This window comes from Pseudomonas sp. QTF5, assembly GCF_000512695.2.
In the GTDB taxonomy this organism is placed as follows: Bacteria; Pseudomonadota; Gammaproteobacteria; order Pseudomonadales; family Pseudomonadaceae; genus Aquipseudomonas.
This window is the reverse complement of the sequence record NZ_AZRW02000029.1, coordinates 1-56,414: the sequence shown is the minus strand read 5'-3', so window position 1 is coordinate 56,414 and position 56,414 is coordinate 1. Positions and strand designations below refer to the sequence as shown.

Here is a 56,414-nt window from a genome sequence, read left to right as displayed (position 1 = left end):
TCGGCGGTTCGGCGCTCGCATTCTGGCAGATGATCAGAGTACCGATCATGGCGCCCAGCAGTGTTTTGCGGAATCTTACTGGCTGCTGCATAACCGGGGCCCTTCTCGCTGTCTTAGGCATGGCATGTCTCCAACTTGTTTTTATTTTTTTCGCTGCAACCAACACGCCAAACAAAAGCGCTTTTGATTGTTTAGATCGACGCTTTTTAATCATCCAAAGCGCTTTGGAAAAAAGACTATACCAAGCTTTTACAAGACACAAGAGAAATTTTCCGTGCGTAATCGGTGCTTGAAAAGGTTGGGAATACGCCAGCGACTGGCAGTCCGCGAATAACCACGGCCACCGTTTGCGCCAGGCAAAGCGCTTTGAGGATGCAGGCGGGGAATGTAGTATTTGAGAAAGCCCAAAATTTATAGCGTTCAGTACAGTCACACAGCGCTCTTACCTTCCAGGTCAATCATCGTCGTATGAATCTCAAAGAACTTGCCAACAAGCTGGGGTTGTCACAGACAACGGTCAGTCGCGCACTCAATGGCTACACGGATGTCAGCGAGAAAACCCGCGATCGAATCGTGAACGCAGCGGCTGCTGCGGGCTATCGCCCCAGCCCTGTGGCACGTCGATTGGCTACCGGTCGCGCCGATGCCATCGGCATCATCTATCCGCTCATGATCCATGACCTTGACGACCCTTATTTCCTACAAGTGGTCTCCGGCATGACCGAAGCCTTGGGCAAATCGGATATGGATCTGATGCTCGCGTCAGCCTCCAAAACCGATGAGATCCGCACCTACCAACGCATGATCGAGGGACGACGCATAGACGGGATGGTTGTGGCCCGAACTCGATTGAATGATGCACGGTTGTCTTATCTCGCCAAGAAAGGCGTCCCGTTTGTTGCCTACGGTCGGAGTACCCTTCCTGCGCCACATGCCTGGCTCGACTTCGACACAGCGGCAGGTCTGCGCATGGCTGTGGAGCGTCTAGTTAGCCTTAAGCACCAGCGTATAGCTCTATTGAGCGGACCACAGGATCTGTATTTTGTGACGCAAGCCCGCGAGGGATATCTCAAAGCGATGAGTGATGCGCATCTGCCGATAGAACAACAGTACATGGTGGAAGGCACCCTGGATCGTGCCGGAGGTTACGAGGCCATGACTCGCCTCCTATCATGCAATCCGCGACCGACCGCAGTCATTGTGGATAACCCTCCTTCCGGCGCTGGCGCCCTGCGTGCACTCATCGACGCGGGGGTCGAGTTGCGCAACGAAATGTCGATCATTGTCCATGACGGTCTGCCGCCAGACGCATTCATGGGATACGACATCACCGCCCTCCAATCATCTGAGCCTCTCACTGTCGGCAAGAAACTCATAGAGTTGATGCTCGCACTGCTTGACGGCGAATCACCTGAAAACCTTCAGGTACTTTGGCAGCCTACCTTGAAAATCGGCACCTCCGATGGCCCCTGCCCAGTTAACATCCGTACCACAGTAACTCCACCTGGTGTATAGGTATTGTTGCCTTCAGTTATCCACAGATAGAAGCCCGGACTAGGTCTAACCGCTGGATTACTACTGGCTGTCAGCAAAACTCTGGGGCACGCGACAGGTGATTAAGTTGCTTCAAGAATTGGATTACCGAGTTCGTTGGTGCACGGAGTCATTCGAGACGTAGATTTCTTTATCATGGTGTTTTCATGAAAATCCGCGAACTCGAGGCCCGCAGCGGCGCCAGCCGCCATACGCTGCGTTACTACGAGCAAATCGGCCTGATCTCACCGCTGCGGCAAACTAATAACTATCGCGTTTACACAGTGCAAACTCTGCAGGATCTGGACTTTATCCAGCGCGCGCAAAGCATGGGGTTTTCCCTGGGGGAAATAGGCGAGATTCTGGATGCGCAGCGGGACAAGCTGATCGATTGTGCTGACGGCGCTAAGCTAATTGAAAAGAAGATGGCAGAAATCAAACAGAAAATCGCCAACTTCCAAAGCATTTATCGCTATCTGGATGAAGAGCGTGCAAACCTCGAAGCCAGTGCTGCCAAGCAACTTGAGCTTCAGCAGCTGAACAACTCTTCCCGAAAGCCCATGGCCGGATTTGATTTCCACATCAGTGAATTGCTCCGGATTTGCTAGACACATGATGTCTGCTTTGGGTCGATTGCAGCCCTTCCCGACAGGCCGTTGTCGGCCCAGAGTGTGTAAAAACGCTTCGCCAAAATTGAAGTGTGCGCGTCTACTTTAAATCTGAAGTTTATCGGCACGTCAGCAGATGTGGATTTCGCGTAGAAGCGCGATTTCCAGTCCGGTTTTGAGTACCTGACGCGCTCAAAAACGTTTTTACACAGCCTCGGCCAATAGCAGCCTGTCGCGAAGGCCGGACAAAAACCAATACCGGCCATCTCAGCGGGATTTGCCCTTTCACAACCCACCGTGGTCAAACGGGATTCAAGCGACATCCTGTCGCTCGGCCTCAATTTGCCGCCACAGTTCTTCTTCAATGAACTCGGCATATTGTTCGGCGAGTGCCGCGCAGGCGTTGCGCCCGGCGTCACTGGTCATACCGTTGTCGTCATACACTTGACCCGATACCACTCGAAACTCCAGTTCCCGATAGCCATAGGCGTCCCAATCGCTGGTGGTGGCCCACGGATCGGGTGGCACATCCAGCAACGAAGTCACCTCGCATTGTAGGCAGTATTGATCAATGTTCACGTCATAGGTCATATGCGCCTCCGACACGCTGACGCATAACTGTGTTGAATGTAAAAGTTAATGCCCGTCCCGTATAAGGAGACAGGTTCGACCTGCCCCATCACGCGAAAGCTATCTTCCTGGCTTCCATTTCGCTACTCAGTTCGTCAACCAGACTGGCAATCGCTGACTGGACACCAGGTTCGCAGTCGACACTCCTGTGACCAGTAATTCGACGCACCCGGCTATTGGGTCGAATATCTTGATCGTCAGCGATCCATCAGGGTTGACGGTACAGCTACCGGAAGGAGGCAGGAAACTACACTCAATGAGGTGGCGTAGCTCAAACGGGTGATCATCAATTTTGTCCTTAGAGTCAGCGGACTCCCATCTATTAAGAATAGATACCCCCTTACCAGCTGGCGCAGGAAACGACCAATTGACTCCTATCTGACATCCTGCCGACCGTACACCACCCAAAACCCTACAGCTCGTCGCGTCATCCTCGTCACCATCATCGAACCTCAATTACTGTACATACAACCAGCATGCGCATAGCGAACCCGTCCTCATGAATTTCGACCAGGCTAAAGCGTTGAGACTTCAGCAATGGCGCTCGACCCTCGACGACCACGACTTTCGAATGCAGAACCCCGAGGCGCACAGACAGCACCTTCATTCCATGGCCTCCACCTTGGTCGCCGAAGGGCTGATCAACGCGCTCGAGCGATACGACATGAATGAAATGGCCAACGCTGCGTACTGGCATGCCGCGGAAGAACTGCAGAGCCATCCTGTCCGCTATAGTGGCGCATCGTCCTATGATGTCGTGGCCTGCGATGGTGCCCTGATACTCGGGAAAATCAGGCAGACCATTTTCCATGCGAGAAAGGACAACGAGGACGAAGTTCGAACTACCTACGACGGCAAGATCTATAGCGACAGCCGCGGAGCAAATCTCGTTTTCAACCCATCGGGTGTCACTGCACGCATCGAAGGCCTGACGCTGACCCTATCCGATGGTCGATGTTTCGACCTCATCGAGACGGGGCGGATGATTCTCGGGGTCATCTACAAGCCGATCGAGGACCCCGATATGTATCGCGCCCTGATCGACGCCGCGCAGGTCGCGCTGGAAGACCGCGACCTGAACTCCTACGAAAAGATGCGGCCGTTTATGGATCTGGCCAGGTTCAGAACCTGCCCCGCTTGTCTCGACCGCTTTGACCGAAGAGACGAGTGCTCTGCCTGCTCCGGCCAAGGCTTCGTCATCAAGCAGCCGAGGTCTGAACTACGCTGAAAGCACGGCCGGAGGACCTGACCCATGTGCGGACGTCTTTCACAATACAGCGGCATTCACGACTTTGTCGCAGCCCTCAGCATGCCCAACACCCTGATCAGTTATGCAGGCGACCAGCCTTTCGAACTCTACAACGCCGCACCAACCACTCAGCTCGCCCTCTTTCACCAGGAAGGTCAGTTTCTCCGTGCCGACATGGTGCGCTGGGGATGGCGGCCGCACTGGGCCAAAGACCGCGCCGCGCCGATCAATGCCCGGGTTGAAAAAGTCGCCCACGGAGCGTTCTTCAAAGCGATCTGGCCACACCGGGCAATCATCGCCATCAACAATTGGTTCGAATGGGTTGATGAAAGCGGACCGAAAAAGCAGCCTGAAAATGCGACTGTCCTTTCACACATCAAAACACGCTTGTCCGTGTTGGCTTTGCAGACATTAGTCGCAGCAAACCGAACCGAAAAAACCGACAGTTCAAGCCTCGACTTCATGAACCTGCCCTGTCGCAAGAGTCTCCAGGGTCCTGGTACATTTCGTTGCACTGGCAGCTAATGCTCCCAACGTACGACGTCGCGGGTTCCAGAAGGTCAGACACCAAATGTCCCAACATTCCAACCTTGCATCGAAGTAGTCACTCCATGTCTCACGTCTGGAGGCAACGTTGTCGTTATCAAACAACCCACTACTGCTCCCCTTAACTCCCTTGACCCAATTGAGAGCAACCACATCGTCCCGATCTTCAAGGCCGAGCAATTCGAGCCACTCGCGAAACAGCGCTTCAGCCTCCGCCTCTCCGCCCTCAAATTGGGCGAGATAGAGAGGTTCGCGAAAATGACCATATAGCGCCAGCGGGCCTCGCTGATAGACTTCGGTCGATGTCAGTTTCCGGATTTCTGCTCGACTTAAAGGAGTGGCAATAGCCCTATCCAAAGCCCAAGTCATGCTGGGTTCTGGGTAGTTCGCGCTGGGGAGCTTCAAGATCAGCTTTCGATGCCAATCAAGCTGACTGGCCATGATCTGTTCATACAGTGCATTCAGAGCCAGTCGATGCATTGCTTCATCGATCAATGAGTCTTCCTCAGGAGCGACAACCACAAATTCGAACACACACCCTACGTCATCCATTCGTTGACGCAGCGATTCAGTTCTTTCCTGATCGATAACCTTCAATGCGAGTGAGTAATCCATCACCTTCCTACCCTTCCTTCCTGGCAAAGTCGACGTACAGCCTTCACTGAGCGCCGTCAAATGAGGGCAATACGTTAACAAAAGCGCTGAAGGAAAAATGTAGGAATATTCGGTAAGTAAGAAATGGCGAAAAATTGAGAGGGCTATCTACAGACGCCGATCGCCAGCGCTGCGGTGCCTGCTAGAATGCTGGAAGTCTTGAGGAATGTACGGCGTGAAAGGTCGATGCGATTTTTCATTATTGTCTCGGTGATGGAAAGTGGCCCTGATGAAAATGCTCCTGTCCGTCTCATCCTTTTGCTCTTGCCTCCTGCCTGCTATCGCTGCCAACCACACGCATCATTCGCGGGCTGGATGCATTGCAGCAGGTCACCATCACCCGTTTTTGTGCGCGCCGAACGTGCGTATCGGGCTGGAAGAAGCACTCAGCGAACCCATTATTCAAGCCGTGGAAAACGGCCGTGCCGACATCGGCATTTTGGCCGATAACGTATCCGCTGAGGGTCTGTACAAACTGCCCTATCGTGACGACCGACTCGTGCTCCTGGTGCCCGTTGGACATGAACTGGCCAATGAGCGCAGCGTGTCCTTTGCCGACACGCTTGGCTTCGATTATGTAGCGCTCAACCAAGGCAGTTGTTGCTGCGCAGAATCACCGATGTCGCCGTGAGTGCGGGCAAGATCCTCAAGGTCCGGATCCAGGTCAGCAGCTTCGATGGCATCTGCCGCATGATCGAAGCAGGCTTGGGGATCGGGATCTTGCCGTTGTCATCCGTGCGTGCCGAATTGCTCGGTACACGCTTGATTGCTGTCGACTTGAGCGATGACTGGGCTCATCGCACCTTGTTCGTGGGGGTTGCGAGTCAGGCGCAACTGACCCCGGAAGCGGCCAAGTTGTTCGAGTACCTGAGCAGCGTGCACGACTGACAATTCATACAGCCGAATGAGCAAAAATACCAAAAGCACATTCAATACGGCCAGCGAACTCAAACCCGCAAGCACACCGCCAGCACCCCAGGTTTGCAACAGGTAACCGCCCGCAAGGGGAGTCAAGGCTTGTCCAATGAGCGAAGGCCGAGCCATGCGCCCCATTAGCAACACGTAATGAGTGGGCGACATCAGGGCCAGTGGCAGCAGACCTCGAACGATCGCACGCAAACCATTACCCGCGCCATAGATCACCAGACCCAGTGCGGTCATTGCCGGAAAGAGGGTCACAAACAGCAGACCGATTGCCACGAATACCACGGAGATCAACGTCGTCCAGATCGGGTGTCGCTTTCGCGAAAACACTTGTAGAACACGCGAGCCTACCTGGCTCGGCCCCAGCAACGCGCTCAGTCCGATGGTGGCGGCAAGCGAGTAGCCCTGTCCCTGCAACAAGCTGGATGGGCAAATGGTCGATGCGCCGGTCATTGGTCGCGCGCAATCCATATTGGCGCGCGCGACCTGACTCAACGGCGGCACTTTTATTTCGGCGCTGCGCATTCATTCTCACTTCGCAGGACGGTGTTATGACGAACGTTTCCAGCCTTACCCATGCCATTTCGATCAACCCCGCCAATGGCGAGCAGGTCGGACACTACCCGTTCGAGTCCGAATCGGCACTGGAGGCTACCCTTTCACGCGCAGGTAACGTTTCGTCCTTATGCAGTAGGGGGCTGGACTACGCTGAAAGCACTGGTGGAGGACTTGACCCCCATGTGTGGACGACTTTCCCAATACAGCAGCATTCACGACTTCGTCGCAGCGCTGAGCATGCCCTACGCCCTGATCAACTATGCAGGCGATCAGCCTTTCGAACTCTACAACGCCGCGCCGTCCACTCAGCTCGCCCTCTTTCACCAGGAAGGTCAGTTTCTGCGAGCCGACATGGTTCGCTGGGGATGGCGGCCGCATTGGGTCAAAGACCGAGCTGCACCGATCAATGCCCGAGTAAAGAAAGTCGCCCACGGAGCGTTCTTCAAAGCGATCTGGCTACACCGTGCAGTCATCGCGATAAATAACTGGTTCGAATGGGTCGATGAAGGCGGACCGAAGAAGCAGCCTTACCTGATCCGCCGTAAAGACCGGGCGCCGATCCTGTGCGCCGCGATTGGCCAGTACCCAAACGCCGAGCATGGCCCAAGCGAACACGATGGCTTCGTGATTATTACCGCCGACAGCGTTGGCGGCATGGTGGATATTCACGACCGCCAGCCGGTGACGCTTTCACCGGTACTGGCCTGTGAATGGCTGGACCCGGCTACGCCCCAAGAGCGCGCCGAGCAAATAGTGCTGCTGCAGAGAGAACCCGCCGAGGCTTTCGAGTGGTACAAGGTCGATCGCGCTGTGGGCAATGTCCGAAATCAGCAAAGCAGCTTGATCAACCCCCATCAGTGATTCACTTCTCTAACGTGAGGCCTGACACGCAGCCAATGCTATCAGTCCTGGCGGTAATGGCGGCTTTGGTAGTGACTAGTAGAAAATCCGACCGATCGTCTGAAATGTAACCGCACCGAGTATCCGCGATTAAGAAATGACTAGACTCGATTGCGCAATACCTTCTCTGACTGGCTCTCCTAGTTGCATTGCATATCGCAATCCTTGGAAAGCAATAGGCTCCAGTTCAGATAATTCTCAGTCTAAAAAGGAATATAGATATGGGCATTACCGTTACAAATAACTCATCACACACTATTGAAGTTGCAATCAATCAGTGGGGAGATGACGGGGATACGAGTTTTTTTTCAATAGCTAACGGCAAAAACGAAAGCTGGGATCGGTCTGACGATCGCGGCTTTGTTCTCTCTTTACAAAAAAATGGAGCACAATATCCGTATTACGTTCAGGCCAGTAGCAATATTAAAGTTGACAATAACGGAGTAACGGATCAGGGCGAGGCTATTTATCCTCTAGCCTAAATAGCAGCCAAGGTGCCTGTAGGCACCTTGGCTGTAAAAAAGGTATAGAACAAACCAACTAATTAGATGCCCTTTCAGTGAGAATTTTCACGCACTTACGTCTGACAAGCCGCCAGTGCGATCAATCCTTGGTCGCAATCGTCGTTAATGGCGACAACTCTTTGAGCATGCGCTGGGTCAAGTCGGGCTCGCGCTCCTCCATGAACCACGCTGCTGGTTTGGGTATCGGTTGGCACTGCGCAGCCACCGACTGGATCCTAGGCAAGGAGTGCTTACAGCCGCAGATCAGAAGTGGCAAGGCGATCGCGCAGGCGTGCCCAGTCTTTTTGTGCATCGCTCAATTTCCTGTAGTGGATTTGTTCGCTGACCGATAGCCGCTGCTCGAAGGCCAAGCGCTTATCCTGATCCGCGCTGACCTGGGCGGCAGCCGCGTTGCTGACGGCGGTTAGATCGTGTTTATGCAGACCAGCCTGCTCGGCGAGCAGACACTGCCAGCCGTGAGCAGCGTCAGTAACATCACTCCGGCCAACTTCCACACCGCTGGACTCATAGCACATCCTTGAAGAAGATGTGGTAACCGTACTAACGGCATCTTCTTACTTGTAGACTCTTTCCCGCGAATGGGGACTTAACGGAAATTGACTATTTTTTTTTTCAGCACGCTGCTGCCGCACATGGCAACGCCACTAATAAATAGTACCTGTTTGTTTCTAGTGCGTTGCAGTTTTCCAAAGGCACTATTTTCTATACGAATGTGAAAACCCGATCATGATTTAGAAATACTAATGCCACGAAATAAAAATCATCGTTTCTAAACCCGTTTTTTCTTGACTACCATGACTATTAGCAACTCGACTAGTCCGTGGTTCCTCAAGGTTAAAACAATGACGAAAACGCCTGACCTCATTATCTATACCGACAGCTCACCCAACGGTTTCAAAATCACCATTGCCCTGGAGGAATTGGGGCTCCCCTACACCTTGAAGCACGTCCATATTGAGCAGGGAGAGAACCGTCAACCTGACTTTCTCCAACTCAACCCGCATGGACGAATCCCCGTACTGATGGACACTGCGACAGGCATAACCCTGTTCGAGTCCGCCGCCATCCTGCTTTACCTGGCGCAGAAAACAGCTCGCCTGTTGCCCGAGGAACCGCAGGCACACTGGTCATCACCTGGCTGATGTTCCATACCTCAAGCATGGGACCCTTGTTGGGCCAACGCGTGTATTTCGAGTTATTCGAAAGCTCAACAAACCCGGCAACCATCGCGCGCTATCGGGAATTGACTGAATCGACATTCAGCACACTCGATCAGCGCTTGGCAGAGCACACATGGCTGGCGGGCGACGAATATTCGATCGCCGATATAGCCACCTTCGGCTGGATGCACATCGCCCGCATCATCCATTTCGACTTCAGCCAGCATCGCCATCTGACGGGCTGGTATGAGCGCGTCGCCCTGCGTCCAGCCGTGCAACGTGGCATTTCGCTGCCGCACCCGGCGACTGGCCCATAACCCCACCCACCAAGGAACTGGTATGAGCGAAAACGTAACGCACATTGCGCCTTCATCGATCCGGGGAGCGGATGCCGCGACTTTCGCCGGGCACCCTGGCTACCGCCGCATGTTCGAGCAACACCAACTGACGCTGGGGATCTTCTTGCCGCTGCGGTTTTACGAAGGTGATATGTCGGTACTCACCGGCCAGGCGGATTTAGTCAGTGAAATCGATCGGCTGGGCTTTGCCGCCACCTGGGTCCGCGATGTCCCCCTGTACGACCCTTCATTTGGTGATGCGGGGCAGTTGTTTGATCCGTTCACTTACCTTGCCTATCTTGCCGCACGCACCAAGCAGGTCAGCCTTGTGACCGGTAGCGCGATTTTCTCGCTACGCCACCCCATAGACTTGGCCAAAGCCGCTGCGACCATAGACCAACTGTCGGGAGGAAGGCTGGTGATGGGCATCGCATCAGGCGATCGCCCAGTGGAGTTCCCGGCCTATGGGCTCGAGCATAGCGAGCGCGGTGAACGCTTTGCCCATTCGGTGGATTATTTTCGGCAATTACTGCAAGTAAAAGCGCCGATGATCCATTCGCCGCTTGGCCACCTGAGCGAAGCACAACTGCTGCCAAAGCCCGTTACAGGCCGTATTCCGCTGATCGTTACCGGCTCTTCTCGGCAATCCATGCAATGGCTGGGCGAACACGCCGATGGTTGGCTGACCTTTCCCGATTCCACCCAGAACATCATGGGGCCGCGCCGCCTGGCGGAAAAAATCCGCACCTGGCGCGCCAACATCCCGAGCGGTGGTTTCCGTCCGCACATGACCAATGAATGGATCGATTTGGCGGTGGACCCGGACTTCCCGCGCACGCCGCTACGGGGCGGGTATGTACTCAAGACCGGGCGTAACGGGCTGATCGAGCTGCTTGGCGAATGGCGCGATGCCGGCGTTAACCACGCCGCACTGGGCATCCAGATGGCAGAACGCCCGGCAAAAGAGATTCTTCAGGAACTGGCAGAAGAAGTACTGCCCCTGTTCCCCTCACGTAGCGGTCCTTTGCCCTTCCCTCAGCACTGGTAAGCGCCCTGGAGTGCCCGGCGGGCACTCCCCTGCTCAGCCTCGTAACCGGAGACCGCTAACATGTCTATTGCCCAAACGCACCTGTTCCAAGGCTATCTCGATAGCCGCCTGGGCATGATCCACATGCTGCTTGACCAAAATGGTGCACTGATAAGGCTCGATTTCAGCGAAAGGCCTGAATACCGAGACGCCATCCTGGATCAGCAGTCTGCCGCTGCGGTTTGCCTGCAATTGCGTGAATACCTCTGCGGTACCCGCCAAACATTCGACATACCGCTCGCCCCCGCTGGCAGTGCGTTTCTCAAAGAAGCTTGGGCGTTGCTCAGGGAGATCCCCTACGGAACCACTACCACGTATGGCGAGTTGGCAAAGGCAATGGGCAAGCCCTCCTCCGCTCGTGCTATCGGCATGGCCAACGCGGTCAATCCGATATCGATCATCGTGCCCTGCCATCGCGTAATCGCCGCCACGGGTCACCTGACCGGCTACAGCGGTGGTCTGGACAAGAAGCGAGGGTTGTTGGCGCTTGAAGCCGAGTTTTCGCGTGACGATCTGGCCTTCGTGCCGCCGTGGAAAGTACAACTGGAAGGTCCGGCGGCCTGATTGGGCAGTCGCTGTGGCGCGTTACCGCAGCTCGCCCTCGTCAGTTCAGAAGACGAGGGCGAGCCAGGTCAGCGGTTGACGGGTGAGCTTACGTTGCGACAGCCACGCTTTGGACCTTGCCGGGCAAGATGAGTGCGGCACATACAGCGCCGACCACCACCATGCAGGCGGAAACCAGGATGGCGTAGCTGAAGCCTTGTACTTCAGTGCCGCCACCCGCCAAAACAGCGATGCTCACCGCCACCCCCACGGCCAAGCCAACTGCCGAACCCACCTCCTGGGTCGTGGTCAGCATGCCTCCCGCCAAGCCATGGTCGACGGCATCCACGCCTTCAATACCCGCTACTGTCCAGGCAGGAAACGCGATGCCATACCCAATGCCCGCCAGCAACGTGCCGGGAATGATAGAGCCGACCCAGGAGGTATCTACAGCCAGGCACAGGCCGAGCAGGGCCAGACCACAGACGAACAACGCCATGCCCCCCAGAATGACCGGCTTGGTATCAACCCTGGCGATCAGGCTCGGGCCTACCCAGGCACTGGAGAGGGTGAAGGCAATCGCCATCGGCAGCAGCCCCAACCCCGTCTGGGTCGCGGTAAAACCGAGGACTTCCTGCATGTACAACGCCACGACGACAAACGTCGGGCCCAGTGCCGTGTTCGCGAGCAGCGACACCAGGTTCGCGCCCCCCGTCATGCGTCGCCAGAAAATCGGGATAGGCATCAACGGGGATTCCACCTTGCTTTCGACCCAGACGAACAAGGCGAGCAAACCCAAAGCCAGGGCAACCAGCCCAAAGGTGATTGGAGACGCAAGCCCGACGTGCTCGCTGTTGGCGAACGCAAACACCAGCGTCGCGGCGCCCCCGGCAACCAACACGGCACCGCCGATATCCAGGCGCCTGCCCGCCATGGCGACGTCACGCTCGCCCGTCGGCAGGTAACCTGACAATGCGATCACCAGCACACCGACCGGTACATTAATCCAAAGGACCCAGCGCCAGCCCAGGACATCGGTAATGCCCCCCCCGAGAATCAGGCCCGCGACAAAGCCACTCGCCGCCACCGCCGTCCAGGCACCCAGCGCTCGATTACGCGATGCCTGGTCGGGAAACAGTGCCAGCAGCAGTGAAAACGCTGCCGGTGAAAACAGAGCGGCGCCAAAGCCTTGCATGGCTCGGGTGGCGATCAGCATGGCGGGAGTTTGCGAGAAACCACCGAGCAACGAACCGAGGGTGAAAATCACCAGGCCAATCAGGAACACACGGCGACGGCCAAACATGTCGGCAGCACGCCCGCCCAGCAGAAGGAAACCTGCAATGGCGACACCATACGCGTTGATCACCCACTGCAAGGCGCCAGGCGTGAAGCCCAGGCTTTCCTGAATTTGCGGCAGCGGAATCATAGTGATGGAAAAGTCGAGCAGTGCGACGAATTGAGTCGTGCATAGCAATATCAGGCAAAGGCGCCAGCGAGGGTTATTCATTGTGCATCCCATTTGATTTAGTTTTGCTAAATTAACTTAGTACCTCTAAACACGATGTATCATCGCGTTGGCGCTTCGTAAGCGGAAACGATCATTTTTGCGTACAACATTTAGGAAAACTAAAGCCGATGGCAACGTCACTGCCTCTTCTTGCACTAAGAACCTTCGTTGAGGTTGGCCAACGAGGAAGTATGAAAGCTGCCGCTGAAGCCTTGAGCGTCACGTCAGGCGCGGTCAGCCAACAGATTCGACTGCTGGAAGATCGAATCGGAATGGCGCTTTTTACGCGAGAGAGGAGCGGTTTGCGCCTTACGGAAGCAGGGGCCAGCGTTCATCCCGCGCTGTTCCAGGCTTTCGAGCAAATGCAAGTGGCCTTGCAGTCCCTGGAGGAGATCAAATCCCGGCAAACCCTGACCGTTAGTACAGTCGCGACGTTCGCAGCCTCATGGCTGGTGCCGCGGCTGGGCCGTTTCAACCTGCGGCATCCGCACATTGAGGTACGCGTCGAGGCGACTTCCGCCGTGGTGGATATGCGTCGGGACCGGGTCGATGTGGCACTGCGGCATGGGTTGGGAAGCTACCCTGGCCTGGATGTCACACGCTTGATGGCGCCCATACTGGTGCCGGTCGCAAGTTCCGCCTTTGTGGCCGCAAGCCCCGAACTCATGGAGCCCGAGGATTGCCTGAACTTCCCATTGCTGCACGATTCCGATCGCGCAGACTGGTCCTTGTGGCTCACCGCACACGGCGTCGCAAAAGACCCGCGCGCCGAACGGGGTACCGCCTTTGAAGATGATTTCCTGCTGATTCGCGCCGCAGAGGCCGGCCAGGGGCTGGCTTTAGTACCTCAGGAGTACGCGCGCGAGGAAATCGCTGCGGGCCGCCTTGTGCAAGTGATGGACAAGCCTTGGCCAGCAAGATTTGCGTATTACATCGTCACTCGGCCGGAGGCCGTGCAGAGGCCTGAGATCAAGGCGTTCGTGGAATGGATTCAGGAAGAAGCACGGGAAACGATCTAGTGAAAGCGGCGCGGCGTTAGCTGCGGTCATCACTCACCCTTCTCGATTATTGTTTCGGTGAACAGGGCACGGCGCGTTCGCAAGCGACTCGCCATGGACAGTACCCAGACAAAGAACACCGGTACCCACAAGACACCGAGCAGCGTTGCCGCAAGCATGCCACCGATCACGCCGGTACCGATTGCCCGTTGGCTGGCGGCACCGGCCCCGGAGGCCACCGCCAGCGGGACCACGCCGAGAATAAAGGCCATCGAGGTCATAATGACGGTAACCGTCTGGCCAATACACCTTCCCGAGCCGTATCCTCAGGAGACCATCAGGAAGTTATGTTGCCCGGAAGGCTACTCATGGACTCGTCTTTTGGCGACCTGATCGACAGGACGACGTATATCGGAATGAACCAGGTTGCACCCCCCGACCTTCCAGTTGGCACGGTTTCTAGAATCTCTACCACCTGCGTTTTCTCGGAGCAGACAACAAGGTTTCATCGCTGAATTAGGATAGAGTTACCGGTAGGAAAATCGGGAAGGCAGCATGACAAGGAACATTTACAGCCCCAGCGTTGATGACCAGATCGCTTACCTAAGAGAAGCGTTAGAGCTACGTGTCCTTGAGGTCTCGGACATTGTGCAATGGGCGGATGATCAGATCATTGCACGAGAAAATCCGGCCTACGAACTGATAGAGCTTGCACTGATGAGAGACTCGAATCGGTACGACGTTGCAAGTCAGTTACTTCGAGTCGGGACGCCCTCCTTGAGCCGCGCGGAGGTATTGCCCTATGTGCTCGCCAAGGCACATGAACAACTCCTTGTAGATCCTGATTTTGGAAAGGTCTTAGCAGAAGGACTGTACCAATCCTGGTTTCGGTCGAATTACGACTTTCCTGACGCTCTTAGCCTGTGCGGCTATTTCGAAGATGCCTATTCATTGGCTGAGAGCGGGATAGTTGGAACAGTTGACCAGATCAACCGAGAGCTGCTTGAGTTTACTGCCCAGTTTCAGGACTGCAATTGGTTCGAGAGCGTGCTTGGCCGATAGCGTTCTAGTTTTGAGGTTGGCTCCGAGATCGTGGGTCAAGACGACATTGGTGATAAGCGCTCGCCGAAGTCACCTTGCGTGACTCAGACGGGCATCCACTGATGCGGTAGCAGTTGGCCGATCTTACTGGCACGCTGCGTAGGCAGCCGCATCAGCACATCTTTGAGATAGGCATACGGATCATGCCCATTCATACGTGCTGACTGGATCAGACTCATAATTGCCGCTGCTCGCTTACCACTGCGTAGCGAACCAGCGAACAACCAGTTCGAGCGTCCAAGTGCCCACGGTCTTATCTGATTTTCGACTGCGTTATTATCTATGGGCACAGTGCCGTCCTCGAGATATCGAGTCAGCGCTACCCAGCGTTTAAGGCTGTAATCCAGAGCCTTGGCCGTTGCTGATCCGTTGGGCACAAGATCACGCTGGGCCAGCATCCAGTTGTGCAGCGTTTCAAGGATCGGTGCTGCCTTTTCTTGCCGTATTCGCCAGCGATCTTCATCGCTCATGTCCCGCGCTTGCCGTTCAATTTCGTACAAGCCGCCAATCGAGTGAAGTGCCTGTTCGGCCAACTGGCTTTTATTCGCGACGTGCAGATCAAAAAACTTGCGGCGGGCATGAGCCATGCAGCCGATTTCGGTCATGCCTTTCTCGAAGCCTGCTTTGTAGCCGGCAAAGTCGTCACACACCAACTTACCGTTCCAAGAGCCGAGGAAGTTGCGCGCATGCTCGCCCGCCCGGCTTGGGCTGAAGTCGTAAACAACGGCTTTGAGTGCCGAGAACGGCGTGGTGCTGTAGGCCCAAACATACGCGCGGTGGGTTTTCTTCTCGCCTGGCGCGAGCATTTGAACCGGGGTCTCATCGGCGTGGATTACGCCCTCGACCAGCACCGCTTCGCGCAACGCATCGACCAAAGGCTGGAGCTGCACGCCAGTTTGTCCAACCCACTGCGCCAGCGTCGAGCGGGCGATCATCAGGCCAGCGCGGCCAAAGATTTTCTCCTGCCGATACAGCGGCAAGTGGTCGGCGAACTTCGCCACCATCACATGCGCCAGCAGGCCTGCGGTCGGGATGCCCTTGTCGATTACCTGAGCCGGTACCGGTGCCTGGATCAGTGTTTCGCATTGTTGGCAGGCCCATTTTCCACGCACATGCTGTTCGACGGTGAACACGCCGGGCGTGTAATCGAGCTTCTCGCTAACGTCTTCGCCGATGCGTTGAAGCTGACACCCGCAGGCACACTGAGTGTTTTCTGGCTCGTGACGGATCACGGTGCGTGGGAACTGGGGTGGCAGCGGCGCACGCTTGGGTTTCTGGCGCGGCTCGGCCGGTGCAGGTGGAGGATTGACCGCGTTCAGCTCGGCCTCTATGGCCGCGATATCAGTATCGAGCAGGTCGTCGAGCAAGCTGCCTTGGTCAGGACTCAGCTGTTCGCTGCGCTTGGCAAACTTGTGTCGCTTGAGGATGGCGATCTCATGAGCGAGTTGCTCATTGACCGTTTCAAGACGGTGGATCTTCTGGCCCATGGAGTCGACCTGGGACAGCAGCTGCATGGCCTGTTCGGCCAAGGCGCGCAGCTGTTCCGGTGTCATCTGGTCAAGATTGGGCGAGAAAGTCATGCCGCTGATTGTGCCAGAGCAGGCCGTCAGCGGCGATAAACCGATAGGCTAATAGCCGGTGCTAAAGCACTGTGATCGAGCCGCCCGCGCCGACCCGCTGCCAGGGTAAACCCAGCACCAAAGCTTGAAGCTGCTCGTTATCGAGTTCGACTTCCGATCCGCGATGGATGCCGGGCCAGTGAAACTTGCCTTGATTCAATCGTCGCGCCGCCAGCCAGACGCCCACGCAGTCATGCACCAGGACTTTCATCCGGTTGCCTCGGCGGTTGGCGAAAAGATAAGCACAGTGCGGCTTCGCCGCACCGAATACCGCGATCACTCTGGCCAACGCAGTCTCGGTACCGGCGCGCATATCCATGGGCTCGGTGGCAAGCCAAATGGCGTCCACGCGGATCACTGGGCAAGCTCACGGATAAAACGAGCGCACCCTTCAGGGTCGGAGGATGGCCAGTTCACGGTAAGTTTTTGCTGCCTGAAAGGGATTTCGATGCTGACAAGCATTTGCTGATCGGGCCGCGTCGCGGGCTCTAGTTTCAGCGGAACGAAAGCGGGCAACGCTGGCGCCTGACGATCACGATAAGTGGGTATCCACTTTCGAACGAGGTTGGCGTTGATGCCATGGCGCAGGGCTACACTGGCCATGGACACGCCGGGTTGCAGGCATTCCTGGACGACTTGGGCTTTAAAAGGTTTTGGATAAGAAGTTCTTTGGCGCATGGCGATCCTGACGATAAGGGCGATGGTGTCCACGTATTTTTTTGGTGGACACCATCGCCCTTATGGCTGGGATCGAGAAGGTGACTTCGCCGGACGCTTACTAATGACGGGGCGGAACCGCAAGCGTGCAGCCTGGGCCGCCGCCTGTGCGAGGGGCGCGCCCTGAGCATGCAACGCTTTGGCGAATTCGACGATGAGAATCGCATTCTTTGCCGAGAGACCGATGATCGTGATCAGCCCCACCTTGAAATACACGTCATTGGGCATACCCATGATCGTCACCGCAGCCACTGCACCGAACATACCGACCGGCACGATCAGCAATACCGCAAAGGGAATGGTCCAGCTTTCGTATAACGCCACCAGGACCAGCAACACCACAACCAATGACAACCCCACCAACAGCGGCACCTGATCGCTGGCCTGCTGTTCCTGAAGCGACAGCCCGGCCCATTCCAGACTGAAGCCGGCGGGGAGTTGACGGGCGATGTTCTTCAGTTCTTCCATCGCCTGCCCGGTGCTGTATCCCGGCGCGGCGTCACCGGAACCGTTGTAACGCGCAATCTGCAGGGGGCCGACCTGCCACTCAAAACGGCTAAACGCCTCCAGCGGTACCAGGCGGTTCTGACGGTTGGGGACTTGCAGGCGCAGCAATGCTTCAGGCGTCTGCCGACTGCTGCCGTCGGCCTGAACGATCACCCGTTGCATGCGGCCTTGATTAGCGAATTCGTTGATTTGCTCCGAGCCCAGCGCTGAGGACAACGCTGAACTGATCACATCAAAACTGACGCCGAGCGCTTCGGCCTTTTCCCGATCAATGCTGACGTTGATTTGCGGCGCATCTGCCAGCCCATCCTCCATCAGATAGTCAATCACCGGGGATGCCTTGGCCGCGTCCAGTAATCGAGTGCGGGCCTGCAAGAGCGCGTCATGCCCCTGCCCCGTCAGGTCCTGCAGCCGCAACCTGAGAAAAAAGCCGAGGTTTCTCGCCAACCTATTCAGCCTCTGGGAGGCTCATCGAACGTGGACGGCCCGGCAACGCTTGCTCGATAGCGCTCATGCGTTGGCCAAGGACGCCTTCGACAGTATCCAACGCCAAGTGCAGCGCGTCGTCGGCCGGTTCACTGAACTCAATCAACAATTGGCTACGGACGAACAAGAGATCAACGAAGCCGTGCTCCACGCCTCTCTGCAGATCGACAAGGCTCACAGCATTGCCCAGGCTGGCCAGGCCAAACACCTGCAAGTCTGGCTCGAACAAGGTCAGGTCGGCAGAGGCAGCGAGATCGAGCTACTCGAACCCTGGATAGTCGAAGGCTGGCGCCAAGACGCCGGGGTCGAACTTGTCGCTGATACCATGGAAGTGTGTGGTCAAATTAGGGGGTAAAACAGTAATCAGTCCTGATGCAATTGGGTGATCAGCTTTGCCCCCCATTTCCCAGTATGTATCGGAGCAAGAAGAAACTGCGCCTCCAGGTAGGCAGATGCCCCAAACACATTTGCAGTGGCACGCGAACTCTATTTATTCAGTTACCCAATTTAGCTCATGACTTAGGCCCGCCACGGTGGAAGAGCCCCTTCGAAAAGTGAAAAGGCTCGATGCAGGAAACTGTTGAAGCGAGCGGCATCACGCCGCAGCCCTGCCTGTTGACCACCAATCAGGCACAGATGGGCCACCTGACCAATCACTTCTGCTTCGCCTGGCATATGGACCAAGCGGCGGCACGTCCGTATCGCGAAGTCCAGTCGTCTTGTGTCAACACGCTGCTGAAACTCGCCTACCAACGGATCGTGCAGCGACCAGGCTCGGATGGAAACTTCCCGCCCAGGTTGTTTCTCAGCGGCAATACTCAAGTAGCGTTTCAAGGTTTCGCCCGCGCTACGACCCTGCGCCGCATAAGCGAGCATGCGCTCCGTGTAGTCTTCTTCCCAAGCGGCCAGCAAGGTGCGGACAAAATCTTCGCGATTGCGGAAATGGTGATAGAACGATCCGCGGGTCACATTCAATCGGCGCGATAGACTCTCGGCCGAAACGCCAATATGCCCTATTTGGTCGAGGGCCTCAAAACCAGCCGCGATCCAATGGTTACGAGTTAGTTTTCTCACCCGTTATTTCGCTCCATATTTAGCGCCATACAGACTGTGTATGGTGCGCAACCGATTGATACGCTGCGAACACCAGCAAAGATGGCCGTTGCGTTTTGCACGCCAGCACTTTTCATGGAGCTCGCCTTGAAGAAAATCGTTCTGGTTGCTTTCGACCAATTCACTGATATCGACCTATTCCTGATGTGGGACATTTTAGGCCGCAACACTGAGGACTGGCACGTCCGAATATTGGGTTCTAGCTCTATCGTGCGATCGGCGCACGGCCTGCCTGTTTCGGTGCACGGTCCGCTTTCCGAGGCCAATAGTGCCGACGCGGTATTGTTCGTCAGCGGCAAGGAAGGGATACCCGCTGCACTTGCCGCCCCAGATTTCCTGCCGTCGTTTGAACTTGACTCCAGACGCCAGCGAATAGGCTCCATATGTGCCGGAGCTTTCATTCTCGAACGGCTTGGGCTGCTCAGCGGCCAAGCAACTACACACCCGGATGCACGATCGAGCTTGCAAGCTCTGGGACTTGAGCCCGTGGACCAGCCTCTTGTATGCCAGGGGAACGTTGCAACCGCTGGCGGATGCCTTTCGGCGCTCTATCTGGTGGGATGGTTGGTTGAATCCTGGTTCGATGTCGACAAGCGCCGTGCGACGTTGCTCCCTGTTCTGCCAGCTGGGCAGCAAGAGCTCTATGATGCCTTGATCGGGCTCAGTATCCGACAAGGAGAAGTTGGCGCCTCAACAACATCCAGTTAATCCATGCTCGCTCAGCGAGGCTCTGGACCTCATCAATGCGTGGACATGGTTATCCGGACGGCATCGCCACGACCCATGCGAGCTCCGCTCCTGGTGCGCTACTGCGCCTGGAACCTGAAGTTACCGTGAACCCCACACTTGAATACGTACCTGATAGCCTAAGTAGGCACGCCGCAATATGGAAAAAGAGCCGCTTGTACAGCGAGATTCCTCCACTATGCAGATACCTCGTTTGCTTGGGAATGAGCAGTGAGCGCGGTTGTCCCTGTCCGGCTTGAAAGTCGGTAACCGTCACTTCTAAGCTAGACAAGCACTTACAGGGCGACAAGGAGCGTTATACGACAAACCATCGCAACAAGAACGCGACATGGCATGTCGTCTAATTAGTAGTTAGAACTCAGGAGAGATCCCCGATGCCCCGAGAATTTGAGCTCATTATGTCCGTGCCAGTCCCCTCGACGTCCGGCATCACCCACCTTTACAAGTCGATGAACCTAGCGGACGCTTTTGCGATTCGGCTCCCTGCGGGCACATCCAGCAATCCAGATTTGCTAGCTCGATTCATCCTTTCCCACCAGCCATCCTGGATCGGATGGCTCATGAAAGTCCGAGACACTATCGTTGCCTGTTTTGGTCTCAAGACAGCCAAACACTTGGCATCACTTGCTAATCGGATTGAAATCTTCAAGGTCTACAGCACGAACCAGACTGAAATCGTGTTGGGAGAGGACGACAAGCACCTCGACTTCCGGATATCGATCCTATGTTCTGGAGAGTCAGAGCCAGAAGGCAGTCGCCGACTCGTTTTTTCAACCGTGGTCCAGTGCCACAACCGTCTAGGCCGGGCCTACATCTTCGTTATTGCCCCATTTCACCGCTTGGTTGTTAAGGCCAGCCTCCTCCGTGCAGCGCGCGTCGGTTGGCCTCTGGCTACCTGCCCCTAAGGCTGAGAGCGCTGTGTGCCCCCTGAGGTCTAACCCTTCCATCGAAAGGCTGTTCTGGCAAGCCTGGGCCAAGTCTCTCATGTCAAACGTTAGGCCTCTAAGATTCATTGGTCGCCGGTAGGGATGGCAGTTACCTGCCACCCCCCGCACAGATCTGTACGTGCGGAACTACCGCATACGGCTCCTGCCTCGGGTATGTGACGCGAAGCGATCCTCAGGGTATGGGTGTGCATTCTTGGGACTTGGAATATAGAGATCGGCAAGGCGTCCGTAGCGTGACCATTGAAGCCGATTACGCTGGCTCTCCGCCCGGTGCTTGCGCACCGGGCGCCGCTGAGATCTCCCAGTTTCTGTGCGAAGGACTTCCCGACGTGCACAGGGTCTCCGACCGCGCGGGATCAGAGCATGACTGGCGTATAACGCCATGCTCCGTATTGCCTTCTGCTTCGCTTAACAGCATCGGCATCCCGGATTCCTGATTACGCGGCTCAATGGCTGGCCCATCGGTTTCCCCTGCCAACGCTTCACCCTGCACCTCACGGTGCAACATGCATGACTCGGGGTCTGGTTGATTCGCCATTTCTTACCAGTATCGAACTTTCATCGACTATCCTCCGCCAGCTTTAACTGGCGCTCCAAGCGTCCGTCCAATACACCTTGCGCAACGAAACTGACTTGCATCGGGCTAGAATCCTAACCGCAGCCGCGTCGGGGATGCTGGAAGCAATGCGTTAGGTGCAAATGGAAGTGCGCGTAAAGCGGTTCTTCGGGGCGGAGAACGTGGGGACGAAATTAAGTCCAAGCTTTATGCGGCAGCGCCACCTGATTTATCGGTAAGCTACGCTTTTAGCTCGCTGTAAATCCACTCCTAACCACACCCTGATGACCAATATGCTTGACTGGGACAGCCTCCGTTTTTTCTTTGCCTTTGTTCATGAGGGCTCCTTAGCCGCTGCGGCTCGCTCGCTGGGGGTGGAGCACGCGACTGTGGCTCGCCGAATAGCTGCCCTTGAAGCCTCTTTGGACATGAAGCTGGTAGATCGTAGGGGCCGTGTCTACCAACTGACCGAGGATGGTGTGAGGGTAGGTGAATATGCAGCGCAGATGGAGTCTGCGTCACTTGCGCTCAGGCGATTCGCTGACGGGGGAGAAAGCCGTATTGAGGGTGCGGTGATCTTGTCTGCACCTCCTGCATACCTCGGAACGTTGGTAGCTCGGCGACTTGGGGTATTGCGCGAGCGTTATCCCCGGTTGCAGCTGACGCTCGTCGGAGCCAAGTCCACTGCGTCGTTGGCAAGGAAAGAAACCGATATTGCCATTACCTTCAGCAGGCCAGATGAACAGAGTGTCGTCGCCAAAAGTCTCGGCTCCTTGCGTTTTTACCCTCATGCTAGCAAGGACTACATAAGTCAACGTGAACCTGAAGAGTTCGAGTTCATAGGCTACGACCGTAGCATGGACGATTCGGTACAGCAGCAATGGCTCCTGGATCGGCTGGAAGGAAGACCGCTTTCCGTCACCAGCAACGACCTACGCATCCAGGCATTAGCTGCCGTAGGTAATGCTGGCATAGTTTTCCTTCCGGATTTTTTAGGCAAAGAATATGGGCTGACAAGGGTTGATATGGATCACACACCGCTGGAACTACCCATCTGGCTCGCGTTTCATGAAGATTTACGCAGCTCTCAAAAAATCCGGGCAGTGCTTGATTTCCTCATGGAGGGATTAGTGCAGGCACAGGAGCTGTGAATTTTTTCACATCCGGTTTGTAACTTTGATGAATGGGCCATCACGAAACATTTCTCTACTCTGGGCTCCGAATTGAATTCCTGCCCACTGAGAGGCCCTTCACCAATGAGCAGTTCCCATCCCATAAAAAGCTCAATGGCTGTGTACCGTACAGCGTGGATCGTGACCGCGATTTTTATACTTTCAAATGCCGCTACGCCACTCTACAGCTTTTGGCAGCAGTCCCTCGGCTTCGCGTCGGGGGTGCTAACCGTAATTTTTGCCTGCTACATCATCGGTCTTCTTCTAACTCTCACCGTCGCTGGGCAGCTGTCCGACCACTATGGGCGCAAAGCCTTGCTTCTACCCTGTGTGGGGCTGGCTATCATTGCAGCGATTCTGTTCGACCAAGCGCACAGCATCGGTGTCTTGATGCTCGCACGCTTCCTCACCGGCGTTTCGGTGGGCCTCGTTGTATCTGGGGGTATGGCGAATGTCGTCGAGCATGCTCAGCCTCAACGCAAGCATTTTGCTTCGTTAATGGCATCTGTCGCGATGGTGGCCGGAGCGGGCACCGGGCCGCTATTGGCAGGGGTCGTTGCGCAATATCTTCCGAACCCGATCCACACGGTCTTCCGAGTGGAAATCGCGATTTTGTGCGTGGCGCTCCTAGCGTTACTCAATCAAAAGAACCAGAAGCTTGGGGTCGGTACGTTTAAACCGCGCTTGCCCACCGTCGCTAAGGAAAACCTCGGCATCGTGCTATTGGGGATAGCGTTCTTCGGCCCTGGAATAACTTCGACATCATTCATCCTGTCGCTCGGCCCCAAGCTGATAGCGACTTTTCTAGGCGTGAATAGTCCCCTTGTCACGGGTTGTATGGCCTTTTCGATGTTCCTCGTCGCCGTGGGCGTGCAGTTTGCGGCGAAGCGATACAACAGCCGTACCGTGTTTTCGCTTAGCGGGATCGGTACTGTCTTCTCAATGATTTTTGTGTGGATCGCGCTGGAAACCGGTTCCGCTCCATGGCTGATCGTTTCCGCTCTGTTGGCAGGCGCCGGTCAAGGCTTGGGCCAGTTAGGTGGACTGACACTTATTGCTGACCGCGTGCCTGCGCAGCGCAGAGCCGAAGCCAACGCAGTGTTCAACATGGGGGGGTACGTGCCCGCTGGGGCGATCCCGGTGTTAACAGGTTACTTGATCGACTTTTGGGGGCTGAGAATTGGAATAAGCTCACTTGCGCTCATTATCGCGAGTCTTGCTTCTTTGGCGCTCATGCAGCTTTTGAGGCACGTCCCTAAGCAAAGTCAAGCTCGTACACACGGCGAGGCTTAACGAGCCCACTTATGTGGCAGCAGATCGATAATCTGACTGGCGCGCTGGGCTGGCAAGTGCGTGAGGACGTCTTTCAGATATGCAACTGATGCTTTGGGGGGGATTCTGCTCATGAGGCGCTTCACAAGTATTGCCTCCGGGGTTCGACAAGCGGATCGACACCCTCCAGCCGACTCCGTCAAAAACGGTAATGCAACACGATGATTGCTGCTGTGGTCATGCCGGGCTGGCAGCGTTGCCATCGAACTACTACGGACATTTCCTACCGCGATACGCACCTGACACCTCCCTCGACTGCCAGCGCTGCATCCCAGAATCCGCTGGCCCAGCCTGAGCCCGCGCGCGTTTCCCCTTGCCTGATGACCGTAAGCGTCTGGTCAATACGCCTTCCTGATCCTAACGCTTAGTGAGCCGTCACACCCATTTGTCATCGCAAATGCGATCATGTAGAGCAGTAGACTGAAGCCTGCACGCGACACAGCGATCCAACAAAGGGAAAAGCACATGACGACGTTCAATCACCAGGACGGCCAGCATATTGAGATAGACCACGCGAGCCTCTACTTTGAACAGCAAGGGAACAAGGAAGGCCCTGTCTTGGTATTCCTCCACGGCGGTTTTGGTGACATCGAGACTTTTAATTCCATCACGCCCCGTTTGGGCCGGAATTACAGGTTGATCGGCATCGACAGCCGGGGCCAAGGAAAATCCACACTTGGTCCATCACGACTGACCTATAAGCGCATCCAGCAGGATGTGGAAGCAGTGGTCAGGCACCTGGGGCTTGAGCATTTCAGCATCATCGGCCATAGCGATGGTGGCATAGCTGCACTGCGGATTGCCGCCGCCAACACTCTCCCTATAGACAAGCTGGTAACGATTGGCGCGCACTGGGCGTTGAAGGCAGACGACCCAACGCGCGGCATGTATACAGAGGTAACAGCCGAGAGCTGGCGCGAGATGTTCCCGCACAGCTACGATAGTTATCAGGTCATGAATCCCGCACCAGATTTTGAGCGATTGGCAGTGGCGCTGCGGGCTCTCTGGCTCGATTCAGGCGCGGATGGCTACCCGAACGAAGCTGTGCGCAACATCACCGCCGATTTGCTGGTGGTCAGGGGCGACGAAGACATGCTTGTCTCGCGCACGAATGCAGTTGAACTCACTGATCGGGTGCCAAACGCTAGGCTCTTGAATATTCCATTCGCGAATCACTCGCCCCAAGAAGATCGACCAGAATGGCTGACACCTGTTCTGGAGGCATTTCTGGCGGATTGATCGGTACGTTCATCTTTTAGCGGTAAGCGTCCGCCAAACCAAAAGAGGGAACGACATGCGGATTTTGATAGGGGCGCTGGCAGTGCTTAGTTGAATCTACCGATGTCGGACGTGAAAAAGCCCAGTCAGGTGCTGGGCTTTTTCGTATCTGGCCGTTTCGAACTTGGCGATCATCACCTGGGCCAGCAGCCCGGCGGTTGGGATGCCTTTGTCGATCACATGCGCCGGTACCGGTGCCTGAATCAGGGTTTCGCACTGATCGCAGATCCATTTGCCACGGATATGACGTTCGACGGTAAATACGCCCGGTGCGTAATCGAGTTTTTCGCTGACATCTTCGCCGATGCGCTTGAGGGCGCAGCCACAGGTGCACTGCGTGTTGTCCGGTTCGTGATGGATCAGGGTGCGGGGAAACTGCGCGGGCAACGGCGCGCGCTTGGGTTTTTGGCGTGCCTCGGACGAAGCGGGGGCGGGTTGCAGAGCCGCAAGTTCGGCTTCGATGGCGGCAATGTCGGTGTCGAGTAGGTCATCGAGGAGGCTGGCTTGCGCCGGGTTCAACTGTTCACTGCGCTTGGCAAAGCGATGGCGCTTGAGCAGCGCGATTTCGTGGGTGAGTTGTTCGTTGACCGTTTTGAAGTGATGGACTTGTTTTCCGAGTTTTTCGACGTGTTGATCCAGGCCTTCGACACGCTGCATCAACTGCGCCGCCAGGGTGCGCAGTTGTTCAGCATTCAGTTGGTCGAGAGAAGAGGCACAAGTCGTGCCGCCGATTTTGCCAGAGCGGGCAATAATCGACGACAGACTGATCGGACAATGACGCAGGCAATCCTGCTAAACCGCAGATCACAGCACAGTGATCGCTCCACCGGGGCCAACCCTCTGCCACGGCAAACCCAGCACCAGCGCCTGAAGTTGTTCGCTGTTCAATTCGGCTTGCGAGCCGTGTCGAGGGTTCGGCCAGATGAAGCGACCCTGGTTGAGCCGCCGGGCCGCCAACCAGACACCCACGCCGTCATGCACCAGCACTTTTATGCGATTGGCGCGGCGGTTGGCAAACAGATAAGCACAGTGCGGCTGCGCCGCACCGAACACCGCCACGACCCGCGCCAAAGCCGTTTCCGTACCGGCGCGCATGTCCATGGGCTCGGTGGCGAGCCAGATCGAATCGATGCGGATCATCGCAACAGGTCTCGAAGAAAGGTTGCACAGGCGGTTGCGCTTTCAGTCGGCCAGTTCACCACGACAGTCCCGCGAGGGTGTGGAATTTCGACGCAAATAGTGGCTGGTGCGGTTTCCGATCTTGCCGCAGGCGACTGCAATTTCAGCGGGATGAAAGCGGGTTGCAGCGCAAGGCTTTTCTGAGATGGCACTCGAATCCACTTATGGACGAGGTTCGCGTTGAGGCTGTGGTTCAGCGCGATATTGGCAATCGAGGCGCCGGGCAGGGAGCACTCTTGAATGATTTGGGCTTTGAAGGAGTTGGAATAGGAACGGCGCTTTGGCTGCATGGAGGATCCGCTTAAAAGGCTAGAAATGGTGTCCACTTAAATTTAGGTGAACACCATGTCTGGGCTTAACGGAGCCGGCTAGATGACTTTGCCGGACGCATACTGATGACCAACACCGCCGACATCAGTACGGCGTTGTCTTCACTACTTATATTTAGTGGCCCTCCCGTGGTCGCTAAACGCCCTTGAAGTTTCTTGGTTATCAGGAAATGTGCGTTATGCCTGCTGCAATTACTTTGCCTCGTGCAAAACCTTTGTCTGTGTCTCTTCCCCTCTGGCCCCTGTTGCCGATTGGTCTGTTTGCGATAAGCCCGATGCGCTTGGCATTGGTCGAAGCCAGCAAAACCGAAAATTCAACCCTAATCCTAGGGACTGTAAACGTTCAGGGCACAGCCACCGGCCCCTTTCCCATCCTGGCCACTGATGGGAGTCCGCTGGAAGGTGTTTGAAGGCTGTGGAATGAGACTGATATTCGCAACAAAAGACCTGTCGTTAGCAGGTCGATCTTTCGAAGGTTTTCCGCTGTTGGTTGGCTCAGATGGCTGGCCTGTTGAGCCCGTGCAATCCTTCCTCAGGCATATTCTCGTGGAGTCCGGTGAGGCACGAAGCGAACTGACTTGGGAAGCCTACGGACGTCGTCTGTACGACTACTTCGCCTTCTTGGAAGCCAATGGACTGGGATGAAGAGAGCCCTGCTAACGGTCTGAGCGTCCTATCTCGTTACCGGGACTGGTCTCAAGGCGAGCTGGGGCTCGATCCTGGCACGGCGAACAAGCGGTTGAATCTGATCGTTAGCTTCTACCAATGGGCTAGCCGCGCGCCAGGGAATGCTAGTGCTTCGGAGCGCGGGCATACCAACCGTAGATTGCGATGCCGGCATAACAGGTCGCTGGCACGCTCAATGCCATCGCGAGCGTCGAGAGGTCGGCCGCATACCCTGTCAATGGCGGAATAAATGCCCCGCCAACAATGGCGCAACAGAACAGGCCCGAACCTTCCGCCGCGCGATGACCGAGCCCTGCGGTCGCAAGGGTAAAGATCGTCGGAAACATGATGGAGTTGAACAGCCCGACAGCCAGCAGCGACCATCCGGCAACAACGCCTTGTGTGGTGGCAGAGATCGTCAACAGCACAATGACTGCCGTGGCGGCAAAGGCCAGCAGTTTCCCGGGCGCGAAAGTGCGCATCAGCGCCGAGCCGATAAAGCGGCCAACCAGGGCGCCACCCCAATAGAAGGCAACATGCTTGCCTGCGGCTTCGGCGGGAAGGGCCAGGGTTGTCGGCAGCATGAGGTAGTCGGTGATGAGGCTGCCAATCGTGACTTCGGCGCCGACATAGAGAAATATGCAAACGGTGCCGAGTGCAAAGCGCGGCTGCTTTAGAAGGTCGAGCGCAGCGAGTGGATTGAGACGTTCAGGTCTTGTTGACGGTTGCAGCTCATTTCTTTTCAGCCAGACGATCAAGGCGACGATGCAGATGAAGAGCGTAATGCTTGCATAGGTGTTGCTGATCACGCTGGCTTCCTGCGACAGGAAGGACGTCAGTTCTGCTGGCGACAATGCGGAGGTATCTACCGCATTGAGGGAGCCCAGGATCAGTATGGCACCCAGGTAGGGTGCGACCGTGGTTCCCAGCGAATTGAACGCATGGCCGAGGGTTAGGCGGCTAGGGGCCATTGCGGCGGTTCCGAGTAGTGATAGCAGCGGGTTCGCAACGACCTGAACGGTTGTCACGCCAATCGCAAGCACAAAGAGGGCGCCGAGAAACGCTGGAAACAATGCGGACTGGGCGGCAGGAATGAAGAGCAGGCATCCACCAGCCATCAGCAGCAACCCGAGGACGGCCGCTCTCATGTAGCCGATTCGCGAAATGAGCAGGCCTGCGGGTATGGCGAAAATGAAATAGGCAAAAAAGAATGACGACTGCACAAGCATGGCCTCGGTATAGCTGAGGCTGAAGAGGTGCTTGAGTTTTGGCACCAGGACATCGTTAAGGCTGGTGATGCTGCCGAGGATGAAAAACAGCGCGAACACGTAGGTGCTCATCCGTTGGGTGTGGGGTGTTGCCAAACTGTTGGTGACAGTCGCGTTAGCACTAGCGTTCGTCATCACGGGCTTCCTCTTTCTTGTGATTGTTACTTTCAAGGAAAACTCTATCGAGCCTCATGCACCTTGATAGTGAGACAGCGCTATCTTTGTGCGGTGAAGTACTCGCCAAAGGAGGGTGCGCTGCCATCTGATTTTTTGTCTGTAGCCGTTACCGCTCACCCAAAGTCCGGGGCCAGTCGTTAGAGGGCGCTACCTTAGTGCCTGACTTTTCGTTTGGCAAGCCGCTGGATCTCTTGGGGGTTATGCCGAGATAAGGGGTAAATTCGCTCATTTGGGCTGCAGCAGGGCCGTGGGCACTTGGACGCTCGAACTGGTTGTTCGCCGGGTCGCTACGCAGCGGTAAGCGGGCAGCTGCGATCATGGACTTGATTCAGTCCGCCCGCATGAATGGGCATGATCCTTATGCGTATCTCAAAGATGTGCTGACGCGCCTGCCGACGCAGCGAGCGAGTGAGATCGATCAACTGCTGCCACAGCATTGGGTCTCGGCCTGACGTTCTCAACGTGAGGGTGCTCTTGCATTAGAATGACCGCTCAACTCATATGGAACAGGACTGATCCGAATGGAAGCGCGAGCCACTTTTTCCTCCAAGAATTTCAAACCAACTGACCTGACTCCCACGCCCGAAATTACAACAGGCTTACCAGTGTCGATCAGCTCCATGGAAAAGTCCTATACAGGAGCTATCGATGGTATTTCTTCAACAGCCTTTACTGCTGCGTTCGACCAAGCGTCAAGAAGGGGCAGCTACATCGCGATGGAGAGCTTCAAGGGTACGGTGAATGGGGTAGAGGGTTCCTTTAACTTCATTCATTCCGCCTCCACTACCGGAATTGATCGTGCAGATGAGTTTTTCTGCATAGTTGGAGGCAGTGGTACGGATGGTTTGAAAGGGATATCAGGGTCAGGAGGGATCACAATTGACATCGATGGAACGCACCATATTTGGTTGAATTACCACCTCGAATAATTTAACAAGCCGTAAAGGGCACCGCCCCTGACGCATCAGGGAGGTGTCTTCGCTAGGTGCTTACCGTGGCTTTGCCGGACGCTTAGTGCGCCAGTTAAACGAAGCCGAGTTCATTGACGCGAAAACCAATCAGACAATGACCAAAGTGCCCGAGGTATTCGGCAGCCGCCAGCTAGAGAACGAGCAAATCACCACCAAGGACTTTAAAGCCGCTATCGACAAACTGAATACCGATCTCTGGACGTTCATCCACAGTTGACCGTTTCAGAACTTTGCGTTTCTCCCTCCTCAGGCGTCCTGCCGACGATGCATTAGAAAATGACTGATGTTGTGCTAGGTGACCAAGAGAATGGCGTCCATGGGATTCTTGGCTTCTTCACTGTACAAGGTTGTGCTTGGGGCATCCTGAACCTCCAACCGAGTTGTCGAGGCTGCGTACCAGAGTGACGATCATCGGTCATGACAGCTATCTGTCATGTATTGACTTTATGCCAGAAAACACGCATTTTCTTTCGTAAGCGCTGAAAAACAATAGGAAGCAGCCTTGAGCCAGCCCATCAAACAACGCCTTGAAAGCAGTCTTTCAACCGCCGCCGCCTCTGGCCGGGTGATTGCTAACTATATGCTGGCCAACCTCTATGAACTGCCGTTCCAGACTGCCGCTGATATTGCCGCGAAATTGAACGTCAGTGAATCCAGTGTGGGGCGCTTCTGTCGCTCCCTCGGATATAGCCACTTCAAAGACCTGAAAAACGACCTCAAGGTCGACCTGGGCGATGGCCCATGGCTGGTGGGCGATCGCTTGCAGGAGTTTCGCCATCAAGCCAGCCAGGGCCCGCAAGGCCTACCGCGCAGCTTCGAGTTGGAAGTCGCGGCCCTGGTTAAGGTTTACGAATATAGCCTCACCCCGACCTGGCACAACGTCAGCCAGCGCCTGGCCACCCGGCGCAAGGTGTTCGTCGCCGGGTTCCAGACAGAGCGTGGCATCGCAGCATCCATGGTGCATCTGTTGCAGTACCTGCGCGATGACACACACTGGGTCGACGGTGCCGCCGGGCATTACGCCGACGTGTTGCTCAGTGCCCCCGAAGACAGTGCGTTGGTGGTGTTCGAAGCCCGCCGCTATTCCCGCCACGCCCTGACCCTGTGCCGCAAGGCCCGCGATGCCGGCATCCCTGTGACGCTGATCACCGATACCTTTTGCGACTGGGCCGAACAGAACGCCGATGAAGTGTTCCGCGTGCCCACCGAGTTCAACCTGTTCTGGGAATCGACGGCGGCGATGCTGTCGCTGGTCCACCTGCTGGTCAACGACGTCTGCAAACAGCTGGGTCCCGAGGTCGAAAAGCGTCTTGAAACCATCGCGGCCTTACACAACGAGTTCGTTGGATACACATCGTCACCAAACTCAAAACAATAAAACGAGGTGCTGGATGAAACACGTCATTCGCTTTGCCGGTGTATGCGCAATAGTCCTGGCCGGGGCCACCAGCGCGCAGGCTGAAGTACTGAAGATTGCTACCGAAGGCGCTTACCCGCCGTTCAACTACGTTGACTCGGACAACAAGCTGCACGGTTTCGATGTGGATATCGCCAACGCGCTGTGCGAACGCATGAACGTGCAGTGCAGCATCGTCGCCCAGGACTGGGAAGGGATTATCCCGGCGCTAATGGCGAAGAAATACGATGCGGTCGTGGCTTCGATGATCGCCACCGATGAGCGCAAGCAGAAAATCGATTTCACCCGGCACTACTACCGTACCCCCCTGTCCGTGGCGGTATCCAAGGACTCGAACATCACCGACGCCCAGACCAACTTCAAGGGCCGCACGGTCGGTGCCCAGTCATCCTCGACCCAGGCCATCTATGCCGAAGATCATTACGGCCCAGCCGGCGCCGACGTGAAGCTCTACCCTACCCTCGATGAAGCCAACAGCGACTTGGCGACTGGCCGGATCGACGGGGTGATTGCCGACAAATTCCCGCTGCTGGCCTGGGTCGACAGCGCTGGCAAGGACTGCTGCAAGATCATCGGCGACGTCAACGGCACCACCGCCGATGCCTCGATCGCAGTGCGCAAGGGTGACGATGTCCTGCGCGAGCGCTTCAACAAGGCGCTGGATGAGATCATTGCCGACGGCACCTATAAGAAGATCTCCAGTCGCTACTTCGCCTTCGATATCTATTGATCCCCCGAGCCCTCAGGCGCGCCTGAGGGTCGTTACTTGCCGACATGTTGCACCGCACCCGCACACGGGTGCGGTGAGGGCGTGCGAGCTTAATTTACCGAGAGGGTTCGAGCATGTTCGAAAACCTGTCATTGCTATCCTTCGCCAGCGGCGGCTGGGGTTCGGCCTTGCTGGCCGGCGCTCTGGTTACCATTGTCTTGGCCCTGAGCTGCCTGCCGATTGGCCTGCCGCTGGGCCTGGGCCTGGCCTTGGCCGCCCGTTCCCGACGTCGCTGGTTGCGCTCCATGAGCACGGTGTTTGCCACCGTGTTCCGCGGACTGCCCGAGCTGCTGACCCTGCTTATAATCTATTACGGCTGCCAGATCGGTGCGCAGAAACTGTTGGCCGCGATGGGCTACGAGGCCGAAGTCGCGATCAACCCCTTCGTCGCCGCGATAATCGCCTTCAGTCTGGTGTTCGCCGCATTTTCCAGCCAGATCTGGCTGGGAGCCTTCAAAACCGTGGCCAAGGGCCAGTTCGAAGCTGCAGCTGCCCTTGGCCTATCCCGACGCACAACCTTTACCAAGGTGGTACTGCCGCAATTGGTACGCATTGCTTTGCCGGGCCTGTCGAATAACTGGCTGTCGCTGCTCAAGGACACCTCGCTGGTGTCGACCATCTCCCTGGTCGACCTGATGCGCCAGACCAACCTGGCGGTCAGCGTCACCAAGGAACCGATGCTGTTCTACACCGTGGCCTGCTTTGGCTACCTGTTTTTCTCGGCCATTTCCGGCCGCCTGTTCCAGTTCCTGGAGCAGTATTTCAGCCGACATCAACGGAGCGTTCGCCCATGAGCTTCGATGAATTGCAAAATCTGTTCCTCAGCCCTGACTTGTTGGAGCGTTACGGTCCCCGCTTCATCGAAGGTCTGTTGGTGACTGCCAAGCTGGTGGCCATTTCCTTCACTCTTGGCGCCCTGCTCGGTCTGCTGATCGCCCTGGGCCGGTTGTCGAGTAACCGCTTTATCAGCCGTTTTACCGGCGTCTACGTGTATTTCTTCCGCGGTTCGCCGCTGCTGGCACAGCTGTTCATGCTCTATTACGGCCTGGGTTCGTTCAAAGGCTTCTGGCAGGACGTGGGTATGTGGTGGTTCTTCCGTGACGCCTGGTTCTGCACGCTACTGGCCTTCACCCTGAACACCGCGGCCTATCAGGCGGAGATTTTGCGCGGCAGCATCCTGGCCGTGACCCAAGGCCAGCGCGAGGCCTCGAAAGCCCTCAGCCTGTCGCGCTGGACCACCTTTCGCAAAGTCATCCTGCCGCAATCGCTGCTGGTCGCCATTGGCCCGCTGGGCAATGAACTGATCCTGATGATCAAGGCCAGCGCCATTGCCTCGCTGGTGACCATCTACGACTTGATGGGAGTGACCAAGCTGGCCTTCTCGCGCAGTTTCGACTTCCAGATCTACCTCTGGGCCGCCGTGCTCTATTTGCTGATTGTGGAAGTCGTGCGGCGCAGCCTGAAAGCGCTCGAGGGCCGCCTCGGCCGTCACCTGCAGTAAACCAAATTTTCTCGGGCTGCCGTGCACGCCCCTGCATCAGGGATATACCATGCATTGCGAAACCATCGTCCTGGGCGCGGGGATTGTCGGCGTCAGTACCGCACTCCAGTTACAGGCCCGTGGCCGTAAGGTCGTGCTCATCGACCGCCAGCAGCCGGGTAACGGCACCAGCCACGGCAATGCCGGGCTGATCGAGCGCGCCAGCGTAATTCCCTACGCGTTCCCGCGCCAGCTGTCGAGCCTGTTGCGCTATGCGGGCAACCAGCAGTCGGACGTGCGCTACAGCCTGAAATACCTGCCCAAGGCCAGCCCATGGCTGCTGCAGTACTGGCGGCACTCCGGGACCAAAGGCTTGGCCGCCGCAACCCGGGCCATGCTGCCATTGGTGGAGCACTGCGTCAGCGAACACGACCTGCTCTCTGCACCCGCCGGCATGGATCACTTGATCCAGGCCAGTGGCTGGGTCGAGGCCTACAATTCTCCACCGGCGTTTGCCAAGGCCCAACGCGACGCTGCTGCGCTCATGGACTATGGCCTGAATTATGAAATTCTCGACCGCGACCAGATGCATGCCCGTCAACCGGGCTTGCACAGCAGTGTGGTCGGCGGCATTCACTGGCTGGACCCCAAGACCGTTAGCGACCCCGGCGGCCTGACACGCGGTTATGCCGAACTGTTCGTCAAACGCGGCGGCGAGTTCGTCCTTGGTGAGGCCCTATCCTTGCGCCAGCGCGTGGGTAAATGGGAAGTGCAGAGCGAACAGGGCCTGGTGATTGCAGACGAAGCCGTGGTCGCCCTCGGCCCGCAAGCCCGGGGCATTTTCGAGCCACTAGGGTATGACATTCCACTGGCGATCAAGCGCGGTTATCACATGCACTATGCCGCCCTGCCTGGCACGCGCTTGCAACAACCGCTGCTTGACCCGGTGGGCGGTTATGTCCTGGCACCGATGGTCGGCGGCATTCGCCTGACCACCGGGATCGAGTTCGCGGACAGCCAGGACCCGGCCAACGAAATCCAGCTACGTCGCTGCGAAGAACTGGCGCGCGCCTTCTACCCGCTGGGCGAACGCTTGGATGCCGAGCCTTGGCTGGGACGCCGTCCATGCTTGCCGGACATGTGCCCGGTGATCGGCCCGGCGCCACGACACAAAGGTTTGTGGTTCAACTTCGGGCATGCCCACCATGGCCTGACCCTCGGCCCGGTCTGCGGCCGTCTGCTGGCCGAGTTGATGACCGGTGCCACCCCCTTTACCAACCCTGCCCCGTACAGCGCCGAGCGCTTTCACTGATTGCCGGAGACAAGACCATGCATGCCCTCTCTGCCCGTGTAGACACTCCGCTCGCCGCAAGCCCTGACACCCGTAAGGTGGTGGTTGATATCGTCGGTCTGAACAAGTTCTATGGCGCCTTCCATGTGCTGCACAACATCGATCTGAAAGTGCGCGAAGGCGAGCGCATCGTGCTCTGCGGGCCTTCCGGCTCCGGAAAATCGACGCTGATCCGCTGCATCAACCGCCTGGAAATCGCCGAAAAAGGCCGCATTCTGGTCAACGACACCGACTTGGCCCAGACCAACCGCGAGGCCGCCAAGGTCCGCAGTGAAATAGGCATGGTGTTCCAGCATTTCAATCTGTTCCCGCACATGAGCGTGCTCGATAACTGCACCCTGGCCCCGATTTCGGTGCGCGGCATGAGCCGCAAGAAGGCCGAGGAGCTGGCCCAGCACTTCCTGCAAAAAGTCGGTATCGCCAGCCAGGCCAGCAAGTACCCCAGCCAGCTCTCGGGGGGCCAGCAACAGCGCGTGGCCATCGCCCGGGCGTTGTGCATGGAACCCAAAATCATGTTGTTCGACGAACCCACCTCGGCGCTCGACCCGGAGATGGTAAGCGAAGTGTTGGATGTGATGGTTAACCTGGCCGGCAGCGGTATGACCATGCTCTGCGTGACCCACGAAATGGGCTTTGCCCGGCAAGTGGCCGAGCGCGTGCTGTTTCTCGACGGCGGCCAGATCATTGAGGACGCACCGCCTCAGGACTTCTTCAGCGCCCCGAATAGCGCGCGGGCCAAGGCCTTTCTTGCGCAAATTTTACACTGAGGCCACATACGAGCACGGCTTGCCTGCGATGGCTGCGCCGTCCATACGCCAGGCGTAGGCCGTTTATCAACGCACTTGCGCGCACAGCAGTTTCTTTCCGACATCCGCCACTACTGATCTCAGCAAAAGGAATATTCAATGACTAATATGCTGGCGAATAATGCCGCCCCGAAAAACCTTTCGGTTACCGTCTGCGATCAAGTGCAGACAGCGGCACTGCTAGATTTCAAAAAACTCGTTGACGCTATTGCCCAAGCCGCAACCGAGCTGGAAGCTGGTTCAATTCTGAGCCCTGAGCGCTTGGTTGTACCCTTGGGTGACGGCGGTGTTTTGCTGAGCATGCCCGCCACCGCCCAGGACATCGGCATCCACAAACTGGTTAACGTCCAGCCGGGGAATGTGCAGCGTCAGCTGCCCACGATCAACGGCACGGTAACTGTATGTGATGCCGTAACCGGACAAATAAAGTGCTTGCTCGACGGCCCAGAGGTCACAGGGCGTCGCACTGCGGCAGTAACCCTCCTGGCGATTCGGACGCTGTTGAAGCATGAACCGAAACAGATCTTACTGTTCGGGACCGGCGCACAAGCACGCCATCATATACAAGCTATCAATGCCCTTTTCCCACAGTGCAAGCTGTGGGTTCGAGGAATTGACGCGCAAGCGACGGCAGACTTTTGCAACAACAATCGAGACCTGCACGCGCATTTGCAACCGTGCGGCGACAGCATTCCCGACGTGGATGTGGTAATCACCGTAACCACCAGCACAGAGCCGGTCTACAACGAGCTAGCCAAACCTGGTCGATTGATTATTGGTGTAGGTGCTTTCAAGCCAGAGATGGCGGAGCTTGGCAAAGTCACTCTGGACGGTAGCGTTCTCTATGCTGACGATACTGCCGGTGCGCAGCACGAAGCAGGCGACCTGTTGCGGGCAGGTGTGGATTGGTCTCAAGTCAGATCGCTGGCCGCAGCCATTCGCGGCCCAATCGATTCGTCACGACCCGCTGTATTTAAAAGCGTTGGTACCGCGGCTTGGGACTTGGCCGCTTCGCGGGTCGCGCTCCACGCCCTTGCCAGCCAATAACCCAATTTCGGAAGCTGCATAAGCCGTAGGGACGAGCGCTCCACCGCCCTAGAGGGCACTGTCGAAACGGAAGGAGGCCCCATAAGCCGAGTGGGGCAAATGGCTCGAACCGTCAGCCCGTAACCGCGAACGGAAGGTACCGCTTTGCGGTTGGGTGCGGTATAGGCCACGTTTTTGCAGTTCAGGGATGACCAGCTCGACGAAGTCTTCAAGACTGCCAGGGCTGATCAGCGGATTGAGCATGTAGCCGCTGGTACCGGAAATGCGTGCGTGTTCCTCAATGCGCTCGGCCACCTGTTGCGGGGTACCCACCAGGATCAAGTCGCTACCTCGGGTGACGTTGGCAAAGCGCTGTTTGACGTCGCCAGCCGTCAACGGCTTGCCAATGCCATCGGGACGCATCACGTAAGAGGTCATGCCTTCGGTGTGGGTCGACAGTGCATCGCTATCGGCGTAGCGGCTGATATCGATACCGGTATCGCCAGCGTAACTCACCAGTTGCGCCTGCAAGTGATAGTTGCTTTGCAGTTCGTCATATTTGCGTTGAGCTTCGATCTCGGTCTTGGCTGTGACGATACGCAGCACCGTCAGAGACTTCACATCCTCACGCTGGCGGCCGCGTGCCTGGGCCTTGGCCCAAATGTCTTCCAGGCCCTGGCGGATTTCCTGGGGGTTGGATTTGGCAATAAAAATAAGCTCGGCGTGCTTCGCGGCAAACTCGCGACCTCGACCCGACCAGCCGGCCTGGATCAGCAGTGGTGTACGCTGCGGCGACGGTGAGGTTAGGTGCGGACCGGCCACCCGGTAGTGCTCGCCGACATGGTTAATAGGTTGTATCCGATCACCCCGTGCATACAGCTGACGAGCCTTGTCGGCGACCACGGCATCGTCGGCCCAACTGCCTTCCCAGAGCTTGTACACCACATCGAGAAACTCTTCAGCGCGCTCGTAGCGATCATCGTGCTTGATCATCTGCTCCAGGCCGAAGTTGCGCGCGGCACTGGACAGGTATGATGTGACGATGTTCCAGCCCACCCGGCCATTGGTGAGGTGATCCAGCGTGCTGAAGCGTCGGGCATGGGTAAAAGGATGCTCGTAGCTGGTGGTCACGGTGACGCCAAAGGCCAGGTTTTCCGTCACGGCCGCCAATGCAGGAATGATCATCAGCGGGTCATTGGCCGGTGCTTCCACGGCCCATTTCATCGCCGCATCGGCGTTGCCACCAAACACGTCGTAGAAACCCAGGACATCACCAAAAAAAAGCATGTCGAGGTGAGCCTGGTCGGCAATGCGCGCCAGGTTCGACCAATAGCCCAGAGAATTGACGGCCAGTCGTTCGTCAGCCGGGTGTGTCCAAAGGCTTGGCGCGCCGCCACAACCGACACTGGCTTGCTCATAGAGCGCAAACAAAAGAGGTTTTGGATCGGACATCGTGGTTCCTGTAAATAGAGTCATTAAACGGGGCGGATCACCGCTGATTCTTGAACTTTTGCCGTAGTGGCGTTCAAGGCGGTGCTGTATCAACTCGAGTCCAATGGACAAGAGCCAATAGATGACGGCCGCGGTGGTGAGCATTTCGATGTAGCGATAAGAAGACCGCCCATTGCCTGCCAATTACTCAAGACCAACCACACCGTTGAGCAGGTCTGCGCACGCGCCTTGGCGGTCTACCGACGTCGGATCATGCAGCGTCCAGAAATGTTCTATCAGACGGCTGTAGGTAATCACCTTGGCATCGAAGTCGACTTGCACGACTTCGATCAACTCAGACTCACCTTTTGCTGACCGTGCAAAACCAACCCGAGTGTCGAGCACGCCCGGCAATGTTCTGAATGACGCCTCAACGCCCCAAAAACAGCCGGCACCAAAAGTCGCCTGCTCAACCAGTGTTTTTTGTTGAAGATCGCTCATGTTCTAGCGCCCCCACTGTCCGCCAACAAGTGCAGGTGCAACTGCGCAATGTGTTCTGGGCCGATGCCACAGCATCCTCCAACAATACTGGCGCCAGCCGCTACCCAGGATCTGGACCAACGCAAGTATGACTCGGGATCCAGATCGCCACGAATCTCCAGTAACGTACTATTGGCTTCGGCCTCTGTGCTGACGGGAGGAAATGCGTTGGCGTAAACCCCTAGCTCAATGCTCTGGTCGAGGCTATTAAGAACATCTCGGGCTTCGGCCAGTGCCGCTGCCATTACTTCCGGCTGGCTGCAATTGAACAGCACGACTCTCGCACCCACCTCGGCCGCCACGCGTACCGCCTCGCCGACTGGCTCAGTGGAACGCAGTTGCGGTGACTCATTGACCTCATCCAGAAGCGTAAACGACACCCACAGCGGCTTGAGCTCTGTGCCCAGCGCCTCCGCTACCGCCCTGACTTCAGCCGTAGAACTCTGAGTTTCCGCTAACCAGACATCGACATGCGCCTGCAACCCAGCAATAAGCTCTCGATGGATCGTGACAGAACGTTGATGATCGAACAGGTCTGGCCGATAGGATCCGAGGGCCGGCGGTAACGAGCCAGCCACGATCACCGGCTCGGCACTCTCAGACGCCGCCTGACGAGCGAGCTGCCCAGCCCGCTCAGCCAACACTCGTCCCTTCGCGGCAAAGCGCTCTTCACCTATATGAAAAGGCACAACCGCGTAGCTGTTGGTGGTGATTATCCGGGCACCGGCATCCACGAACGCCCTGTGAGCCTGAAGCACAAACTCGGGTGCCTCGATCAGCGCGAGCGCCGACCATTCAGGCTGGCGAAACGGCGCCCCGATACGTTTCAGCTCGCGCCCCATACCGCCATCGAGTAAACGCAAAGAAGCTTGACTCATTGGTTTGCACTCACCTTAGGCGCCGACGCGGACAGCCATTGATCAACCGTGGTGCTGTTCGCCTGAACCCACGCTTTGGCCGCGACGTCAGCCGGCAGTTTTTCCTTTTCGATCTTCAGGATCAGCTCGTTGAGCTGCGCCGGGTCGATGGTGACATTCTTCAGAAACTCAGCAATTTTCGGGGCGCGTGTCTGCAAGGCTGCGGACGCCAGGACATGAACCTTGGCATCCGGGAAGGCACAGGTAATCTGGCTTTTGTTCAGCCAGTCGGGATCGACCGTCGGACTGATGAATTTCCAGCAGCCATCAACCTTGTAAAGCGGGTCACCTTTTTTGTTGTCCTGGGCGTAGCCGTCGAATGCCGGCTCTTCCAGGCGACGCAGGTCATAGGCTGAGAAGATCCAGTCCGGGGTGTAGGCATAAAACACCACGCCACGTTGCGCCTTGTAGGCCGAGGCCAGCTTGGCATAGGTCACCGAAGCTTCCGTGGACACCGACTCGAATTTATCGGCAAACCCGTAATCCTTGGCCTTGATCTGGCCGATGTAAGTCGACTCCCAGCCCGCCGGCCCCACCAGCAACTCAGCCTTGCCGCCGCCCAGTGGCTCAAACAGCTTGGCCACTTCGGGCTTTTTCAGGTCGTAGATGGATTTAACGCCGTACTTGTCCTGCAAATACCCGGGGATATAGAACCCTTGTTCGCCCGCATAAGGCTTGACGTTTGGCACCAGTGAACGGGGGCCACCCGTGACGTACTTGGCCCACGCAGCCGACTGGTTGGGCAGCCAGATGTCGGTCAACACATCAACCGAGCCGTCGCCTTTCGCGGCGGCACTGAACAGCACCGCAACATCCCCGGCCAGGTACGACACATCGCCGTCCAGTCGGGTTTTGATCACCTCTGCGAGGATGTTCTGAATGGCGATTGCACCTGTCCAGTTCTGCTCGCCAATGACGATCTTGTCCTTAGCCAACACGGTTGCCGGGAGAATCAGGGAGGCCAGCAGCGCGGCTGCGCCCACAGTGCGCGATAAGTGTGTCTTCACGATAAGTCTCACGTTAGTTGTGCAGGTGATCTTGCTTACGCAAGCTCGATTGAATGATTCGGTCAGGGATCAGCGCGCACAGGACAATCGCCACGCCGGCGAGCATGCCCTCGCCACCGTTGATATTGCGCAGTGCTGTCATCACGTCATAACCCAGGCCGCCGGCGCCGATCAGCGCGGCCACAACCACCATTGACAGGCTCATGACGATCGTCTGGTTAATCCCCAGCAACAGCGAACGGCGAGCGAGCGGCAGCTGCACCTTGATCAGGGTTTGCCAAGGACTGGCGCCGTGCGCGACGGCAGCCTCGACAGCGTCCTTCGGTACTTCCTGAATACCCAACGAGGTCAAACGGATCATCGGCGCGAGCGCGAAAATCACCGTCGCGATCACGGCCGGGGTCTTGCCCACCGAGAAGAACGCCACGGCAGGAATCAGGTAGACAAAGGTTGGCAGCGTCTGCATGACATCCAGCAAAGGTGTGAGCAGCCTTCGTACCAGCGGCCGCTTCGCCAGCAGAATGCCGGTTGGCACACCGATGACCAGAGCAATCAGTACCGACGAACCGACCAGCGCCAGGGTCGCGATGGTTCGCTCCCAGAAGCCGAACAGGCCGATGTACAACAACGCCGCGCTGCTGGTCAGCGCCAACGCCAAGCCAGCCGAACGCCAGGCCAGTAACACCAGCGCTAGCGCCGACACCGTCCAGGGCAGCCAGCCCAGCAGGTTTTCAATCCCTTCAATGACGGTGCGAACGGCAACGATCACTCCGATAAACGCCCCCTCGAACGTGACCTGAGACCAGCCGATAAATTCGTCGATGCTCTGCGCTGCCAGCAGTAGCGCCTGGCGATTGGCCGGGAACTGCAGCACTGCATTGGTCGTGTCAGGCGTAATGACTCGCCAGACCACCAAGGCCTGACTGACCAGCAGTACCACCAAGGGCAGAACCCAACCCGATACGCTTCGTCGCACGGGCGCGCGGCTCAGCGAGAACGCAGTGAAGCGGCTGGCAGCGAACACGGCGACTGCCGCCAGCACCGCAAACCACGATGAATTGGCAATGCCTTGACCCAGGACGGCCAATGCCGCGAGTTCGCTGGCAAACGTAAGCCAGAACAATCCGCCCTTACCCCGCGCCGCCAGGGCCGCCGGTCCCAGCAAAAGAGCTTGCCACCCACGCAAGCCAGGGGTAGCGGACTGCTCGCGCAGTTCACTTTCCGGAGCCTTGAAGCTAACGCTGTTCACGCTGTGCAGCGAAGATGGTGTGGGTGTGCAATCCCGAAAAAAGTCCGCGACTTCGGCGTCAGCGGGATGTTCAAGCAATTGTTCTGGAGTGCCCAACTGCACCAGACGGCCATGGCGCAGCACAGCTATTCGGTCTGCCAGGCGTATGGCTTCGGCCGGATCATGCGTGACTAGCAAGGTGCTGATGCCGCGCTCGCGGGCCAGTGCAAGGAAATGGCTTTGCAGATCTCGGCGGATGGTTGGGTCCAGAGCACTGAAAGGCTCGTCCATCAGCAGAATGTCAGGCTCCGTCACCAAGGCCCGTGCCAGGCCGACACGTTGCTGCATGCCGCCGGAGAGCTCATGCGGATAATGCTCACCCCAACCTTCCAGCCCTACCGCCTGCAACTGTAGGGAGGCTGCCGCGTGACGAATCGACTCACGTTCGCCGCGCAACTCCAGCGCAAGCGCGACGTTATCCAGTACTGTGCGGTGAGGTAACAAACCAAAATGCTGAAACACCATACCGATGCGTCGCGACCTCAAATCACGTAAAGCCTTATGGCTCAACCCGCTGATCGCTCGACCCTCGATCAAGACTTCACCACTCGTGGGTTCGATCAAGCGGTTGATGTGACGCAACAATGTCGACTTGCCGCTTCCAGACGTCCCCATCAAGCACAAGACCTCGCCCCGACGCACCTTCAAGCTGACATTGCTCACTGCCGGTGGTGCAGCAGAACCTTTTTTTCGCAGATAAGCTTTGGTGACGTTTCGCAGCTCAAGGACCACATCATCCTCATTGGCTTGATCGGCGGAGGGTTTCGGAAGTCGCTGAGCAGACTCGGGCCGGGCAGTCGCAAAAGAGGATTGAATGATAGTCACAGGAGCTCCCGGCACACTTTCTAAAGTCTATAAAGCTAATAGATCTTAAAAAGCACAAACAAATATCTTTTTGGAATTAGCTTAGGCTGCTCCGTTCCTTCCCTTGGGTCAAAGCTCGGTCCCAGTGATTATTCAAATGCCGATGATCCAGCGCTCCCAATGCCCGAATTTAAAATAACCAAAAAGAATTAATACATAAAGAAACAGTATTTATAGTTATAAAACTATCCGAGTACTCTCAATTTATGCCGTCATTTACCCCACAGTGAAGTGCCCCCATGAATCCGACTGCCAACGTCATCGACTTCGCCAGCTACCGCAAACGCAAACGCAAACAGGCTCAGCAACGGGCACGGGCCATGTGGGAAATGTACGCACGCAATGCAGGTTTGCAGGCCACTCAGTGGGCGCAAGCCGCTAAAGCCAGCGAGACGCGTCACCACGCGTGAATGCGCAAGAACCCTCGCGCTTTCTGGCGAGCGCCGACGAACCCGTGCTGGATTTGAACAACCTGGCACCATTGGAAGAAGACCCGATCTGCGAACGGTCGCACAGAACTTGCAACGCCTGCGGAGCAAGCGTCATCTTTCCCTTGACGCCCTGGCCCCGGCAGTGTGGTGTGAGCCGGGCGATGCTGGCGCAGATCGAGTCCGGGCGCAGCGTGCCGACATCAAGGTGCTGTGCAAAATCGCCAAGGTCTTGAAGGTGTCGATGGCCGCCTTTCTGGAGCATCGGGCCTTCGAAGGGGGTGGCGGTGCTGTCGGCCAGCAAGAGCAAACGCTTGGTCAGTGCCAGCGGCGTCTTTGTCAGCCGCGCGCTGTTTCCGTTCGACGTGGCGCGCCAATCGGAGTTTTACGAACTGCGCCTGAGCCCGTTGAGAGAGGATCAGTCCGAAGGGCATGGCCCGGGCGTGCAGGAAAACCTGGTGGTGGCTCAGGGTGTGTTGGAGATCAGCGTCAACGACGAACGCTACCTGCTCTCCACCGGCGACTCAATCCTGTTCTATGCGGACCAGCCCCACCGCTACCGCAACCCGGCCGACAGTGAGGCGGTGGCGTATCTGGTGGTGGCTTACCCGGAACGCCTGGACTGAAAAGCAGACATTGAAAAGCCCGGCAGGCTTAACCCTGCCGGGCTTTTCAATGTCTGATGCTAAGGATCAGCAGGTGCAGCACATGAGCGGCATGCCATTGCAGCTCATCATCATCGGCATGCTGCAGTCGTTCATTATTTTCATCATCAGCGCGCAGCAGCTTTTCATCATGTCCATGTTCATGCCGGCCATCGGCATGATTTTGCACATCATGCAGTCATCCATCATGGTGCATTCCATCACGCACTTCATCGATGGCAACGGCATGCCCATCATCGGCATTGGCATCATCATGTTCATCATCGGCATGGCCATGCTCGCCGCGGACATGCACATCATGCTCATATTGCCGCAATGCATCATCATTGGCATGCCGCAGTTCATCATCATCATCTGCATCATTTCGGCGCTGTTCTTGAACATCGCCATGTCCATGCCAGCGGCCGGCATCATCTTGCACACTCAAGTGCAGCTTTTCATACAGACGCTTGAGCAAGGCCATCACCCGCTGCCCAGCCTTCTTGCTGCGGACATACACATTCGCATCGTCGGCATAGCGCACGAAGCAATGACCTCGACGTTCAAGCTCCCGATCCACTTCGTCCAGCAGCACATTCGCCAGCAACGGCGACAGCGGGCCGCCTTGCGGCGCCCCGCAGCGGCCTTTCTCGACCACGCCATTGATCAGCGCTCCCGCATCCAGATACGCCCGAATCAGCCGGATAACCGCCCGATCCGCAATCCGCTTGCGTAAACGATCAATCAAAATGTCGTGATCGACCCGGTCGAAGAACTTCTCCAAATCAACATCCACCACCACTCTGCGCCCTGAAGACACATAGCCCTGAGCCGCCAAAACGGCGTCCTGCGCGCAGCGCCCCGGGCGAAAACCGTAGCTGTGTTCACTGAAGGTCGGATCGAGTAATGGCTGCAAGACTTGCAGCAACGCTTGTTGGATCAAACGGTCGGTGACCGTTGGGATACCCAGCTCGCGCTGACCACCGTCGGGTTTGGGAATGGCCACTCGGCGTACCGGACTGGGCCGGTAGATACCTGACATAAGCTGTTCACGAATCGCCGCCCACTGAGTCAGCAGATGTTCGGCCGTCTGATCAATATCCAGACCGTCGACTCCTGCTGCACCTTTGTTGGCTTTGACCCGCTTCCAGGCCCGCTTCAGGTTTTCTTCTCGCAAAGGCCCGCTCCAGCAGCCCTTGCCCTGCGCTATCGGGTTCATCTTGCGGGCGATCGACCTCGTCGCTGATGGGGCTTTTCACGGCTTCACCGCTCGCATCCTCCATCCGCCCCGCGTTTGGCAGGCATCTGACTTCCGGTTTCTCGCATCAACATGGCCTATAACGCTTTCTCTCGTTCGGCCCTTCGTCAAAAAAATAAGACTACTACGGCCTCTGCTGACTTCTCGCTCCGGCTGGCGCCGTCGCCCTTTCAGGCACAAGGCGAGATCTCCCCAGGTAAGAACGCAATCCTTCCCCGCACAACCGCCGGATTTACGCAGCCTGATCCTTGACCACAAGAGCTTCGCGGTTTTATGCCCGCTCGCCCTGATCGGCTTCGCCTTCTATCCAGTTCTTGTGCATCGGCTCATGGCTTCGATCCACGCTTCCTCCCCACACTCGGTCGCCCTCATGCAGTTGCGCTTCACTTCGTTCGCTGTGGTGTGAGTTAGCAGCGGATTTGGCACCGACCAGGACCTTGCAAGAGATTCCGAGTTGACCGCTAGAAGCCGCGGCCGACGGATCTTTCGAGGGTTTAGCGGCACTCAATCGGTGCCAACTACCTGCAAAATAGTTTGTCACCAAAACAGCCAGAAGTCGGGTGAATTTGCGGTCTGTTTGGCACTGCGGTTTGGGCCCAAAAACGTCGAATTTGGAGGTATGAGTCAGGCTCTCGGACGCGATGGTTTGATTCCAAATCGGCCCCAGGGCCTTGTGATCAAAGGGTCTTCCGGAGGCCCACAGCCCGTCAGCAATCAATTCGAATAGATGCGCCCTCCCCGCGCTCTGTTCCGTTTCCCGAGCGCACAATCGGAAGTCCGGCTTTCGCTGCTTCCGTTTGTCTTCAAAGGCACGGCCCGCGTGACGTACAGCCGGTTTCGCTGATTTGGGATGGTGACCTTTAAGAACGAAGAATCGGAACTGAGCTTCCAGGATTTAGCGCCGCGGCGCGGGTGAGGGAAAACGACCTAATCCCCCGAAAACAAGGCATTAGGCAAGGCTATCTGACATGCGAAAAAGCTGAGAAAGAAGATAAATATCAAACAGGATTGGTGCCAAAGGCAGCGCGAAAAAGGGCCAAAAACGGCGTGAACTCACAGATTGCGCCCATGCTGGGCGCACCATAAAAAAGGGTCGCGAGATAAAATCTCGCAACCCTTTGAATTATATGGTCGGGACGGAGTGATTCGAACACTCGCCCCCTAGCACCCCATCTCCTTTTTCATACTTCTTGAAAGCTTCCAAAATTTTACTCTGGATTTTTCTAAGCTAGTATTTACTTGAGCTCCAGCGGTGTTCTGCTCTACGAGAGTCCAGTAACGTCCATCAAGAGCCGGCGCTTTTGTGGGGGTAAAAGTAGGGGGAGTCCGTTTCATGGCCAAAATCACCATCAAAGAACTCGAGTCGCTGACCGCCAACGATGCAGGCCGAATCCTCCGGGAAGATGGCAATCTCGCGGGTCGAATTTCCCTGCGTAAGGACGGCGTGTCGGTCAGCTTTTTCTATCGCTATCGGTGGGGCGAGCAGAACAAAGAATACGCCTGCGGGTCCTGGCCACGCAAATCCCTGACGGACATCCGCAAGGCCCGCAACCAGGCACGGGCACTCATTGATGAGCAAATCAATCCCAACGAGCACAAGAAAACCGCCAAGGCACAGGCATACGCCGCTGCTAACGTAGAGGCTGAACAAGTAAAAACGACGAAGGTGAAAACGCTGACCGTCCAGGATCTGGCCAAGGCGTGGCTGTTGGATGGCGTGGCGCGGAAAGATGGCAATGCTGAATTGCAACGACGCTTTAACAAGGACCTTTTTCCGGCACTCGGCAAGACCGCGGTGAGCAGCGTCTCCGAACACGATGTTCGGGCGCTGATCCGCGCCGTGGTCAACCGCGGCGCTCACCGGCAAGCCATCAGTTTCTTCGCCGACCTCACTCAGATGTTCAGCTGGGCCAGAAAACGTCAGCCCTGGCGGGCCTTATTGATCGAGGGAGATCCGACGGAACTGGTCGACATCTCCCCTCTGATCCCAGCCGACTACGAGGCCGAAAGAAGCCGCATCCTTTCACCGGCTGAGCTGTTGGAACTGCACAACCGCTTCCAGCAAATGACTGCCGATTACAACGCCCTGCCCGCCGGGCAAAAATACGACGGCATACGGCCGCTAAAGAAAGCAACCCAACTCGCACTCTGGATCAGCCTGGGCACGCTGTGCCGGATTGGCGAGTTGCTGCAGGCCGAATGGAAAAATGTCGATCTGGACCGGCAGACCTGGTTCCTCCCCAGTGAAAACGTCAAAGGCACCCGGGGCAAGAAACAGGACCACCATGTCTTCCTCTCCCCCTTCGCCCTGCATTTCTTTCAGGAACTCAAGACCCTGACGGGAGACACCCAGTGGTGCTTTCCGAACAAGCAGAATGATGGGCATGTGGACGTGAAAGTGGTGAGCAAACAAGTGGGTGACCGCCAGGCCCGCTTCAAAAACCGTAAGGCTCTCTCCAGGCGGCGTCATGACGATACCCTGGTCCTCGCCGACGGCCAGAACGGCGATTGGACGCCGCATGACCTGCGCCGCACCGGCGCGACCATGATGCAGGCCTTGGGGGTCAGTCTGGACGTCATCGATCGCTGCCAAAATCATGTGTTGGCCGGCTCCCGGGTGAGGCGCCACTACCTGCATCACGACTATGCCGAAGAGAAGAAACGTGCCTGGAATCTGTTGGGCGATCGTCTCAGTGCCGTGTTGTCCTCAACCTACGAGCATCCACCCTCCGAGTCGATGATGTCTTTCCCAGCGTACGCATTGACAGAGGCACGGCCATCTTCATAGGCCGAACGTACCATGGCCCGAAGATTCGGAAACCTCAGTGGACGCAGTGATTTGCGTCCACTGGCGTCAGTAATCCGTGACTAAGCTGCTGCCTGTGGACGCGCCGAACTTAACTTTCGTTCGTTATTCTCGACGCTGAGAAAGAGCCCTGCGGCAAGATTGAAGCACGGCGAGCCTGAGACGCCCCAATCCGAGAACACCTTGCCCACAAGGCTCGGAAGCCAAGCAGAAACACACTCAGCCAAATCAGAATGATTTACAATGCGTTTCCTTTGGCTGAGGCTGGCGTTTCGTGGATGCATTCTCGCTTGTCTATAAGCACCTGATCGAGTGGGTGATCGCGCCTGTCACCGAGCAGTTTCTCAGCATTTTTAATCTGAACGGCCGCCTCGGGGTCTTGTTTCTTTGCGTCTCCTACAGCGTCGCCTATGGCCTGTTCCGCTTCAGAAAATATCGCGGCCTGACCGACGCCCGTTCGTTCTGGAAATTCATCGGCGGTCGCCAGGTGTACTTGCATCGCTCGGCGCTGCTGGATTACCGCTACTACTTCGTGCGGGCCATTCTCAAGGTCGCCCTGGTGCTGCCCATTGTCCATCTGGTCGATCCGTATATCCTGCGCTCCGGGGATTACCTGGATTTTTTTAGCAATCTTTGGGGCGCGCGCCCGCGCCTGGAGGAGAACCTCTCGCTCGCCCTGCTCTACGGGCTGGGGGTGTTCTTGGTAAAGGATTTCGTCCATTACTGGGCGCACCGGGCCTTTCACTCGCGCTGGCTCTGGGCATTTCATAAGGTCCATCACTCGGCGCCGGTGCTGGTACCAGCGACGGCGAGCAGGGTGCACTTCGTGGAAAAGATCGTCGAGAAACTCAGCACCACCGCCTGCCTCGGCCTCTATGTCGGTGGCTTCTGGTACGCCTGTGGTGGCGAGATCAGCCGCTACACCCTGTTCGGCGTGACCTATCTGGTGTTCATCTTCAATGGCCTAGCGGCCAATCTGCGTCACACTCATGTCTGGCTGTCATTCGGGCCGGTGCTCGAACATCTGCTTAACAGCCCAGCCCAGCACCAGATCCACCACAGCGACGCCCCCCGTCACTTCAACCGGAACTTCGGCACCAACCTGTCTCTTTGGGACTGGATGTTCGGCACGCTATATGTCACCCGCTCGCAGCCCGAGAACCTGCGCTTCGGCACCGGAGAACAGGACCACCAGCATTACCTGACGGTCTATAGCCTGATCGTCACGCCCTTTGTCGAAACCGCCCGCAAGCTCCTGGCGAAACGCCCGCGAAGGGTTGAGCCTGAAACGCCCTATTCATAGCCCCAACCATAAGAGACGAAGGGATGACTGCGGAAGCCGTCATTTCTGATTTCGAGTTGGACTTGGTTGTTTAACGCGTCCTTGTTTCGACACAAGGAAGTTCTTATGCATCCGACGGGCCTTCCTGACAGAGTCGTAATTGTACAGCCCGTTACCAGCGACTAGACTCCCTCGCATGAAACGCTATTTGCGGTGCTGCCTCATTTTCCTGATCAGCTTGGCGCTTCCCCTGAGCGGGATGGCGGGCATTCAGGCACCGACAGAACCTTGCCCGATGAAAACGACGGGCATGACCATGATGGACGATATGAACCCGGACTGCTGCCTTGACATGAGCAGCTCCGCCGATCATGGCAAACCCTGCAAGCCTGGCCAGGAATGCAGGAGCGCCAGTCTGCTACAAGTGTCGTTTGGGAAACCTGCCACCCGTTTGTCCAGTTCGCAGATGCTAACAATCTTCAGCGACTTCCTGCCTGCTTATACCCCGTCCGGGGTGTGGCGACCGCCTCGCGCTTGATTCCTGTACCACACTGAACCTTATCCCGCTCTGCGCGGGAAGGCATATCTGCGCGCATGTCTAATGAGGCGCGCAGTGGATCCTCACAGGAATCGTGAACATGAAACCCAAGTGCTACTGCACCGGTTGGCCCCTCGTGGCCGCCCTGGCGGCAAGCGTGCTGGTATTGCCGAGCCTGGCCGCCGCCCTAACACTCGACGAAGCCTTGCGCCTTGCCGAAACCAATGCACCATCGCTGACCGCCCAAGCGGCCAAACTGCAAGCCGCCAGCAGCGCCGCCATTCCAGCCGGCGAACTACCCGACCCGAAGCTTCTGCTGGGCGTACAAAACTATCCCATCGGCGGCCCTGACCGCTGGCGCCTTGAGCAGGACTTCATGACCATGCAGATGGTCGGCGTCATGCAGGAGGTGCCCAACCGCGACAAACGCAAAGCACGTGTTGAGGTCGCCGAGGCGGCCGTCGATCGAGCTGCGGCTGAAGCTCGTGTGGAGCGTCTGAATGTTCGTCAGGCCACGGCATTAGCCTGGATCAGCAGCTACTCCGTCGAGCGTAAAGAGGCACTGTTCCAGGACTTCTTTCGAGAGAACCGCCTGTTGGCCGATACCGTCCGGGCACAGATCGCCGGCGGTCGCGCTCAACCTGCCGATGCAGTCACGCCCAAACAGGAAGCCGCTCAGTTGGCGGAGCAACAGGACGAATTAATTCGCCTGCGTGCCCAAGCCCGAGCCGCACTCAAACGCTGGATTGGTTCGGCCGCCAATGACCAACCAATCGGCAGCTTGCCGAAGTGGCCCATCGATACGTCGGGGTACGCCCAAAAGCTGCAACATCACCCCGCGCTGACGGCATTCGCCCCGATGACCCGCGAAGCGCAGGCCAAGGTCCGTGAAGCGGAAGCGGAAAAGCAGTCCGACTGGAGCTGGGAACTCGACTATCAGCGGCGCGGGCGGGAATTTGGCGACATGGTCAGCGTGCAATTCACATTCGACCTGCCACTGTTCCCCGACTCCCGACAAAGCCCGAAGATCGCCGCCAAACACGCCGAACTGAATCAGGTGGAGGCCGAGCGCGAAGCTCTCGTACGTGAACATACCCAGCAACTGGAGGACGATCTGGCTGAGTACGAGCGTCTGAACCGTGCCGTGCGCCGCAGCCAGGACAACCTATTACCGTTGGCCAAGGAAAAGGTGGCGCTGACCATGGCCAGCTACCGCGCCGGTAAAAGCGACTTGGCGGCTGTCATCGCAGCCCGACGTGAACTCATCGAGACCCGCCTCAAACAGATCGACTTCGAAGAACAACGAGCCCTCACCAGTGCTCGCCTGTATTTCGCTTATGGGGACGCCAATCAATGAGCACTCGAATCTGGAAAGGGGCATTACTGACAGGCCTCTCGATTGCCCTGGGCGCCGCCGGCGGTTACTGGTTCGCTCAGCAGCGCATGAGTGCAATGTCTGATACCACCGCCGAACAACCCCCTGAAACGCAAGAGGAACGCAAAGTACTGTATTGGTACGACCCGATGTCCCCACAGCAGAAGTTTGATAAACCAGGAAAATCGCCCTTCATGGATATGGAGTTGGTGCCCCGATACGCTGATTCCGCGGCGGACAGTGCGGTCATCAGTATCGACCCAAGCCTGACCCAGAATCTCGGCCTGCGCTTGGCGACAGTCACTCGTGGAGTCCTCGCTTCCAGCCTGGATGTAACCGGTGTGCTGGCGTTCAATGAACGGGATGTCGCGGTGATTCAATCGCGAACTGCCGGCTTTGTGGAGCGGGTGTATGCCCGCGCACCAGGCGATGTGCTCAAAGCCAATGCGCCATTGGCGGATATCCTCGTACCGGAATGGGCTGCTGCTCAGGAAGAATTCCTCGCACTTAAAGGTAACGGTGATGCTGACTTGCTGGCAGCGGCACGCCAACGTCTGCGCCTCACGGGAATGCCGGCGACACTGATTACTCAGGTAGAGCGCAGCGGCAAGGTTCAGCCGAACATGACCCTCACCAGTCCCATTGGCGGTGTGCTGCAAGAGTTGGATGTACGAGAGGGAATGACGGTGGCCGCCGGCAAGACCCTGGCACGCGTCAATGGTTTGAGTAGCGTCTGGCTGGCTGTGGCCGTTCCAGAGTCGGAGGCTGGATCGATCGTCGTCGGTCAAACGGTCGAAGCACGTCTGCCAGCCTTCCCTGGGACTGTGCTCAACGGCACGGTCAGCGCGATTCTTCCCGAAACCAATCCGGACAGCCGCACCATTCGTGTACGCGTCGAACTGCCCAACCCTGACGGGCGCCTCAGACCCGGATTGACGGCGCAAGTGCGCCTGAATCATTCGACTGAGCAAAGCGTGTTGTGGGTACCGAGCGAGGCACTCATTCGCACCGGCCGACGCGTCCTGGTGATGCTCGCCGAAGACGCTGGTCGCTACCGTCCCGTAGAAGTGCAACTCGGGCAGGAAAACGAAGGCAAGACGGTGGTGCTGAAAGGTTTGGAAGAAGGCCTGCAGGTGGTTACCTCCGGTCAGTTCCTGCTCGACTCCGAGGCCAGTCTCCAGGGCATCGTCGCAAGCACGATGGAAACGCCACCCTCTACCGCCGTAGCTTCGGCCTTGCATGAGGCGGACGGGCAGATTGTCGAAATCAACAACAACGACGTAACCCTCGCCCATGGTCCGTTCAAGACGCTCGGCATGCCGGGGATGACCATGACCTTCCCATTGGCGGACCCTGCGCTCAGGCAAGGACTCAAGGCGGGCGACAAGGTTCGGATTGCGGTGAGCCAAACCGACGATGGCTTGCGGGTTGAACACCTGGAAAAACCAGGGGGGCAGCCATGATCGCCGCCCTGATTCGCTGGTCAGTGGCCAACCGCTTCCTGGTACTGCTGGTGACGCTCTTCGTCACGCTCTGGGGCGTCTGGTCGGTTCAGAGCACCCCCATTGATGCACTACCGGACCTCTCCGATGTTCAGGTGATCATACGCACCCCTTATCCAGGACAAGCGCCGCAGATCGTTGAAAACCAAGTGACCTACCCGTTGACCACCACCATGCTTTCGGTACCGGGAGCCAAGACCGTACGCGGCTATTCCTTTTTTGGCGACAGCTTCGTTTACGTGCTGTTTGAGGACGGTACGGACTTGTACTGGGCCCGCTCACGGGTGCTGGAATACTTGAGTCAGGTCCAAAGCCGCCTGCCGGCTTCCGCCAAACCGTCCTTGGGACCCGACGCCACAGGCGTGGGCTGGATCTATCAGTATGCACTGGTGGATCGCAGTGGCGGACACGACCTGGCGCAACTGCGGGGCCTGCAGGACTGGTTTCTCAAGTTCGAACTCAAGACCCTGCCCAACGTTGCGGAAGTCGCCACCGTGGGCGGCATGGTCAAGCAGTACCAGGTGCAGCTCGATCCACTCAAATTGGCCAGCTTGGGCATCACTCAAGCTGAGGTGACCGAGGCCATTGGCAAGGCCAATCAGGAAACCGGTGGCGCCGTACTGGAGATGGCGGAGACCGAGTTCATGGTCCGCGCCTCCGGCTATCTGAAGACCCTCAATGACTTTCGCGCGATTCCACTCAAGCTCGGTGCGGCTGGCGTACCGGTGACCCTTGGCGATGTAGCCACAATCCAACTGGGGCCGGAGATGCGTCGTGGCATCACCGAACTCGACGGCGAAGGCGAGACCGTCGGCGGCGTGGTGATTCTGCGCAGCGGCAAGAACGCTCGCGAAACCATTGCCGCGGTCAAGGCCAAACTTGACGACCTGAAAAGCAGCCTGCCGGCCGGGGTGGAAATCGTCACCACCTACGACCGTAGCAAGCTGATCGACCGCGCTGTGAAAAATCTCAGTCACAAACTGCTCGAAGAATTCATCGTCGTCGCGCTGGTCTGCGGGATCTTCCTCTGGCATCTGCGCTCATCCCTGGTGGCCATTATCTCGCTGCCCGTGGGGGTGCTGATTGCCTTCATAGTCATGCGGCACCAAGGGATCAACGCCAATATCATGTCCCTGGGCGGGATCGCTATCGCCATCGGCGCCATGGTAGATGCCGCCGTGGTGATGATCGAAAACGCTCACAAAAAGGTCGAGGCCTGGTACGCGGTCCATCCCGGCGAAGAGCTGAAGGGCGAACATCACTGGCATGTGATGACCGAAGCGGCGGCCGAGGTGGGGCCGGCGCTGTTCTTCTGCCTGTTGATCATCACCCTGTCGTTCATTCCGGTGTTCACCCTGGAGGCGCAAGAGGGTCGCCTGTTTGGCCCCCTCGCCTTCACCAAGACCTATGCCATGGCCGCGGCGGCCGGACTGTCTGTGACCCTGGTACCGGTGCTGATGGGCTACTGGATTCGCGGACGGATCCCCAACGAACAACAGAATCCATTGAACCGCTGGTTGATCAGGATCTATCAACCGGCCCTGGACGCGGTGCTGCGTCGTCCCAAAATCACCCTGCTGGTCGCGCTATTGATTTTTCTCAGCGCGCTATGGCCGATCTCTCGCTTAGGTGGCGAGTTCCTCCCTGCACTGGACGAGGGTGATCTGCTCTATATGCCTTCGGCTCTGCCGGGGTTGTCGGCGCAGAAAGCCGCGCAGCTGTTGCAGCAGACTGATCGCCTGATCAAGACCGTCCCCGAAGTCGAACACGTCTTCGGTAAGGCTGGCCGCGCCGAAACCGCCACCGACCCGGCTCCGCTGGAGATGTTCGAGACCACTATCCAGTTCAAACCACGCGAACAGTGGCGTCCCGGTATGACCCAGGAAAAATTGGTGGAAGAGCTGGATCGAGTGGTACGCGTCCCAGGGCTGACCAACATCTGGATACCACCGATCCGCAATCGCATCGACATGCTCGCCACCGGGATCAAGAGTCCGATCGGAGTGAAAATTGCCGGCACCAACCTGACCCAGATCGACGCGGCTACTCAGGCGGTCGAGCGCGTGGCCAAGGATGTGCCCGGGGTCAGTTCAGCCCTGGCCGAACGCCTGACCGGCGGCCGCTATATCGATGTGGACATCGACCGCAAGGCTGCTGCCCGCTACGGGCTGAACATCGCCGATGTGCAGTCGATCGTGGCCGGTGCTATTGGCGGTGAGAACGTCGGGGAGACGATTGAAGGGCTCGCGCGCTTCCCGATCAACGTGCGTTATCCCCGTGAGTGGCGTGACTCGCTCGTCGCCTTGGAGCAGCTGCCGATCTACACCCCTTTAGGGAGTCAGATCACCCTCGGCACCGTGGCAAAGGTCAAGGTCAGCGACGGTCCTCCCATGCTCAAGAGCGAGAACGCCCGGCCTTCCGGCTGGGTGTACATCGACGTGCGTGGCCGGGATATTGCCTCAGTGGTCGCCGACCTGCGCCGGGTCGTCAGTGAGCAGGTCAAGTTCCAGCCAGGTATGAGCCTGAGCTACTCAGGACAGTTCGAATTTCTCGAGCGGGCCAACGCGCGGCTCAAACTGGTAGTACCGGCCACGTTGCTGATCATTTTCGTGCTGCTCTATCTGACGTTCGCCCGCTTCGACGAGGCCTTGCTGATCATGGCCACCCTGCCGTTCGCCCTGACTGGCGGGGCGTGGTTCCTCTATCTGCTGGGGTTCAATCTGTCGGTGGCCACCGGAGTCGGGTTCATCGCCCTGGCCGGCGTGTCGGCCGAATTTGGCGTGATCATGCTGCTTTACCTCAAGAACGCCTGGACCGAGCGAGAAGACGCCGGTGATAACACAGAGCGAGGGTTGATCGCTGCGATTCGTGAAGGCGCGGTGCAGCGGGTCCGACCCAAAGCCATGACTGTGGCGGTCATCATTGCTGGCCTGTTACCGATCCTATTGGGTAGCGGTACCGGTAGCGAAGTGATGAGCCGCATCGCCGCGCCCATGGTCGGTGGCATGGTCACCGCGCCCTTGTTGTCCTTGTTCGTCATTCCGGCGGCCTACCGTTTGATGCGCCGTCGGCACCTTCCAGTTGTATCCATCAACCCTCAAGGGAAAGTCGTATGAAACTCACCCTGATCGCCGTTGCAAGCACCGTTATTGCACTGTCTCTTTATGCCCAGGCAGAGGACATGCCAGGTATGAAGATGGACGATATGCCCATGAACGACATGCAGATGAAACAGGAGGCGAAGCAGGCTCCCGTGGCCAAAGCCGAGGGTACGATCAAGGCCATCGATACAACGAAACACACGGTGACTATCGCCCATGGCGCTGTGCCGGCCGTGCAGTGGCCCGCCATGACCATGGGGTTCAACGCAACAGCCAAACAACTGGCAGGCCTGAAGATTGGGGATCAAGTAGCGTTTGAGTTTCGTGCAGAGGGGATGGCAGCCACAATCGTGTCCATCAAGACTCTGAAGTAGCAATGGAATGGATGCCTGGTTCGACATCCACAAGCTGATATCGGGCCAGTCATCCGTCATTAAAAAGACTCTGACCTATCCCGTCGCTGCAAAGTCCTAAACCGCCGGGAATGCGGGGCTGTGGACGATCCATCTACGTATTAAACCGCCAAAATCATAAAATTTTGGGCATCGCGAAGCGGTGCCAGGCATCGCGCGAGAAAATCCAAAACAGAGCGTCAACTCCCCCCGGTGTCAGGATAGTTGTCGCCTCTCCGATTTTTCCTGAAAAAGCATATCGGGGGCG

Annotated in this window: 53 protein-coding genes and 14 pseudogenes (1 of these 67 running past the window's edge); 41 read left to right on the top strand and 26 right to left on the bottom strand. The window is 57.2% G+C overall.

Going from position 1 to position 56,414, the window contains the following annotated elements:
• On the bottom strand, positions 1–91 hold the start of the coding sequence (locus tag IC37_RS20725; RefSeq protein ID WP_030131229.1) for a glucan 1,4-alpha-glucosidase. The gene continues 2,366 nt to the left of window position 1, outside the view; the window shows 91 of its 2,457 coding nt (coding positions 1–91); it begins with the start codon at positions 89–91; the stop codon falls past the left edge of the window.
• 377 nt (positions 92–468) lie between these two features.
• Here IC37_RS20725 and IC37_RS20720 point away from each other — a divergent pair, with 377 nt between their 5' ends.
• Together IC37_RS20720 and IC37_RS20715 are read left to right on the top strand one after the other, a co-directional pair.
• Positions 469–1,515 (top strand): substrate-binding domain-containing protein, encoded by a 1,047-nt coding sequence (locus IC37_RS20720; RefSeq protein WP_033864930.1) that lies wholly within the window; start codon positions 469–471, stop codon positions 1,513–1,515.
• Positions 1,516–1,700: 185 nt separating this feature from the next.
• Positions 1,701–2,141 carry a MerR family transcriptional regulator gene (locus IC37_RS20715; RefSeq protein ID WP_051414853.1) on the top strand — a complete coding sequence of 147 codons (441 nt, stop codon included), beginning with the start codon at positions 1,701–1,703 and terminating at the stop codon, positions 2,139–2,141.
• Between the two features lie 312 nt (positions 2,142–2,453).
• Here IC37_RS20715 and IC37_RS20710 read toward each other — a convergent pair whose 3' ends face one another.
• Together IC37_RS20710 and IC37_RS31025 are read right to left on the bottom strand one after the other, a co-directional pair.
• On the bottom strand, positions 2,454–2,732 hold the full coding sequence (locus IC37_RS20710) for a hypothetical protein (protein ID WP_030131232.1): 279 nt from the start codon (positions 2,730–2,732) through the stop codon (positions 2,454–2,456).
• Between the two features lie 126 nt (positions 2,733–2,858).
• Positions 2,859–3,179 carry a DUF1652 domain-containing protein gene (locus IC37_RS31025; RefSeq protein WP_371916340.1) on the bottom strand — a complete coding sequence of 107 codons (321 nt, stop codon included), beginning with the start codon at positions 3,177–3,179 and terminating at the stop codon, positions 2,859–2,861.
• A 91-nt stretch (positions 3,180–3,270) separates the two neighbouring features.
• On the opposite strand from IC37_RS31025, the gene IC37_RS20700 reads away from it, so the two are divergent.
• Together IC37_RS20700 and IC37_RS20695 are read left to right on the top strand one after the other, a co-directional pair.
• Positions 3,271–3,999: a hypothetical protein gene (locus tag IC37_RS20700; RefSeq protein WP_030131233.1), complete on the top strand. Its 729-nt coding sequence runs from the start codon at positions 3,271–3,273 to the stop codon at positions 3,997–3,999.
• 24 nt (positions 4,000–4,023) lie between these two features.
• A pseudogene (locus tag IC37_RS20695) lies at positions 4,024–4,371 on the top strand (SOS response-associated peptidase family protein); the annotation flags it as partial.
• Between the two features lie 96 nt (positions 4,372–4,467).
• Here the strand turns inward: IC37_RS20695 and IC37_RS20690 are convergent.
• A complete protein-coding gene (locus IC37_RS20690) occupies positions 4,468–5,181 on the bottom strand; it encodes a hypothetical protein (protein WP_256580774.1) in 714 nt (237 codons plus the stop codon).
• 143 nt (positions 5,182–5,324) lie between these two features.
• Entirely contained in the window at positions 5,325–5,420 is a 96-nt protein-coding gene (locus tag IC37_RS29585; protein WP_256580773.1) for a twin-arginine translocation signal domain-containing protein, read from the bottom strand.
• 155 nt (positions 5,421–5,575) lie between these two features.
• Between IC37_RS29585 and IC37_RS31020 the strand changes: the two are divergent.
• Positions 5,576–6,108 (top strand): annotated as a pseudogene (locus tag IC37_RS31020) (LysR substrate-binding domain-containing protein); the annotation flags it as partial.
• A gap of 9 nt (positions 6,109–6,117) precedes the next feature.
• On the opposite strand, the pseudogene IC37_RS20675 reads toward IC37_RS31020, so the two are convergent.
• Positions 6,118–6,567, bottom strand: a pseudogene (locus IC37_RS20675) (MFS transporter); the annotation flags it as partial.
• Positions 6,568–6,882: 315 nt separating this feature from the next.
• On the opposite strand from IC37_RS20675, the gene IC37_RS20670 reads away from it, so the two are divergent.
• Positions 6,883–7,563 carry an SOS response-associated peptidase family protein gene (locus IC37_RS20670; RefSeq protein ID WP_030131236.1) on the top strand — a complete coding sequence of 227 codons (681 nt, stop codon included), beginning with the start codon at positions 6,883–6,885 and terminating at the stop codon, positions 7,561–7,563.
• Between the two features lie 260 nt (positions 7,564–7,823).
• On the top strand, positions 7,824–8,084 hold the full coding sequence (locus IC37_RS20665) for a hypothetical protein (protein WP_030131237.1): 261 nt from the start codon (positions 7,824–7,826) through the stop codon (positions 8,082–8,084).
• A 272-nt stretch (positions 8,085–8,356) separates the two neighbouring features.
• On the opposite strand, the gene IC37_RS31015 is transcribed toward IC37_RS20665, so the two are convergent.
• Positions 8,357–8,620, bottom strand: coding sequence for a hypothetical protein (locus IC37_RS31015; RefSeq protein WP_371916339.1), 264 nt, complete (start codon positions 8,618–8,620; stop codon positions 8,357–8,359).
• 348 nt (positions 8,621–8,968) lie between these two features.
• Between IC37_RS31015 and IC37_RS30650 the strand changes: the two genes are divergently transcribed.
• From IC37_RS30650 to IC37_RS20645, 4 genes are read left to right on the top strand one after another with little or no spacing between them, the layout of a single operon-like run.
• Positions 8,969–9,268: a glutathione S-transferase N-terminal domain-containing protein gene (locus IC37_RS30650; protein ID WP_256580770.1), complete on the top strand. Its 300-nt coding sequence runs from the start codon at positions 8,969–8,971 to the stop codon at positions 9,266–9,268.
• 29 nt (positions 9,269–9,297) lie between these two features.
• Positions 9,298–9,603, top strand: coding sequence for a glutathione binding-like protein (locus IC37_RS30645; RefSeq protein ID WP_256580769.1), 306 nt, complete (start codon positions 9,298–9,300; stop codon positions 9,601–9,603).
• 22 nt (positions 9,604–9,625) lie between these two features.
• On the top strand, positions 9,626–10,672 hold the full coding sequence (locus IC37_RS20650; RefSeq protein ID WP_030131238.1) for an LLM class oxidoreductase: 1,047 nt from the start codon (positions 9,626–9,628) through the stop codon (positions 10,670–10,672).
• Between the two features lie 60 nt (positions 10,673–10,732).
• Positions 10,733–11,275 (top strand): methylated-DNA--[protein]-cysteine S-methyltransferase, encoded by a 543-nt coding sequence (locus IC37_RS20645; protein ID WP_051414854.1) that lies wholly within the window; start codon positions 10,733–10,735, stop codon positions 11,273–11,275.
• 88 nt (positions 11,276–11,363) lie between these two features.
• Here IC37_RS20645 and IC37_RS20640 read toward each other — a convergent pair whose 3' ends face one another.
• Positions 11,364–12,761: an MFS transporter gene (locus tag IC37_RS20640; protein WP_030131240.1), complete on the bottom strand. Its 1,398-nt coding sequence runs from the start codon at positions 12,759–12,761 to the stop codon at positions 11,364–11,366.
• Positions 12,762–12,889: 128 nt separating this feature from the next.
• Here IC37_RS20640 and IC37_RS20635 point away from each other — a divergent pair, with 128 nt between their 5' ends.
• The gene (locus tag IC37_RS20635) at positions 12,890–13,780 is read left to right on the top strand and encodes a LysR substrate-binding domain-containing protein (protein WP_030131241.1); all 891 of its coding nucleotides are present in this window, start codon (positions 12,890–12,892) and stop codon (positions 13,778–13,780) included.
• Between the two features lie 29 nt (positions 13,781–13,809).
• Here the strand turns inward: IC37_RS20635 and IC37_RS20630 are convergent.
• A pseudogene (locus IC37_RS20630) lies at positions 13,810–14,046 on the bottom strand (efflux RND transporter permease subunit); the annotation flags it as partial.
• Between the two features lie 268 nt (positions 14,047–14,314).
• Here IC37_RS20630 and IC37_RS20625 point away from each other — a divergent pair.
• Entirely contained in the window at positions 14,315–14,821 is a 507-nt protein-coding gene (locus IC37_RS20625; protein ID WP_030131243.1) for a hypothetical protein, read from the top strand.
• 83 nt (positions 14,822–14,904) lie between these two features.
• Here the strand turns inward: IC37_RS20625 and IC37_RS20620 are convergent, their stop codons facing one another.
• The 4 genes and pseudogenes from IC37_RS20620 to IC37_RS20605 all read right to left on the bottom strand — a co-directional run.
• Positions 14,905–16,440 (bottom strand): IS66 family transposase, encoded by a 1,536-nt coding sequence (locus IC37_RS20620; protein WP_030131244.1) that lies wholly within the window; start codon positions 16,438–16,440, stop codon positions 14,905–14,907.
• Positions 16,441–16,501: 61 nt separating this feature from the next.
• Positions 16,502–16,828: an IS66 family insertion sequence element accessory protein TnpB gene (tnpB, locus tag IC37_RS30640; protein ID WP_143519230.1), complete on the bottom strand. Its 327-nt coding sequence runs from the start codon at positions 16,826–16,828 to the stop codon at positions 16,502–16,504.
• Positions 16,829–16,833: 5 nt separating this feature from the next.
• A complete protein-coding gene (locus IC37_RS20610; RefSeq protein WP_143519229.1) occupies positions 16,834–17,190 on the bottom strand; it encodes a transposase in 357 nt (118 codons plus the stop codon).
• A 69-nt stretch (positions 17,191–17,259) separates the two neighbouring features.
• Positions 17,260–18,120: pseudogene (locus tag IC37_RS20605) on the bottom strand (efflux RND transporter permease subunit); the annotation flags it as partial.
• A 79-nt stretch (positions 18,121–18,199) separates the two neighbouring features.
• On the opposite strand from IC37_RS20605, the gene IC37_RS20600 reads away from it, so the two are divergent.
• Entirely contained in the window at positions 18,200–18,544 is a 345-nt protein-coding gene (locus IC37_RS20600) for a hypothetical protein (RefSeq protein ID WP_030131248.1), read from the top strand.
• A gap of 164 nt (positions 18,545–18,708) precedes the next feature.
• On the opposite strand, the gene IC37_RS20595 is transcribed toward IC37_RS20600, so the two are convergent.
• Positions 18,709–19,263, bottom strand: coding sequence for a TetR/AcrR family transcriptional regulator (locus IC37_RS20595; protein WP_081501307.1), 555 nt, complete (start codon positions 19,261–19,263; stop codon positions 18,709–18,711).
• Between the two features lie 126 nt (positions 19,264–19,389).
• Here IC37_RS20595 and IC37_RS20590 point away from each other — a divergent pair, with 126 nt between their 5' ends.
• The 4 genes from IC37_RS20590 to IC37_RS20570 all read left to right on the top strand — a co-directional run bounded on the left by IC37_RS20590 (position 19,390) and on the right by IC37_RS20570 (position 24,017).
• On the top strand, positions 19,390–20,010 hold the full coding sequence (locus tag IC37_RS20590; protein ID WP_030131250.1) for a DJ-1/PfpI family protein: 621 nt from the start codon (positions 19,390–19,392) through the stop codon (positions 20,008–20,010).
• 413 nt (positions 20,011–20,423) lie between these two features.
• Positions 20,424–20,954, top strand: a complete 531-nt coding sequence (locus IC37_RS20585; protein ID WP_030131251.1) for a DUF2867 domain-containing protein — start codon at positions 20,424–20,426, stop codon at positions 20,952–20,954.
• Between the two features lie 891 nt (positions 20,955–21,845).
• Positions 21,846–22,703 carry a LysR family transcriptional regulator gene (locus tag IC37_RS20575; protein WP_030131252.1) on the top strand — a complete coding sequence of 286 codons (858 nt, stop codon included), beginning with the start codon at positions 21,846–21,848 and terminating at the stop codon, positions 22,701–22,703.
• A 105-nt stretch (positions 22,704–22,808) separates the two neighbouring features.
• Positions 22,809–24,017, top strand: coding sequence for an MFS transporter (locus tag IC37_RS20570; RefSeq protein ID WP_033864931.1), 1,209 nt, complete (start codon positions 22,809–22,811; stop codon positions 24,015–24,017).
• Here the strand turns inward: IC37_RS20570 and IC37_RS31010 are convergent.
• Positions 24,014–24,103, bottom strand: a pseudogene (locus IC37_RS31010) (transposase domain-containing protein); the annotation flags it as partial. The gene IC37_RS20570 and the pseudogene IC37_RS31010 overlap by 4 nt on opposite strands.
• Here IC37_RS31010 and IC37_RS30635 point away from each other — a divergent pair.
• Positions 24,094–24,377, top strand: a pseudogene (locus tag IC37_RS30635) (DUF2946 domain-containing protein); the annotation flags it as partial. The pseudogenes IC37_RS31010 and IC37_RS30635 overlap by 10 nt on opposite strands.
• 144 nt (positions 24,378–24,521) lie before the next feature.
• Positions 24,522–25,295: an alpha/beta fold hydrolase gene (locus IC37_RS20560; protein WP_030131254.1), complete on the top strand. Its 774-nt coding sequence runs from the start codon at positions 24,522–24,524 to the stop codon at positions 25,293–25,295.
• A gap of 159 nt (positions 25,296–25,454) precedes the next feature.
• Here the strand turns inward: IC37_RS20560 and IC37_RS20555 are convergent.
• The 3 genes and pseudogenes from IC37_RS20555 to IC37_RS20545 form a co-directional block, all read right to left on the bottom strand.
• Positions 25,455–25,991 (bottom strand): annotated as a pseudogene (locus IC37_RS20555) (IS66 family transposase zinc-finger binding domain-containing protein); the annotation flags it as partial.
• Positions 25,992–26,138: 147 nt separating this feature from the next.
• Positions 26,139–26,474: an IS66 family insertion sequence element accessory protein TnpB gene (tnpB, locus tag IC37_RS30630; protein ID WP_030131256.1), complete on the bottom strand. Its 336-nt coding sequence runs from the start codon at positions 26,472–26,474 to the stop codon at positions 26,139–26,141.
• On the bottom strand, positions 26,471–26,803 hold the full coding sequence (locus tag IC37_RS20545) for a transposase (RefSeq protein ID WP_030131257.1): 333 nt from the start codon (positions 26,801–26,803) through the stop codon (positions 26,471–26,473). Before IC37_RS20545 ends, tnpB (IC37_RS30630) begins: the two co-directional genes overlap by 4 nt.
• A 459-nt stretch (positions 26,804–27,262) precedes the next feature.
• On the opposite strand from IC37_RS20545, the pseudogene IC37_RS31005 reads away from it, so the two are divergent.
• A pseudogene (locus tag IC37_RS31005) lies at positions 27,263–27,620 on the top strand (site-specific integrase); the annotation flags it as partial.
• Between the two features lie 13 nt (positions 27,621–27,633).
• Here IC37_RS31005 and IC37_RS20535 read toward each other — a convergent pair.
• Entirely contained in the window at positions 27,634–28,911 is a 1,278-nt protein-coding gene (locus tag IC37_RS20535) for a sugar MFS transporter (protein WP_030131258.1), read from the bottom strand.
• A 287-nt stretch (positions 28,912–29,198) separates the two neighbouring features.
• Between IC37_RS20535 and IC37_RS20530 the strand changes: the two are divergent.
• The 10 genes and pseudogenes from IC37_RS20530 to lhpI all read left to right on the top strand — a co-directional run.
• Positions 29,199–29,405, top strand: a pseudogene (locus tag IC37_RS20530) (transposase domain-containing protein); the annotation flags it as partial.
• Positions 29,406–29,474: 69 nt separating this feature from the next.
• Positions 29,475–29,882: a DUF3224 domain-containing protein gene (locus tag IC37_RS20525; protein WP_030131260.1), complete on the top strand. Its 408-nt coding sequence runs from the start codon at positions 29,475–29,477 to the stop codon at positions 29,880–29,882.
• An 85-nt stretch (positions 29,883–29,967) separates the two neighbouring features.
• The gene (locus IC37_RS20520; RefSeq protein ID WP_371916338.1) at positions 29,968–30,141 is read left to right on the top strand and encodes a hypothetical protein; all 174 of its coding nucleotides are present in this window, start codon (positions 29,968–29,970) and stop codon (positions 30,139–30,141) included.
• A gap of 285 nt (positions 30,142–30,426) precedes the next feature.
• Entirely contained in the window at positions 30,427–31,302 is an 876-nt protein-coding gene (locus IC37_RS20515; RefSeq protein WP_030131261.1) for a MurR/RpiR family transcriptional regulator, read from the top strand.
• A 13-nt stretch (positions 31,303–31,315) separates the two neighbouring features.
• Positions 31,316–32,071, top strand: coding sequence for a transporter substrate-binding domain-containing protein (locus IC37_RS20510; protein ID WP_030131262.1), 756 nt, complete (start codon positions 31,316–31,318; stop codon positions 32,069–32,071).
• A gap of 113 nt (positions 32,072–32,184) precedes the next feature.
• Complete coding sequence (locus tag IC37_RS20505) at positions 32,185–32,904, top strand: ABC transporter permease (RefSeq protein WP_030131263.1); 720 nt, start codon at positions 32,185–32,187, stop codon at positions 32,902–32,904.
• Positions 32,901–33,611 carry an ABC transporter permease gene (locus IC37_RS20500; protein WP_030131264.1) on the top strand — a complete coding sequence of 237 codons (711 nt, stop codon included), beginning with the start codon at positions 32,901–32,903 and terminating at the stop codon, positions 33,609–33,611. Before IC37_RS20505 ends, IC37_RS20500 begins: the two co-directional genes overlap by 4 nt.
• 49 nt (positions 33,612–33,660) lie before the next feature.
• On the top strand, positions 33,661–34,902 hold the full coding sequence (locus tag IC37_RS20495) for an FAD-binding oxidoreductase (protein ID WP_030131265.1): 1,242 nt from the start codon (positions 33,661–33,663) through the stop codon (positions 34,900–34,902).
• A gap of 17 nt (positions 34,903–34,919) precedes the next feature.
• Positions 34,920–35,708, top strand: a complete 789-nt coding sequence (locus tag IC37_RS20490; protein WP_030131266.1) for an amino acid ABC transporter ATP-binding protein — start codon at positions 34,920–34,922, stop codon at positions 35,706–35,708.
• A 138-nt stretch (positions 35,709–35,846) separates the two neighbouring features.
• Complete coding sequence (lhpI, locus tag IC37_RS20485) at positions 35,847–36,794, top strand: bifunctional Delta(1)-pyrroline-2-carboxylate/Delta(1)-piperideine-2-carboxylate reductase (protein ID WP_030131267.1); 948 nt, start codon at positions 35,847–35,849, stop codon at positions 36,792–36,794.
• Positions 36,795–36,842: 48 nt separating this feature from the next.
• On the opposite strand, the gene IC37_RS20480 is transcribed toward lhpI, so the two are convergent.
• From IC37_RS20480 to IC37_RS20460, 5 genes and pseudogenes are all read right to left on the bottom strand, one after another.
• Positions 36,843–38,225, bottom strand: a complete 1,383-nt coding sequence (locus IC37_RS20480) for an LLM class flavin-dependent oxidoreductase (RefSeq protein ID WP_030131268.1) — start codon at positions 38,223–38,225, stop codon at positions 36,843–36,845.
• Between the two features lie 225 nt (positions 38,226–38,450).
• Positions 38,451–38,705 (bottom strand): annotated as a pseudogene (locus IC37_RS20475) (peptide-methionine (S)-S-oxide reductase); the annotation flags it as partial.
• On the bottom strand, positions 38,702–39,622 hold the full coding sequence (locus tag IC37_RS20470) for a homocysteine S-methyltransferase family protein (RefSeq protein ID WP_030131270.1): 921 nt from the start codon (positions 39,620–39,622) through the stop codon (positions 38,702–38,704). The gene IC37_RS20470 and the pseudogene IC37_RS20475, both read right to left, overlap by 4 nt.
• Positions 39,619–40,668: a glycine betaine ABC transporter substrate-binding protein gene (locus IC37_RS20465; RefSeq protein ID WP_095920372.1), complete on the bottom strand. Its 1,050-nt coding sequence runs from the start codon at positions 40,666–40,668 to the stop codon at positions 39,619–39,621. Before IC37_RS20465 ends, IC37_RS20470 begins: the two co-directional genes overlap by 4 nt.
• A 13-nt stretch (positions 40,669–40,681) precedes the next feature.
• Complete coding sequence (locus IC37_RS20460) at positions 40,682–42,688, bottom strand: ATP-binding cassette domain-containing protein (protein WP_256580775.1); 2,007 nt, start codon at positions 42,686–42,688, stop codon at positions 40,682–40,684.
• A gap of 371 nt (positions 42,689–43,059) precedes the next feature.
• On the opposite strand from IC37_RS20460, the gene IC37_RS30125 reads away from it, so the two are divergent.
• Both IC37_RS30125 and IC37_RS20455 read left to right on the top strand, forming a co-directional pair.
• On the top strand, positions 43,060–43,230 hold the full coding sequence (locus tag IC37_RS30125; protein ID WP_177409419.1) for a hypothetical protein: 171 nt from the start codon (positions 43,060–43,062) through the stop codon (positions 43,228–43,230).
• Positions 43,231–43,283: 53 nt separating this feature from the next.
• A pseudogene (locus tag IC37_RS20455) lies at positions 43,284–43,874 on the top strand (helix-turn-helix domain-containing protein).
• A 46-nt stretch (positions 43,875–43,920) separates the two neighbouring features.
• On the opposite strand, the gene IC37_RS30625 reads toward IC37_RS20455, so the two are convergent.
• A complete protein-coding gene (locus IC37_RS30625; protein ID WP_158225667.1) occupies positions 43,921–44,082 on the bottom strand; it encodes a hypothetical protein in 162 nt (53 codons plus the stop codon).
• On the opposite strand from IC37_RS30625, the pseudogene IC37_RS30190 reads away from it, so the two are divergent.
• Positions 44,008–44,433 (top strand): annotated as a pseudogene (locus IC37_RS30190) (hypothetical protein); the annotation flags it as partial. The gene IC37_RS30625 and the pseudogene IC37_RS30190 sit on opposite strands and share 75 nt — an antisense overlap.
• Here the strand turns inward: IC37_RS30190 and ltrA are convergent.
• Positions 44,386–45,111: pseudogene (gene ltrA, locus IC37_RS20445) on the bottom strand (group II intron reverse transcriptase/maturase); the annotation flags it as partial. The pseudogenes IC37_RS30190 and ltrA overlap by 48 nt on opposite strands.
• A gap of 1,372 nt (positions 45,112–46,483) precedes the next feature.
• Between ltrA and IC37_RS20435 the strand changes: the two are divergent.
• From IC37_RS20435 to IC37_RS20405, 7 genes are all read left to right on the top strand, one after another.
• Positions 46,484–47,938: a site-specific integrase gene (locus IC37_RS20435; protein WP_030131274.1), complete on the top strand. Its 1,455-nt coding sequence runs from the start codon at positions 46,484–46,486 to the stop codon at positions 47,936–47,938.
• A gap of 292 nt (positions 47,939–48,230) precedes the next feature.
• On the top strand, positions 48,231–49,259 hold the full coding sequence (locus IC37_RS20430) for a sterol desaturase family protein (RefSeq protein ID WP_030131275.1): 1,029 nt from the start codon (positions 48,231–48,233) through the stop codon (positions 49,257–49,259).
• Between the two features lie 175 nt (positions 49,260–49,434).
• Entirely contained in the window at positions 49,435–49,776 is a 342-nt protein-coding gene (locus IC37_RS30620; protein WP_030131276.1) for a hypothetical protein, read from the top strand.
• Positions 49,777–49,876: 100 nt separating this feature from the next.
• Complete coding sequence (locus IC37_RS20420; protein ID WP_030131277.1) at positions 49,877–51,133, top strand: TolC family protein; 1,257 nt, start codon at positions 49,877–49,879, stop codon at positions 51,131–51,133.
• Positions 51,130–52,614 (top strand): efflux RND transporter periplasmic adaptor subunit, encoded by a 1,485-nt coding sequence (locus IC37_RS20415; protein ID WP_030131278.1) that lies wholly within the window; start codon positions 51,130–51,132, stop codon positions 52,612–52,614. The genes IC37_RS20420 and IC37_RS20415 overlap by 4 nt, the downstream gene beginning before the upstream one ends.
• Positions 52,611–55,769, top strand: a complete 3,159-nt coding sequence (locus tag IC37_RS20410) for an efflux RND transporter permease subunit (protein ID WP_030131279.1) — start codon at positions 52,611–52,613, stop codon at positions 55,767–55,769. Before IC37_RS20415 ends, IC37_RS20410 begins: the two co-directional genes overlap by 4 nt.
• Positions 55,766–56,128, top strand: a complete 363-nt coding sequence (locus tag IC37_RS20405; protein ID WP_030131280.1) for a copper-binding protein — start codon at positions 55,766–55,768, stop codon at positions 56,126–56,128. The genes IC37_RS20410 and IC37_RS20405 overlap by 4 nt, the downstream gene beginning before the upstream one ends.
• Positions 56,129–56,414: the final 286 nt, after the last annotated feature.

Bases quoted from the DNA above. Each gene is read 5' to 3' on its own strand.
- IC37_RS20665 (WP_030131237.1), top strand. From the start codon at position 7,824: ATGGGCATTACCGTTACAAATAACTCATCACACACTATTGAAGTTGCA.
- IC37_RS20435 (WP_030131274.1), top strand. From the start codon at position 46,484: ATGGCCAAAATCACCATCAAAGAACTCGAGTCGCTGACCGCCAACGAT.
- IC37_RS30620 (WP_030131276.1), top strand. From the start codon at position 49,435: ATGAAACGCTATTTGCGGTGCTGCCTCATTTTCCTGATCAGCTTGGCG.
- IC37_RS20490 (WP_030131266.1), top strand. From the start codon at position 34,920: ATGCATGCCCTCTCTGCCCGTGTAGACACTCCGCTCGCCGCAAGCCCT.
- IC37_RS29585 (WP_256580773.1), bottom strand. From the start codon at position 5,420: ATGAAAAATCGCATCGACCTTTCACGCCGTACATTCCTCAAGACTTCC.
- IC37_RS30125 (WP_177409419.1), top strand. From the start codon at position 43,060: ATGAATCCGACTGCCAACGTCATCGACTTCGCCAGCTACCGCAAACGC.
- IC37_RS20700 (WP_030131233.1), top strand. From the start codon at position 3,271: ATGAATTTCGACCAGGCTAAAGCGTTGAGACTTCAGCAATGGCGCTCG.
- IC37_RS20410 (WP_030131279.1), top strand. From the start codon at position 52,611: ATGATCGCCGCCCTGATTCGCTGGTCAGTGGCCAACCGCTTCCTGGTA.
- IC37_RS20635 (WP_030131241.1), top strand. From the start codon at position 12,890: ATGGCAACGTCACTGCCTCTTCTTGCACTAAGAACCTTCGTTGAGGTT.
- IC37_RS20545 (WP_030131257.1), bottom strand. From the start codon at position 26,803: ATGCAGCCAAAGCGCCGTTCCTATTCCAACTCCTTCAAAGCCCAAATC.
- IC37_RS20560 (WP_030131254.1), top strand. From the start codon at position 24,522: ATGACGACGTTCAATCACCAGGACGGCCAGCATATTGAGATAGACCAC.
- lhpI (WP_030131267.1), top strand. From the start codon at position 35,847: ATGACTAATATGCTGGCGAATAATGCCGCCCCGAAAAACCTTTCGGTT.
- IC37_RS20670 (WP_030131236.1), top strand. From the start codon at position 6,883: ATGTGTGGACGACTTTCCCAATACAGCAGCATTCACGACTTCGTCGCA.
- IC37_RS20525 (WP_030131260.1), top strand. From the start codon at position 29,475: ATGGAAGCGCGAGCCACTTTTTCCTCCAAGAATTTCAAACCAACTGAC.
- IC37_RS20480 (WP_030131268.1), bottom strand. From the start codon at position 38,225: ATGTCCGATCCAAAACCTCTTTTGTTTGCGCTCTATGAGCAAGCCAGT.
- IC37_RS20690 (WP_256580774.1), bottom strand. From the start codon at position 5,181: ATGGATTACTCACTCGCATTGAAGGTTATCGATCAGGAAAGAACTGAA.
- IC37_RS20645 (WP_051414854.1), top strand. From the start codon at position 10,733: ATGTCTATTGCCCAAACGCACCTGTTCCAAGGCTATCTCGATAGCCGC.
- IC37_RS20710 (WP_030131232.1), bottom strand. From the start codon at position 2,732: ATGACCTATGACGTGAACATTGATCAATACTGCCTACAATGCGAGGTG.
- IC37_RS20535 (WP_030131258.1), bottom strand. From the start codon at position 28,911: ATGACGAACGCTAGTGCTAACGCGACTGTCACCAACAGTTTGGCAACA.
- IC37_RS20715 (WP_051414853.1), top strand. From the start codon at position 1,701: ATGAAAATCCGCGAACTCGAGGCCCGCAGCGGCGCCAGCCGCCATACG.
- IC37_RS20420 (WP_030131277.1), top strand. From the start codon at position 49,877: ATGAAACCCAAGTGCTACTGCACCGGTTGGCCCCTCGTGGCCGCCCTG.
- IC37_RS20585 (WP_030131251.1), top strand. From the start codon at position 20,424: ATGCCCCGAGAATTTGAGCTCATTATGTCCGTGCCAGTCCCCTCGACG.
- IC37_RS20625 (WP_030131243.1), top strand. From the start codon at position 14,315: ATGACAAGGAACATTTACAGCCCCAGCGTTGATGACCAGATCGCTTAC.
- IC37_RS20570 (WP_033864931.1), top strand. From the start codon at position 22,809: ATGAGCAGTTCCCATCCCATAAAAAGCTCAATGGCTGTGTACCGTACA.
- IC37_RS20415 (WP_030131278.1), top strand. From the start codon at position 51,130: ATGAGCACTCGAATCTGGAAAGGGGCATTACTGACAGGCCTCTCGATT.
- tnpB (WP_030131256.1), bottom strand. From the start codon at position 26,474: ATGATCCGCATCGATTCGATCTGGCTCGCCACCGAGCCCATGGACATG.
- IC37_RS20650 (WP_030131238.1), top strand. From the start codon at position 9,626: ATGAGCGAAAACGTAACGCACATTGCGCCTTCATCGATCCGGGGAGCG.
- IC37_RS20470 (WP_030131270.1), bottom strand. From the start codon at position 39,622: ATGAGTCAAGCTTCTTTGCGTTTACTCGATGGCGGTATGGGGCGCGAG.
- IC37_RS20720 (WP_033864930.1), top strand. From the start codon at position 469: ATGAATCTCAAAGAACTTGCCAACAAGCTGGGGTTGTCACAGACAACG.
- IC37_RS20575 (WP_030131252.1), top strand. From the start codon at position 21,846: ATGCTTGACTGGGACAGCCTCCGTTTTTTCTTTGCCTTTGTTCATGAG.
- IC37_RS20500 (WP_030131264.1), top strand. From the start codon at position 32,901: ATGAGCTTCGATGAATTGCAAAATCTGTTCCTCAGCCCTGACTTGTTG.
- IC37_RS20505 (WP_030131263.1), top strand. From the start codon at position 32,185: ATGTTCGAAAACCTGTCATTGCTATCCTTCGCCAGCGGCGGCTGGGGT.
- IC37_RS20405 (WP_030131280.1), top strand. From the start codon at position 55,766: ATGAAACTCACCCTGATCGCCGTTGCAAGCACCGTTATTGCACTGTCT.
- IC37_RS20495 (WP_030131265.1), top strand. From the start codon at position 33,661: ATGCATTGCGAAACCATCGTCCTGGGCGCGGGGATTGTCGGCGTCAGT.
- IC37_RS20510 (WP_030131262.1), top strand. From the start codon at position 31,316: ATGAAACACGTCATTCGCTTTGCCGGTGTATGCGCAATAGTCCTGGCC.
- IC37_RS20620 (WP_030131244.1), bottom strand. From the start codon at position 16,440: ATGACTTTCTCGCCCAATCTTGACCAGATGACACCGGAACAGCTGCGC.
- IC37_RS30650 (WP_256580770.1), top strand. From the start codon at position 8,969: ATGACGAAAACGCCTGACCTCATTATCTATACCGACAGCTCACCCAAC.
- IC37_RS20640 (WP_030131240.1), bottom strand. From the start codon at position 12,761: ATGAATAACCCTCGCTGGCGCCTTTGCCTGATATTGCTATGCACGACT.